Genomic DNA, 56,863 nt, shown 5'->3' on the forward strand with positions numbered 1-56,863 from the left:
TACGGAGCTGACTAATACTAATCGGTCGAGGGCTTATCCAAAAAGGTTAAGGGAAAGTGGTTTGTGGAACAATCGGAATTCAATATGTGGTTTTGAGGGTACGTAAAATGTTATATTTGTGCTTGAAATTTTGACAAAGTTATTGTATAATGATTTGGTCAGCGCAAAGTACAATAAGCGTATCATTATTCCTCGATAGCTCAGTCGGTAGAGCACGCGGCTGTTAACCGCGCTGTCGTAGGTTCAAGTCCTACTCGGGGAGTTTTAGTGGAAGTCCATGGCGACCACTACCTTATTCAGGCCCCATGGTCAAGCGGTTAAGACATCGCCCTTTCACGGCGGTAACACGAGTTCGAATCTCGTTGGGGTCATTTGACCAGTTTAGATACGCCGATGTGGCTCAATTGGCAGAGCAGCTGATTTGTAATCAGCAGGTTATCGGTTCGAGTCCGATCATCGGCTTTTACTGTAAAACAGTAAGCAATGTTAGTGATTATATAGTTCGGACCTTTAGCTCAGTTGGTTAGAGCAACCGGCTCATAACCGGTCGGTCCTGGGTTCGAGTCCCCGAAGGTCCACTCTTCCTAACTAAAGCAGAATGAGAACTATATCATCTAAATAATGGCCCGGTGGCTCAGCTGGTTAGAGCGCCGCCCTGTCACGGCGGAGGTCGACGGTTCGAACCCGTTCCGGGTCGTTTTTCTTTCATATATACGCTGAAAGAGATACCTATTGGGGTCTTAGCTCAGCTGGGAGAGCATCTGCCTTACAAGCAGAGGGTCACAGGTTCGAGCCCTGTAGGCCCCATTTGTTTTATATCTGCATATGGCTTTGTCATATATCAATCTGCGGGTGTGGTGGAATAGGCAGACACAAGGGACTTAAAATCCCTCGGTAGCGATACCGTGCCGGTTCAAGTCCGGCCACCCGCATTTTTTATATTTGCGGCTGTGGTGGAATTGGCAGACACGATGGGTTTAGGTCCCATTGGGAAACCGTGCAGGTTCGAGTCCTGTTAGCCGCATACGTAAGAGTCCTGTGTTTACAGGGCTTTTTTTGTTTCCGGAGGAGCTGCGCGGTTCCAGGGAAACTTATGAGTGCAGCAAACAGACCCGATGGTATCGGGTCCGGCCACTCTTCGCTTTCTGTGATTTTGTAAATTATGTCCTGGCAATAAGCAGACGGACACCCTAAACACATTTTACAAAAATCAGTCGTAGTAGTGTTCCACAACATAGTGAGAGAGCGCATCTATGAAGGCGCCATTTCGCGGCTTCTGTTCCAAATTGAAGCCAAAGACCTGATTTAAGAGGTTCCGGTCTCCATGGGCCCATATGGTGCTGATAATGGTGCGGATATTCCGTTCCACACAGCCAGTGGATGTATGGTATTCCGCAGAAATTTCCACATAAAGTCCTTTGGATATGTAGATTAGCAGTTCCAGATTGGCAATTGCGCGGATGATACCATAAACTGTATAGCGGAACCCCACATAGGAGTTGTTGACGCCGAGGCGCCGGAGCAGGTTACAGGTTTCTCTTTCGTATTTCATGATGATTCCTCCCGATATCAGTTGACTCCTGTAAAGTTAAACCGGGGATGGGGGTTTTATCAAGTAAGACAAGACGACAAAAAACGCTAAATTATGTCGCTAAATGTCGAAGGATTAGCCGGGGAAAATCAGGGGGAAGATAGTAGGGGATAAAGGGAGTAGTGGATATAACTGAGTATAGCAAAAGTAAGGGCTTAAAGCTATCTCTTATGGCAGCAGCGGCCGGCCTTTATATTCTTGTATTTGACCGGAAACAGCAGTATAATATTCTGTAATCGGTAGAAGGAGACCAGGCAAAGGGGGGTAAGCCTATGTTTCTTCTGTTTTTTTCAGTGTGGTTGATTTTAAACGGCAAGGTGACAGCAGAAATCTGCGTATTTGGCGTTGTAATTTCAGCCGCACTTTTTTATTTTATGTGCAGATTCATGGAATACAGCATGAGGAAGGAATTACTGCTCTTCAAACTGATTCCTCTGTTTGTCAGATATTTCTGGGTGCTGGTCAAGGAAATTGTCAGGGCCAATGTGTGTGTACTTAAAATTATCCTTTCGCCGGAGCTGCAGCCGGAGCCTGCCTTTGTATATTTTGAAACAGCTCTCAGAACCGGACTGGCCAAGGTTATGCTGGCTAATTCCATAACCCTGACACCTGGAACCATAACCGTATCAGTGGAGGGAAACCGTTTCTGCGTCCATTGCCTGGACCGGGAACTGGCTGAGGGAATGGAAGAGTCCGTATTTGTGGAACTGCTGGAGGAAATGGAGGCGGAGGAAGAGAGATGGAGGTAATCGAACAGGTGTATGATATTCTTCTGGCCGCGGCCGTCATTGTGCTGGCTCTGTTAATCATTGTCAGTATGGTCCGTTCTGTCCTGGGACCGGGAATTGCGGACCGGATTATTGCTGTTAATATGACAGGGACCATGATTATCATGATTATCGCAATTCTGTCCGTGTATCTGGATGAGAATTATCTGGTGGATGTCTGCCTGATTTATGCCATGCTCAGTTTTCTGGGGGTAGTGGTTCTGTGCAAGGTCTATACAGGCGTTTATCTGCAGCATAAGAAAATGAAAGCAGACTTGGATGCCATTGACGATAATCTGAAACATCAGTCTGAAGGGCAGGAGGACAGGCTGTGTAAAAAGGAGGAGGGAGATATATGACGGTGCAATGGCTAAAATTATCATTATCTGCATCCTTTCTGTTTATCGGTATCCTGTTTATGGTGCTGTCGGTTTTCGGGGTCAACCGCTTTCACAAGGCTCTGAACCGGATGCATGCAGCGGCAATGGGAGATACCCTGGGAATTCTGTTTGTGTTTATCGGTCTGATAGTCATGAGGGGAATTTCCATGGATTCCCTGAAGCTGTTTCTGGTCATCCTGTTTTTCTGGACAGCAGGACCTGTATCGGGCCATATGATTAGCCGGCTGGAGGCAATGACGGACGAGGATTTGGGGGAAATACTTGTAATCGATAAATCCCATCCAAAAGACCCAGATGAAAGCGGGGACAAAGCATGAGAATATTTGAAATTATTTTATTGGTCTGCCTTATTGTGTGTGCGGTATCTGTTGCGTTTGCAAAGGACCTTCTGACCTCCATCATCATTTTTATGTCATACAGCCTGATTATGTGCGTTATCTGGATTCTGCTCCAGTCACCGGATTTAGCCATTACAGAGGCAGCGGTGGGGGCGGGGGTAACGAGTATTCTGTTTTTCATAACCTTGAAGAAAATAAAGGCAATCCGCAGGGAGGAACGGGATGAGCAGGAGAAGGGATGATTATGAAAGAAGCCGGTGGCTGAGGTTCAGAAAATGGGTGGATAAGGGGGCGGACCTCCTTGCAGACGGGATAGAGATTCAGGTTCCGGACCAGGATGCTGTTTTGCCCATGGAGGCTTATACAGAACAGGAGTTCCGGCAGACCAGGGAAAAACAGGAAACGGCAGAGGATAAGGGAAGCCTTTCCCAGGAACGGGGAATCCGCGTCTTCCGCAGGTTTTATCAGGTGATGTCCGTGCTGCTCTGTTTCAGTATTATATTTGTCCTGCTGTGGACCATTGCCTACCTTCCCGTGTTCGGCAATGCGGGCAATCCGGATAATAATGAGGTCTCGTCACGCTATATAACAGAAGGACTCAGAGAGACAGGGGCAGTGAATATGGTGACTGGCATGATTCTGGATTACAGGGCCTTTGATACATTTGGAGAGTCCTGTGTCCTGTTTATAGCTTCCTGCTGTGTGTTTGCTCTTTTGAGGATTGATGCGGCAAACAGGGATAAGGACACAAGAAAGCGCCTGGAGGAGGCCAACGACAGGCTGTTTGAACCAAAAAACGATATCATTCTGCAGAAATGTGCCTGTGTGCTGGTGCCGCTTATCATAATATTCGGCATATATATTGTGCTGAACGGCCATCTGTCGCCGGGAGGAGGGTTCTCCGGAGGAGCGGTCCTGGGGTCCGGACTGATACTTTATCTCAATGCCTTTGGATTTCGGAAAACCGAATGTTTCTTTACGGAAAAGGTGTACCGCAGGACTACCCTTGGAGCGCTCACCTTTTACTGTCTGGCAAAGAGTTATTCGTTTTTCACCGGAGCCAACCATATGGACAGCGGCATTCCTTTGGGCACGCCGGGTACAATACTCAGCAGCGGCCTTATTCTGCCCCTTAACATCTGCGTGGGCCTGGTGGTGGCATGTACCATGTATGCGTTTTATACACTGTTCCGGAAAGGGGGAATGTAGGATGGCAGGTCATTTGCTGCTTAATATAGAGGAAACGGTTTCGGTCATCCTGTTTGGCGTGGGGTTCACCATGCTGCTGCTTCACCGGAACCTGATAAAAAAAATTATGGGAATGAATATCATGGACACGGCAGTCTATTTGTTTCTGGCCGCCAAGGGATACATAAGGGGGCGCATGGTTCCCATTGTGGCGGATGGGATTACCAATACAGAGGCATACATCAATCCGGTTCCCAGCGGACTGGTGCTTACCGGTATCGTTGTTTCTGTCAGCACCACGGCCCTGATGCTGGCCCTGACCATACGGCTGTATGAACGGTATGGGTCCCTGGACCTGGATGAAATCCTGATGCATGCAAAGCAGGAGGAAAAGACATGAGCCTGGTGCAGAATTTCCCGTTCTTTTCCATTATCATAGCCATGTTCTCCGGCATTCTGTCTCTGGCATTGTCAGGAAAACAGGCCAGGAACCTGAGTGTTGCAGCGATTCTTTCGGTAACGGTCATGTCCGGGGCTGTGATGGCATCCTGCATGGGTACGGGAGAGAGCTATACCTATATGATGGGACATTTTCCTGCGCCCTGGGGAAATGAAATCAGGGCAGGGGTGCTGGAGGGGCTTACGGCCATGATGTTCGGCGTAGTGATGCTGCTGTCCGTTATGGGGGGATTGGACCACACTTATGAGGATGTGGAAGGTACAAAGCTGAACCTGTTTTTCATTATGATTGATTTGATGCTCAGTTCCCTGCTGGCTCTTATTTATACGAATGATTTGTTTACAGCGTATGTATTTGTGGAAATTAACACCATTGCCGGGTGCGGACTTATCATGATACGGCAGAAGGGCCGGAGCCTGTCGGCTGCCATCCGCTATATGATTATGAGCCAGCTGGGTTCAGGACTGTTCCTCATAGGTTTAAGCCTGCTCTACGACGTCACGGGCCATCTTCTTATGAGTCCTGCAAAGGCGGCTGTGGCACAGATTGAGGCAGCGGGAGTCTATGGGATTCCCATGCTGGTCATACTGGCTGTTATCAGCGTGGGCCTGGCCATTAAAAGCGGCCTGTATCCGTTTCACTACTGGATTCCGGATACATACGGGTATGCAACGCCTACTGCCAGCGCTGTCCTGTCCGGTCTGGTGTCAAAGGGATATATATTTCTGCTGATTAAGATTTTTTACCGGGTTCTTGGACGGGAAAATGTAATTGCCAGCCAGATTGTGAATGTGCTCTATGTATTCGGTCTGGCGGGGATGATAATGGGGTCTGTCCATGCCATCGCGGAGTCAGATACCAGAAGGATGATAGCCTACTCTTCGGTGGCGCAGATTGGCTATATCTATATGGGAATCGGCCTGGGAACCCAGGCCGGAATGGTGGCGGCCATATTCCATATGTTTACCCACTCAGCCACCAAGGCCCTGCTGTTTATCAGCGCCGTGGGGCTTTATGAGGTGTCAGGCGGCAGGAAGGATTACAGGAGCCTGAGGGGAGCGGGCTACAGGGCGCCTCTGGCGGGCATGGGCTTTGCCGTGGGTTCCCTGTCCATGGTAGGATTTCCCATGCTGGCGGGATTTATTTCCAAGCTGCTGTTTGCCACATCGGCTCTTCAGAGCCCTCATAAGATGATTCCCACATTGATTGCCCTGGCTGTGAGCACTACGCTCAACGCAATATATTTCCTTCGTCTGGTTATCACCTTATATTCCAGAGGAGAGAGAAGCAGCCGGAGGGCGGGAAGCTCATGGAAGCTGCGGGCAGCTGTTTTATGCTTTATACTGCTCAACCTGGCACTGGGGCTCAAGTCCCAGCCAGTGGTCCTGGCCATTGAGAACGGACTTGCCATGTTTGATTAAAAGGAGACGGACTATATGGAAGGAAATGTGATGTTATTGCTGCCAATACTGGTCCCCGTGGTTGTGGGCGCGCTGGTATTGTCCGTGAAAGGACTGAGAAGGGACCGGAGGATTCTCATGGGGATTGTGACCGGTACTTTGGCCGCAGGATGTATCCTTACATTCTGGGCCCTGTATAAGGGAGGACAGCTGGCGGTGTGGCGGCTGTCCCAATCCATTACCATTGGTCTGTCCGTGGATGGGGTTAGCAGGATTTTTGCCGCCCTTACCTGTGTGGTCTGGCTGCTGGCCGGAATATATTCTGTCTCCTATATGGTCCATGAAAAGGACGAGTTCCGTTTTTTCGGATTTTATCTGATTGTGCTGGGAGTTCTCATAGGGCTGGACTTTTCCGCAAACCTGGTGACTCTGTATGTGTTTTTTGAGATGATGACACTGACCTCCCTTCCTCTGGTGCTTCATGAGATGACAAGGGAGGCAGTGATGGCAGGGCTTAAGTATTTGTTTTATTCAGTGGCAGGTGCGTTTCTTGCCCTGTTCGGTATTTTTTTCCTGGCGGGGACAGCCGTTACCCTTACCTTTACCCCGGGAGGCGTGGCATTTAAGGATTCCCTGGCGGGGAATGAGGGGATGCTTCTGGTTTCAGTCTGCTGTGTCCTCATTGGTTTTGGAACAAAGGCCGGCATGTTCCCCATGCACGGCTGGCTTCCAACCGCCCATCCAGTGGCCCCGGCGCCGGCCAGCGCCGTGCTGTCCGGCCTGATAACCAAGGCCGGGGTGCTGGCCATCCTGCGGGTGGTGTATTTTATCGTGGGACCGGACCGGCTTAAGGGAACCTGGGTCCAGGATGTGTGGATGTTCCTTTCCCTGGCAACCGTATTCATGGGGTCCATGCTGGCCTACATGGAACCTGTGCTTAAAAAACGTCTGGCGTATTCAACGGTGAGCCAGGTATCCTATATTCTGTTTGGTCTGGGCCTCATGGTTCCTGCGGGCTTTGTGGGAGCCCTGGCACATGTGGTATTTCATTCCCTTATTAAGAATGCCCTGTTCCTGGCAGCAGGCGCAATCATTGTTCAGACCGGATATACCAGGGTTAAGGATATGGGGGGATTGGGCAGGAGGATGCCTGTCATGATGGGGTGCTACACCGTGGTATCCCTGGCTCTGATAGGCATTCCGCCAGCCAGCGGCTTTGTGAGCAAATGGTATCTGGCCTCCGGCGCATTGTCCTCAGGGCTGGCAGGATGGTCCGTGGCAGGTCCTGCGGTTTTGCTGGTAAGCGCTCTGCTGACAGCGGGATATCTGCTGCCTCTTACCATTAACGGTTTTTTTCCGGCAGTGGAACCAGCGGCGGAAGCAGGGAGGGAATCTGTGGAGGGTGAGCCATATACGGAGACAGCCATGGGCGCAGAGCCTTCCCGGCTCATGCTGGTTCCCATGCTGGCGCTGACAGCAGGAGCCCTTCTTTTCGGATGTTTCCCAGGTCCTCTTCTGTCTGCGCTGGAATCCATAGCGGCAGCGGTTCTTTAAGGGAGGAAAGGATATGAACAGTATGGTATTGGCAGTTCCTGCCCTTCTTCCCATAGGAGGGGGAATACTGCTTCTGATAGTCAGACATTTTCCCATGAAGGCTGAAAGCAGTAAGGATGGCGCCTACCGCAGGCTGGAGTTCCTGACAGGAGGCATTACCCTGGCAAACAGTTTGATGGTAGGGTGGCTTATTGCTGCAAAGTCAGGCACAGGGGAACAGGCAGTGCTGTTCCGTCTTTACGGGGATTTGAAGGTCATGTTCTGCCTGGACGGCCTGGGGAGTGTCTTTGCAGGGCTGATTGCCCTTCTGTGGCCTCTTGCGGTGCTGTATTCTTTTGAGTATATGAGGCATGAGGAGCGCAGGACCTCTTTTTTTGCATACTATCTCATGACATACGGCGTGACCGTGGGAATCGCTTTTTCCGGTAATCTGATGACGCTGTACCTGTTTTATGAGCTGCTGACCCTTGTAACCTTTCCGCTGGTGCTTCATCCCATGACCAGGGAGGCTGCCAGGGCCAGCAGGAAATATCTGTACTATGCCATTGGAGGAGCTGCCTTTGCATTTATTGGAATCATTTTCGTGCTGAGCTATTCTGCATCCGGTAATACGCAGTTCATGCCCGGGGGCGTGCTGGACCTGACAGCGGTCCGGGAGAGAAGAGGTACGCTGCTTTTGGTGTATGTGCTGGCTTTTTTCGGGTTTGGTGTGAAGGCAGCCCTGTTTCCCTGCCATGGATGGCTTCCCGAGGCAACCGTCGCCCCCACGCCGGTGACGGCGCTGCTTCATGCGGTGGCAGTGGTGAAGTCCGGTGCATTTGCTGTTATACGGCTTACTTATTTTAGCTTTGGAACGCAATTTCTAAGGGGTACCTGGGCCCATATGGCGGTCATGGCCGCAGTGATGGTGACCATTGTGTTCGGCTCTACCATGGCTGTAAAGGAAATACACTGGAAGCGGCGGCTGGCCTATTCCACAATCAGCAATCTGTCCTACATCCTTCTGGGAACCGTAATGATGAGCCCGCTGGGACTGGCCGCGGCCCTGAGCCACATGGTGTTCCATGCTTTCATGAAGATATGCTCCTTTTTCTGCGCCGGCTGTGTGATGCATCAGTCCGGCAGGACCTATGTATATGAGCTGGACGGGCTGGGACGGTACATGCCTGTGACATTCGGATGTCTGACTGTGGCCAGCTTTTCACTGGCTGGAATACCTCCGTTTGCGGGATTCGTCAGCAAATGGAACATAGCCCAGGCAGCCTTTGGCTGCGGGGCGGACCTGGCAGCTGCCGGCAGCAGCGGGAAATGGCTTGCTTATGCAGGGGCGGGTGTGCTTCTGTATTCTGCGTTCATGACAGCGGTGTATATGTTTACGGTGTTGGTCAGGGCCTATTTTCCTAAGGCGGACGGGCCGGAACAGACCCCAAAGTTTGAAAGCGCATTACAGGAAATACGGGACCCTGGCTGGATGATGCTGGCGCCTCTGGTCATATTTGCTGCGGCAATCATCGGGCTGGGCCTGTACTCAGGGCCGGTGATGGAGATATTTACAGAGATAGGGAGGATGGCGGGATGATTGAGACAATGGACCTGGTGCTCCCGGGAATCTGCGGCCTGGGAATCCATTTTCGGCTGGATGGGTTCCGTCTGGTCTATGTACTGATTGCGGTTATCATGTGGACCTGCTGCGGGCTGTTTTCTAAGGAGTATATGGAGCATTACAGGAACCGGAGAACGTACTATGCTTTTTTCTGGATTACATTCCTGGCCACGGCGGGCGTGTTTTTGTCTGCGGATTTATACTCTGTCTTTATATTCTTTGAAATCATGTCCTTTACCTCCTATGTGTGGGTGGCGTTTGACGGCAGGAGGGAGAGCCTGAGGGCTGCGAACACGTATCTGGCGGTTGCGGTAATAGGCGGTCTGGTGATGCTGATGGGATTATTCCTGCTCCATGACCTGTTAGGGACACTGGAAATGGATGCTCTGGAACAGGCTGTTAAAATAGCCGGGGACACAGGGAATCAATGGAGGCTGTATGGGGCCGGAGGAATGCTTTTGTTTGGGTTTGGAGCAAAGGCAGGATGTTTCCCGCTTCATATCTGGCTTCCCAAGGCCCATCCGGTGGCCCCTGCTCCGGCCAGTGCCCTGCTCTCCGGTATACTGACAAAGGCAGGGGTATTTGGCGTCATTGCTGTCTCCTGCGGTATCTTTGGTTCGGACGGGGCCTGGGGGCTTCTGGTTACTGCTCTGGGGCTGGCGACCATGTTCCTGGGAGCGTTGCTGGCGCTTTTTTCCGTTAACCTGAAACGGACGCTGGCCTGTTCCTCTGTGTCCCAGATTGGTTTTATCTTTACCGGGATTGGGATGTCCTGCCTGCTGAGGGCAGCTGGGCGGGATGATTTCCTGGCTGTCAGGGGCGCATTCCTGCACATGGTAAACCATTCCCTTTTAAAGCTGGTACTGTTTTTGAGCGCAGGCGCTGTATTCATGAACCTGCATCAGCTGAATCTCAATGATATCAGGGGATTCGGAAGGAAAAAGCCCTGTCTGTGCTTCTGTTTTCTGATGGGAGCCCTGGGAATCAGCGGAATCCCTTTTGGAAATGGATATGTGAGCAAGACCCTGCTGCATGAGGGAATCCTGGAATATATAGAGGCTGTAAGGGAAGGGGCAGCGGTCCCGATGACATCAGCAGGCCCATGGGAATGGCCCGCGGTACGGTATATACTGACTGAACCGGGAATATGGAAGGCAGCTGAGTGGCTGTTCCTTATCACGGGAGGCATGACCCTGGCCTATATGGCCAAGCTGTTTGTGGCGCTGTTCGTGGAGCGGCATCCCACCAGGCAGAAAGAATTTGATGATATGAAGGGAAGCTATATGGGCCGCATAAGCCGGCTGGCGCTGGTGGTTCCGTCTGCTGCCCTGCCGGTCTTGGGGCTGGTCCCCCATATTTTTATGGATTACCTGGCGGACCTGGGACAGGGATTTTTCCATGCAGACATACCGGTGCATCTGGTGTCCTATTTTTCCAGGGGGAATCTGAAGGGAGCAATGATATCCATTGGCATCGGTCTGGCGCTGTACGGTGCGGGGGTCAGGGGATTTCTTATGAAGCGTGAAAATGGAGTGAACGCAACCAGGGATTATGTGGACCGCTGGCCGGCATGGCTGGATTTGGAAGAGCTGGTGTACCGCCCTGTGATTCAGACTTTGCTTCCTGCTGTGTGCGGCGCTGTATGCAGGGCCGCGGACCGATATCTGCTGTCCACAATGGTTGCGGTGCTGCTGGCCGTGTCTGCGGTGGTCTGCCGGGCAATGGACTGTCTGGGGGACAGCCTTATCCGGCTGGCCAGAAAAACCACTCACAGGCAGAGGGATGGAAGCAGGAGAGAGCAGGGCGGGGACAGGATTGCCGTTGTGCTGGGAAGGACCATAGACAGGCTGGGGTCCCTGGAACGGCTGGCTCCCGGAAGGAGCCAGCGGCGCAGGGAATCTGTGATACCAGGGCTGATGAAGGCCGAGGAAGAAGTTAAACGCACCGGACGGCTGGTGGAGGAGAGCTTTTCCTTTGGACTGATGCTTTTCTGTATTGGGCTGTGCCTGACACTGGGGTATTTACTGGTTGTGTTTTTTAGGGGATGAACACCCCAGTATCCGTATGGTCATAACATAACTGCGGCTGTCTCCCGGGCAGAGGTGCTGTATGTGGTGTCTGTGGGAGAGCTGGTCGTCCTCATTCTCATAGATGCCGGAGCCGTTCCAGGGTTCCACGCAGAGATAGGGGGCCGGTTTCGGATACAGGGTCCAGAAGGCAACGGTTTCAAAGCCTGGGAATCCCACCTCCACGCCGCGGCCGGTGGCGGGATTGAGGATGGATACCTTCCGTGAATTTAGTTTGTCAAAGAACAGGGCATCATGTTTAAACATTTCCCGGTTTAAGGGGAGGCTGCTGCCCTTCAGCGGAATGCCTGGTTTGGAAGGCGCAAAGTGCAGCTGCTCCAAATCATAGGGAATACTGACCGTATCTTCTTCTTGTTCAAATTCCAGCCAGTAATCCTCAAATGCAAATCCTTCCTCCATGGGGCAGTTAAATCCCGGATGAGCCCCAATAGCATACCACATGGCGCGCCGGTCTTTATTTTTTACCTGATATTCCATGGAAAGCATGCCGTCCTTCAGTTCATATGTCAGGGAAAGACAGAAGGCGTAGGGGTATACACGGTGTGTGTCAGGAGTGTCCTCCATGGTGAAAACTGCTTTTGCCGGAGAGACTTGTGACACATCAAAGTCATGTTCACGGCAGAAGCCGTGTTTCTCAATGGCGTATATGCGGTCTTCCAGGATAGTCCTGTCGTTCCGGCAGTTGCCTACCACGGGAAACAGGAGGGGGGAGCATTTGCCCCAGTATTCCGGGTGGCGCTGCCAGATATATTCATGGCCGGAAACATCCTTCAGGGAAATGAGCTGGGCTCCTGTGGAGTCTATGACAGCCGCTGTCTTGGAATCCTTGATTGTAATCAGCATGGTGTATTCCTCTTTTCTTTTTGTTATTTATGGCAGAACTGTTTTGCACCGGAGTATGTTTGAAAAACCTAGAGCCCGTGTTCGTGTCAGGCGTCTTCCTGCTTTGGGCTGTAGGGGGCGCAGCTTTCCCTGTTAGCCAGATAGAAGGGAAGGTTCATTTTGATGGGCAGCTTATGGCCTTCCTCAATCCGGTCAATGAGGATTTTTGCTGTCATCTGTCCCATTTCTTCCACCGGTATATGGATGGTGGTAAGCATGGGCGAGAGATACTGGGCCGTGTCTATGTCGTCGATGCTGATGACGGACAGGTCGTCAGGAATCACCAGCCCGGCTTCCTTGATGGCTCTCATGGCTCCGATGGCCGTATTGTCATTGCAGCAGAATACGGCAGTTATATCTGTCCTGCGGGACAGAAGTTCCTTGGCCCCCTTGTATCCTCCCTCGGAGGAAAGGGGAACATTGACGATGTGGGATTTTGCCGGGCGCAGATTGTGGGCGCTCAGGGCCGCGCAGTAGCCGGTGTACCTGTCCTCAAACTGTGTTTCTCCGATAAAGGCAATTCTTGTATGGCCCAGGCCGATGAGGGTATTCATGGCAGCAAGGCTGGCCTGGTATCCGTCGCAGATTATCTGGTCGTATTTGGCCTCCAGCAGATTGAGCCCGGTGTAGGCCACGCAGTTAAAGTATTTCTTTAAAAAGCTCAGGGTCTGTTTGTCGCACCGCCCCAGGACCACCACGCCGTCCACATGATTATCTGTGATGAGCCGGAATGTATTGGGATGGTGTATGTCGATGGCAGTGAAGGAGTATTTTAACACGTAGTTGTGCTTGAACGCTTCCTTCTCAATGCTGCGGGCCAGCGTGGAGAAAAACAGGTCTGAGTTGGAGTCCTCAGCTCTTGCATACAGGCAGGCAATGGACCGGGTGGGAGAGTCGGCCGCTTTTGCAGCCCCTGTTTTCAGACTGCGGGCCGTGGCATTTGGGGTATAGCCGGTGCGCCGGACTATTTCCCAGATGCGGTCCTGGACTTCCTTGCTGGCAACATTGGTGCTGTTTTTGTTTATGACCCGGGAGACGGTGGAGATGGATACCCCTGCTTCCCGGGCGATTTCTTTTAATGTCATGGCAACCCTCCTTTTCTGGGGTTTTTCAAGCAAATTTCTGAATCTGTTTACTTTAAGTATACAAAAAAAGGCCTGGGATTACTATAAAATAATACACAAACGTTTGCGTAAAAAACTGTGGACGAAAGTGGAGGAAAACCGTGGATAAAGGCTGGTATATCAACGGTTTTTTGAGATTCTCCGGTACGCAAACGTTTGGTTTGAATTGCCTTGCCTTGGCATAGTCATATTGCTATAATGACTTTGCAAGTTGGGTGATAAATAGTCAAAAATAGACGTAACACGGTTGCTCCGTATTATTTTAGCGGTATAAATGTTAATCATTTAACAAAAACAAGGAAAAAAATATGCAACTTTCATAAGAGGGTAAAGGCGGCTGTTTATTACGCAAAGCATGTAGCAAAAATAAGAGAACCATTTGGGGACAGGAGGTCAAACGTTATGAGAAAATCATTAGTAAAGACATTGGCAGTGACAATGGCAGCAGTTATGTGTGCCGGGATGGCAGCAGGCTGCGGAGCAGGTTCCGAAACCAAGAAGGCGGATACACAGACACAGGCGTCGGGAGCAGGAGACAGTAAGGCAGCGGACAAGAGCTATGAGCTGACCGTGTCGGGTATAGGAGGCAGCCTTAATTATCTGCCCATCTATATTGCGGAGCAGGAAGGCTGGTTTAAGGAAAAGGGACTGGATATTGAGGAAGTGCTGTTTACCAACGGGCCGGTACAGATGGAATCCCTTTCATCCGACGGCTGGGATATTGGCTGCACCGGAGTGGGCGGCGTGTTTGCAGGTGTTCTGGGATACGATGCGCTGGTTCTTGGCTCCAGCAATACGGACGACGGAACACAGTATGTATTTGCCAGAAATGATTCGGATATTGTAAAGGCGGGCAAGGGACACAGCAGCCTGAGCGATGAGATTTACGGGGATGCGGACAGCTGGAAGGGAAAATCCATCCTGTGCAATACCGGCAGTGTTACACAGTATGTGCTGATTAAGGTACTGGAAGGCTTCGGGCTTACGGTTGACGACGTAAACTTTATCGCCATGGACCCGGCCACAGCTTACAGCGCATTTCTGGCAGGCGAGGGAGACGTGTGTGTGCTGACCGGGTCGGGCGGTACCTTTAAGATGCTGGCTGAGTCTGATAAGTATACGCCTGTCGCCAGCGGCCCCATGGCTGATTCCGGACTGATGTGCAGCTTTGTGGCTAATAAGAACAGTTATGCTGACCCGGATAAGTACGAGGCTATGAAGGTGTTCATGGAAGTATACTTTAATACCCTGGACTGGATGAAGGAAAACAAGGAAAAGGCCATTGACTACTGCGTGGACATGAACGATGAAAACGGAAGCTCCATGGACAGGGAAACCACTGCCAAGTATCTGGAGGCTGATACATATTACACCCTGCAGGAGGCATGCGATATGCTGAATAACAAGGCAGAGGGTTCCGACAATACAGTTATGGACCAGAGACTTCTGGACGTGCTTGATTTCTTTATCAGCGTGGGCAATTACAAGGAAGGCGACCAGGAGAGATTCGTGGGACATACGGATGGAAAGCTGTTAAATGAGGTACTGACTGAAACCGCAAATTAAAAAGGAGCTGAGATACCGATATGGCAACTGGAAATGAGAAATTAGAGGCTGGCCTTTTGGAGTGGAAAAAGCAGAAATCAAAGGAAGGCCTGAATTACGCCCTGTTAAGCGCGGCAGGAATCATCACTCTGCTGGCCGTGTGGCAGCTGGTAGTAAGCGTGGGTCTTGTGAATGAGAGGATGCTTCCGGCACCCACCCAGATTTTTGAGACCCTGATGTATAAGTTTGCGAATAAGGCCCCGGACGGCAACGTCCTGTGGGTGAATATACTGGCCAGCCTCCAGGTTGCCTTATCCGGTTTCCTGGCAGCCATCATAATCGGCGTTCCGCTGGGACTGGTCATGGGCTGGTGGACCTATGCGGACCGTTTTATCCGCCCCATCTTTGAGCTGGTGAGGCCGGTTCCCCCCATTGCCTGGATACCCTTGGTAGTGGTGTGGATGGGAATCGGCCTGAAGGCAAAGGCGCTCATCATCTTTTTTACCGCCTTTGTGCCCTGTGTCATCAATTCCTACACAGGCATAAAGCTGACCAACAAGACTCTGATTAATGTATCCAGGACCTTTGGGGCCTCCAACGCGGAGATATTCTGGAAAGTGGGTGTACCTTCCTCCCTTCCCATGGTATTTGCCGGAATCCGCGTGGCATTGGGAAATTCCTGGTCCACCCTGGTGGCGGCAGAGATGCTGGCAGCCAGCGCCGGACTGGGATACATGATTCAGATTGGCCGTACAGTGGCCCGCCCGGATATTGTAATCGTGGGTATGGTGGTGATTGGCGCCATCGGAGCCATTCTTTCAGGATTTTTGTCCAGGGCAGAAAAATATTTCCTGCGCTGGAAGGTAAACAGGTAGGAGGGAGTAAGGAATATGGATGTAGCAAGCAAACAGCAGAAAACATTGAGAAACGTCCTGTACTACGGCCTGCCTGTATTGGCAATCCTGATGATTGCCGTGGGATGGGTCCTGTTCTCGGACAGCCACCCGGAGCTGATGCCTGCCCCGGCTGATGTGTGGGCGCGTTTTGTGAAGACTTTTACCAAACCCATCGCAAAGACTTCCCTGGCAGGCCATGCATGGGCCAGCTTAAGGCGTGTGCTGATGGCGCTTCTTATTGCATGGGCTTTTGGTATTTCCTTTGGCATTCTCATTGGATGGAACAGGAAATGCAAGGCGTTTTTCGGCAGTATATTTGAGGTTATCCGTCCCATACCGCCCATTGCCTGGATTCCCATTGTAATCATGTGGTTCGGCATCGGTGAATTCCCAAAGGTGCTGCTGGTATTTATCGGAACCTTTGTGCCTCTGGTCATCAACACTTCCACGGGAATTGAGATGGTGGATAAAATCAATTTGGATGTAGGCCATGTATTTGGCGGAAACAACAGGCAGATACTGACGGATATCGTTATCCCCACTGCCCTGCCCTCCATCTTTGCGGGAATCCGCACCTCGGTCAGCTCAGGCTGGACAACGGTACTGGCGGCCGAGATGTTAGGCGCCCAGAAAGGACTGGGAGCACTGGTGACCAGAGGCTGGCAGGGAAGCGATATGGCCCTGGTACTTGTCTCTGTCATAACCATTGCAATCATTGGCGCCCTTTTGTCACTGGGGCTTCAAAAACTTGAGAAGGTGGTGTGCCCGTGGAACAACTAAACAGACGAATGGAGATAAAAGGAATATCCAAGACATTTTTCAGTGAGAAGGGATATTTTACAGCCATAAAAGATGTGAGCTTTGATGTGAATGACGGCGAGTTTCTGGTTATACTGGGACCGGGGCGGTGCGGCAAGACCGTGCTGCTCAATATCATTGCGGGACTGGAGCAGCAGACCGGGGGAAAGATTGTGTACAATGGCAGGGAGTGGAAGGGCGTGAACCCGGAAATCAGCATGGTATTCCAGAAGCTGGCCCTGATGCCCTTTAAGACGGTTATGGAAAATGTGGAGCTGGGCCTTAAATTCCGGGGAATGTCCAGGGGACAACGCAGAGAGATTGCACAGCATTACATAGAGCTGGTGGGCCTTAAGGGATTTGAGAAATCCTATCCCACCCAGCTGTCAGGTGGCATGAAACAGAGGGTGGGGATTGCCAGGGCTTATGCGGCGGACCCCAAGCTGTTAATCATGGACGAACCCTTTGGGCAGCTGGACGCCCAGACACGGTATCAGATGCAGGAGGAAATCCTTAGAATCTGGGAAAAGGAAAAGCGCACCGTCATATTTGTCACCAACAATATAGAGGAAGCCTGCTATCTGGGAGACAGAATCATCCTGCTCAGCGACTGCCCGGCCACTGTGAAGGAAGTATATCCCATCAGCATTCCCAGGCCAAGGGATATGGTAAGCGAGGAGTTCTTAAAACTGCGTACGGTTATTTCCGACAACACTGATTTAGCAATTTAATGGTATAGGAGGACAAAAATGCCTGAAAGAGAGGACACCCGGCCCGTTAAAGTTGAGGTCAGGAATCTTACAAAGCGCTTCGGCGACCTGCTGGTGCTGGACAATATGTCATTTAACATCCGTAAAGGCGAGTTCGTGTGTGTCGTAGGGCCCACAGGCTGCGGAAAGACCACATTTTTAAACTGTCTTACCAGGATTCACATGCCCAGTGAGGGCGACTTGTATATAGACGGGGTCCCTGCGGACCCGCGCAAGCATAACATTTCCTTTGTGTTCCAGGAGCCCAGCGCCCTTCCGTGGCTGACCGTGGAGGAGAACCTGGCCTATGGGCTTAAGATTAAGAGAATCCCCAAGGCTGAAATCGACCGCAGGGTGGACCAGATACTGGACCTGATGGGACTTCAGGAGTTCAGGAAGGCGTATCCGGGGGAGCTGTCCGTGTCAGCGGAGCAGAGAATCATCATCGGACGTTCCTTTGCCATGCAGCCGGACCTGCTGCTGATGGATGAGCCTTACGGACAGATGGATGTTAAGATGCGTTTTTATCTGGAGGATGAGGTCATACGCCTGTGGAAGGAGCTGGGGAGCACGGTGGTGTTCATCACCCACAACATAGAGGAAGCCGTGTATCTGGCGGAGCGTGTGCTGATTCTCAGCAACAAACCGGCCAAAATCAAGGAGGAAGTGAGAATTGACCTGCCAAGGCCCAGAGATATCACATCCTCCAGGTTTATCGAGTACCGCAACTATATAACAGACAAGATTAAATGGTGGTAGAAATATGGAATCAGGACGATTAAATGGAAAGACAGCCATTGTTACAGGCGGGGCCAGAGGCATTGGGTTTGGGATTGCTTCCAGATATGCCCGCGAGGGAGCCAGGGTGGTCATAGCGGATGTGCTGGAGGAAGAGGGTAGGAAGGCTGCCATGGACATAGGCCATATGGCGGAGTTTTATCAGATTAATCTGCGGGACAGAGCGCAGATATTTTCCATGGCGGATTATGTACATGAAAAATACGGACATATTGATGTGCTGGTAAACTGCGCCGGCGTGGCCCGTCCATGTCCCACGCTCAAACTGTCGGAGGAAGTGCTGGATGAGGTAATCGACATCAATATGAAGGCGCCGCTGTTCTGCTGTCAGGCAGTGGGGGCTTATATGAGACGGGACGGGGGAGGAAGCATTGTCAATATCTCCTCCGGCAATACCAGAATGATTAACGTGGGCCGGGTGCCCTATGGCATTACAAAGGGAGCGGTGAATCTGCTGACAGAGCAGCTGGGCGCAGAATGGGCCATGTACAACATTAAGGTGAATGCCATTGCACCGGGCTGGATTCGGACAGAGATGGTTGAAAGACCCCTTAAATCCGGAATATTGGATGAGAAGGCCATATTGTCTGTGTCGCCCATCGGGCGTTTCGGAAAGGCCGAGGAGATTGCCGGCCTGGCCTGTTTTCTGGCCAGTAAAGAATCAGATTACATTGTGGGGCAGGTGATATTTGCTGACGGAGGCTGGTCTCTGGGCATCATGCCCAATGCGCTTGATTATATCAGAGAAAATGAGGAGGATTGAAATCATGAAGGTATTATGTCTGCCGGAGCCAGGAAACCTGGTGTTAAAGGATATGCCCATGCCCGAACTCAGGGAGGGGCAGGCAATCATAAAGATGGAAATGTGCGGAATCTGCGGTTCGGATGTGACTGCTTACAGGGGAGTAAATCCCACCATGCGCTATCCCATTAACGGACTGGGCCATGAGGGAGTGGGCGTTATCCAGGAAATCGGGGAAAATGACAAGGGCTTAAAGCCGGGTGACCGTGTGGCCCTGGAACCCTATGTCCCCTGCAATAAGTGCCACATGTGCGCGGCAGGGCGTTTTAACAACTGCGCGGACCTCCATGTGTGCGGCGTTCATAAGGACGGTATGATGTCCCAGTATTTCCTTCACCCGGTACAGCTTTTATATAAGCTTCCCGATGAACTGACCTTCACCCATGCAGCCCTGGTGGAACCCCTGACCATCGGTCTTCACGGGGCAACCAGGGCCAGGGTGTCAAAGGGAGAGCACTGCGTTGTGTTCGGCGCAGGAATCATCGGCCTTATGGCTGCATTTGCCTGCATCAACTACGGAGCAACCCCTATTCTGGTGGATGTGCTGCAAAAGCGCCTGGATTATGCAAAGGAGCTGGGAGTACCCTGCACCTTCAATTCCACGGACAAACATGTGGAGGAATATCTGCGGGAGGTGACCGGCGGCAAGCTGCCTGAGGCCATGATTGATTGTACGGGTGCTCCTGTGATTCTGGAGAACATGCACAATTACGTGTGCCACGGGGGGAGGATTGCCCTGGTGGGATGGCCTCATGACCCGGTGCGGATTAACACGGTACGCCTGATGCAGAAGGAAATTGATGTGTGCCCGTCCAGAAATTCCAATGCAAAATTCCCGGAGGCCATTGGTCTGGTCAACCAGGGAAAGGTGCCTACGGACGCCATTATCACAAAAATCATTGAGCTGGACCAGGTGGAGGATACCATAAAGGATATGATTCAGTCTCCGTCCGATTATCTGAAAGTTATCGTGAACATCTGAAAAGGAGAATAACATGCTGACAACCACTTATGAAATGCTTCAAAAGGCATATGAAGGCCGCTATGCAGTTCCCGCCATCAATACCCAGGGAGGAACCTATGACATCATACGGGCCGTGTGCATGGCTGCAGAGGAGCTTCGTTCCCCGGTCATACTGGCCCACTATGTGAATACAGGAGCCTATTCAGGCCATGACTGGTTTTACGAGACAGCAAAATGGATGGCCCGGAAGGTTTCAGTGCCGGTTGCAATCCATCTGGACCACGGGGACAGCTTTGAGCGCTGCATGGAGATGCTGAAGCTGGGATTTACCTCCATTATGTTTGACGGTTCCTCCCTGCCTGTGGAGGAAAATGCAGCAGCCACAGAGGAAGTGGCCAGGGTGTGCAGGACCTTCGGGGTACCGCTGGAGGCGGAAATCGGAGAGCTGTGCCGCCTGGATGACAAGGGAAATAAAATGGGCGCATCCAACATTGCGGACCCGGATGTGGTGAAGCAGTATCTCAGGCTGTGCCGCCCGGATTCACTGGCCATCGGCATTGGAAACGCCCACGGGTTTTACAACGGACCTGTGGATATCCGGGTAGAGGTGCTGGAGGAATGCAGGAAGTTTACGGATATTCCCTTTGTTCTTCACGGCTGTACCGGCATGGACGAGGAATTGGTCAAGCGTTCCATTGACAGCGGAGTGGCAAAAATCAATTTCGGCACCCAGGTGCGCTGCCGGTATGTGGAATATCTGAAGGAAGGGCTGGCTGAGGGAAAAGACCAGGGCCATGCATGGAAATTATCGCAGTATGCGGAGCTGCGGCTGCGCGAAGACATAAAAGACATCATCCGGCTGGCAGGCTCCCAGGATAAGGCGTGACACGGTACGGAATGAAACCTTGGAAAAGGAAGGTATGCTATGACATTGATTCCATTAAGACCTCTTATGGAGGCTTCTGTTAAACATGGGTTTGCCCAGGGGGCATTTAATGTGAACGCGGTAGCCCAGGCAAAGGCTGCCATCGAAGTACACAGTATGTTCCGCTCCGCGGCCATCCTGCAGGGAGCGGACCTGGCAAACGGCTTCATGGGGGGAAGATGCGACTTTATGAATGCCACCCTGGAGGATAAGAAAGCCGGCGCCGGGAATATTGCCAGGGCCGTTAAGAAATATGGGGAGGACAGCCCCATCCCCATTGTCCTTCACCTGGACCATGGACGTGATTTTGACTCCTGTGCAGCCGCCATACAGGGGGGATATACTTCGGTGATGATTGACGGGTCGTCCCTGGCCTTTGATGAGAATGTGGAACTGACCCGCGAGGTGGTAAAATACGCACATGCAAGGGGCGTCAGTGTGGAAGGGGAGCTGGGTGTGCTGGCCGGAGTGGAGGACCAGGTGTTTTCACAGGGCTCCACGTATACCAACCCTTTAAAGGCAGTGGAGTTTTTCCGGAAGACCGGCGTGGATGCACTGGCTATATCCTACGGCACTATGCACGGTGCTTCCAAGGGAAAGGATGTAAAGCTGCGCAAGGAGATTGCGGTGGCAATCCGGGAATGCCTGAACCATGAGGGAATCTTTGGGGCCCTGGTGTCCCATGGCTCATCCACGGTTCCCCAGTATATTGTGGATGAAATCAATGAGCTGGGAGGCACATTGACCGGTACCTATGGAATCGCCATAGAGGAACTTAAGGCAGCGGCCAGATGCGGCATCAACAAGATTAATGTGGATACGGATATCCGGCTGGCGGTTACCCGCAATATGAAAGAATTTTTTGCCTGCAACCCGGATAAGAGAAACAGCAGCTCCATCGGAGGCATCTATGAGCTGCTGGAATCCAAGCGGGAGCAGTTCGACCCCAGGGTTTTCCTGACGCCCATCATGGAAACCGTGATGACCGGCGCCATACCGGATGAGGATACGGCGGCCATTACAGACTGCATTGAGCGGGGCGTGAAGGAAGTGGTGGGCACCCTTATCGTACAGTTTGGCTCTTACGGCAAAGCGCCTTTGGTGGAACAGGTTTCCCTGGAGGAAATGGCTGACCGGTATAGGAAAATGCAGGTATTATAAATGGGAAAGGTGGTAGAGGCAATGTCTGCAAATGTTCTGGTGGTCCATGGAGGCGGCCCCACGGCTGTCATCAATGCTTCCCTGTATGGTGTTGTGGAGGAAGCCAGGAATTCCGGCAGCATAGGCAAGGTGTACGGCGCAATCGGCGGAAGTGAGGGGATTCTGAAGGAGCAGTTTCTGGATTTGATGCAGTATCCGGAGGAAAAGCTAAGGCTTCTGCTCCAGACGCCGGCCACGGCAATCGGTTCATCCAGGTATGCCCTGGAACAGAAAGACTATGACGCCATGGCAGGAATCTTCAAAAAGTACGGAATCCGTTATGTGCTTCTGAACGGGGGGAACGGGACCATGGATACCTGCGGCCGCATCTTTGAGGCGTGCAGGGGAGAGGACATCTATGTGGTTGGAATCCCCAAGACCATTGACAACGATATTGCCATAACAGACCATACGCCGGGATATGGAAGCGCGGCCAGGTTCATCGCTGCTTCCGCGGCAGAGGTTGGGGCGGATGTCAGGGCCCTGCCCATCCATGTGTGTGTCATGGAGGCCATGGGGCGCAATGCCGGATGGATTACGGCTGCATCTGCCCTGGCCAGAAAGAAGCCGGGGGATGCGCCCCATCTGATTTATCTGCCGGAGCGCCCCTTCCATGAAGAGGAATTCCTGGAGGATGTAAAACGCCTTTACGAAGAAAAGGGAGGCGTGGTGGTGGTTGCCAGCGAAGGACTGAAGAATGACAGCGGAGAACCTATTGTGCCTCCTATTTTCAAGGTTGGGAGGGCTACCTATTATGGGGATGTCAGCGCTTATCTGGCGAATCTGGTCATACAGAAGCTGGGAATCAAGGCCAGAAGCGAAAAGCCCGGCCTTTGCGGAAGGGCATCCATAGCCTGGCAGTCGCCGGTGGACCGTGACGAAGCAGTCCTGGCCGGAAGGGAGGCGCTGCGGGCGGCCATGGAGGGCATGAGCGGCGTCATGATTGGCCTTATACGGGATGAAAATGAGGATGGAGAGTACGGCGTCCGCACCGCGGCCATTCCCATCAAAGAGGTGATGCTGCATGAACGGGTGCTGCCGGATGATTACATAAATGACAGGGGAAATGATGTGACGGACGCATTCCTGAAATGGTGCAGGCCCCTCATCGGACCTGAATTAAGGGAGTTTGTGGACTTTAAAGAAGAGTATGAAAAGATGGGAGTGGGAGAATGAAACACATATTTCTGAACCTGAAACGGTTCGATATACCCAGGGAATACGGAGGGGTCAACAGTGTTGCGCCCATGGAGGAATGGGGGAGCTACATTGTGCAGAAGACCCAGGAAAAACTAAAGGCGTACAGCCCGGAGGATGTGGAGTTCGTCATGTATTTCCCGGAAGCCCATCTGATACCGGCAGTGAAGGCCCTGTGCGGGGACAGTCCGGTTAAAATCGGCTGCCAGGGGGTGTACAGGGATGATACGGCTGAAAACGGCAATTTCGGCGCATTTACCACCAACCGCACAGCCAATGCGGCAAAGGCAATGGGATGCAGTTCCGTCATCATCGGCCACTGCGAGGAGCGCAGGGATAAGGCCGGAATCCTGGAGGAAGCCGGAATCACGGATGGGGATGCAGTGGGAAGGCTGCTGAACCAGGAAGTCAGGGCGGCAATCCAGGCCGGGCTTACAGTGCTTTACTGTATCGGGGAATCTGCCGGGGAGCAGGAACGCTGGCAGGAGGTGCTTAAGGAGCAGCTGGAGACAGGGCTTAAGGACGTGGACAGGGAAAAGGTGGTCATTGCCTATGAGCCGGTATGGGCCATCGGACCGGGAAGGATACCGCCGGATGAAGCCTATATCACAAAAGTCGGTTCTTACATTAAGGAGATTACCGGCGGCATGGATGTTGTCTACGGAGGCGGACTCAAGGCGGACAACGCCCGTATGCTGGCTTCGGTCCCTGTCATGGACGGCGGACTGATTGCCCTTACCAGGTTCCAGGGTCAGATTGGATTTTATCCGGAGGAATATCTGGAAATCGTGGACGCCTATCTGGCACGCAACTGATTATAACAGGAGGATTATCATATGAAATTATCATTTGAATATGGTGCAGGGCTAATGGCGGCAGAGCTTCCTGACAGCACCGATGTGTTCATACCCGGCGAAACCGTGGCAGACCCGCCCTGCATTCCGGAGGACCGGCTGGTGGAAAAGACCCTGGAATCCATACGCAATCCCATGGGAATGGAACCACTGTCCCGTCTGGCCCGCAAGGGTTCCAAGGTGACCATCATTTTCCCGGACAGGGTAAAAGGCGGGGAACAGCCCACTTCCCACAGGAAAATATCCATCAGACTGATACTTAAGGAGCTGTATGACGCGGGAGTGGAGAAAAAGGACATTCTTTTAATCTGTTCCAACGGGCTTCACCGGAAGAATACAGAAACAGAAATCCACAACATACTTGGGGATGAGCTGTTCCATGAGTTCTGGCACACACACCAAATCATCAACCATGACAGCGAGGATTATGAGCATCTGGTGGATTTGGGCACCACGGACCGGGGCGACCCTGTGCTCATGAATAAATATGTGTATGACAGCGATGTGGCCATCCTTATCGGCCACACCCAGGGAAATCCTTACGGCGGCTATTCCGGGGGCTATAAGCACTGCGCCACGGGAATCACCCATTGGCGCTCCATTGCCTCCCACCATGTGCCTGAGGTGATGCACCGCAAGGATTTTACCCCGGTCAGCGGAACGTCACTGATGAGGACAAAGTTTGATGAGATTGGCCAGCACATGGAGAAATGCATGGGAAAGAAGTTTTTCTGCTGCGACGCCGTGCTGGACACAAAATCCCGCCAGATAGAGATTAACAGCGGCTACGCAAAGGTCATGCAGCCCCATTCCTGGATTATGGCGGATAAGAGGACCTATGTGCCGTGGGCAGAAAAGAAGTATGATGTGATGATATTCGGAATGCCCCAGTTCTTCCACTACGGCGAGGGCATGGGAACCAATCCCATCATGCTGATGCAGGCCATCTCAGCCCAGGTCATCCGTCATAAGCGCATCATGAGCGACAACTGCGTGATTATATGCTCCTCCCTGTGCAACGGCTATTTCCACGATGAGCTGTGGCCTTATACCAGGGAAATGTATGATATGTTCCAGCATGATTACATGAACACCCTGCCGGACATGAACCGGTACGGCGAATACTTTGCCACCAATGAGGAATATATCAGAAAATACCGTTACTGCAACGCATTCCACCCCTTCCACGGCTTTTCCATGATTAGCTGCGGCCATATTGCGGAAATGAACACCTCAGCCATCTATCTGTGCGGCGCCCAGGAACCGGGATTTGCCAGGGGGATGGGCCTTAAGACCAGGGCCACCATTGAGGAAGCCCTGGCTGACGCCAGGAAAAAGTTCGTGGGTCCCAACCCCAATATACTGGCTCTTCCCCAGACCTTTAAGCTGGGTGCCGTCCATCTGATGATGAAGGATGAGGTATATGAAGGAAAGGGGCAGGAGGACTGCGGGTGTGCCTGCCATATGCATGGATAGGTGATGCGGACAGCGCAGGATAACTAAATATAGAGGCATTGCTTTATGAATCCCCTCCTTTTTATGGAGCCGCGTTAATTTTGCGCATTCTTCCATAAAACGGGAGGGGATTTTTGCCTGATTTTAACAGCCGGCAGGAGCTGTTATAGAATTAAGCTATAAACCCGCCCCCCATCCCAGTTATTTTAAATTGTACACTCCGGCCGATTTCGATTAAAATAGAAAAGCAATAAATGTAAAAAATCCACCACATTCAGAGGAGAAGGATTATGTCAACAAACATGGAGGAAAAACCTGTCTCTGAGAGCGGGCAGATTAACCCACTGGGCCAACTGACGAGACAGCAGCTAAAAGAACTGGAGCAAAAGGAAAGAACACGGGGCCAGAAAATCCTGGATTTTATTATCATGGTGCTTCCGGTTATCTGCGGTTTCATTGCGATTATCGAGTACTGGGAGGTTCCCAACGGAAGTCCCAACAGCCATCCGTATACCTATGTATGGGCGGTGTCGGCCTTTATGGCTGCGTATGCTGTCTATGCCGTTACAGCCTGGATTAAGAACCGGAAGGGAGACAAAAGAACCGTGGAGGACCTGCGCTACCGCGCTCCCTTGTTTTCCGCCTTTTTTCTCCTGCTTACCTGTTATGATTATCTGACCTTAAAGACAGGCATCCTGTCCCAGCCCTTTGTCCCGTGCATGAACAGCATATTGAATATTGCCTGGGAGGACAGGGCGTATCTGCTTGAATGTACGCTCCACACGCTGCGCCTGCTGTTTTTGGGATATTTTATCGGGATTGCCCTGGGGCTGGTTACGGGTATTACCTGCGGCTATTCCGAGAGGGCGCGTTACTGGATTAATCCTGTCATTAAATTCCTGGGGCCTATTCCCACCGCAACATGGATTCCCATTATCATGGTTGTGGCCGCCTCCCTGTTCAGGGGAGCTGTGTTTATTATTGCCCTTGGCTCCTGGTTTGCGGTTACCGTGGCCTCCATGTCCGGCATCCAGAATGTGGACAAGGATTTCTTTGAGGCAGCAAGGACCCTGGGGGCAAACGAACGGCAGCTTGTTTTCAGGGTGGCGATTCCCCATGCCATGCCGTCTATTCTGCAGGGCTGCACCCAGGCCATGAGTTCGTCCTGTGTTGCAATCATGATTGCCGAGATGATGGGGGTAAAGGCCGGACTTGGCTGGTACATGAACTGGGCGAAATCCTGGGCAGCCTACGACAAAATGTTTGCAGCGCTGTTTGTCATCTGTTTTATCTTCACCATTGTGACAAAGGTGCTGGATTTGATTAAACGCCGTGTTCTCAGATGGCAGAACGGAGTGGTGAAATAATGGCAGAGAATACAATTATCCTTCGGTTGGACAACATATCAAAGAGTTTTGCAAAGGTGGAGCAGGATGAGGTTACCCATGCGTTAAATGAAGTAAATCTGTCCATGAAAAGCGGCGAGTTTATCAGCCTTGTGGGGCCGTCGGGATGCGGGAAGTCCACCATCCTCCGCCTTGTGGCAGGACTGATTCCGCCCACCACCGGCCATCTGACGGTAAACGGAGCAGAGATTACAGGGCCGTCGCCGGAGCGCGGAATGATGTTTCAAAAGCCCACCCTTTTTCCCTGGCTGACAGTGGAAAAAAATATTTCCTTCAGCTTAAAGCTCCAGGGGAAACTGAAGGGAAATGAGGAGAAGGTGGAGCGGATGCTAAAGGTTATTGGCCTGGAATCCTTCCGGAATGACTATCCTGGCCAGCTTTCCGGGGGGATGGCGCAGCGCGTTTCCCTGGTGCGCTCCCTGATTAATGAGCCGGATATACTGCTGTTAGACGAGCCTCTGGGAGCCCTGGACGCATTTACGCGCATGAATATGCAGGATGAGATTCTGAAGGTGTGGCAGGAGAAAAAACAGCTTGCAATCATGGTAACCCATGATGTGGATGAGGCCATTTACATGGGAACCAGGGTTATTGTCATGGACGCGCACCCGGGCCGGGTTGTCTCTGACATTAAAATAGATGAGCCCTATCCCAGAGAGCGCTCTTCCGGGACCTTTGTGGCCTGCCGGAATGAGATACTCAACCGTCTGCACTTCGGAGGAAGGAGCAGCGGACGTCAGCCGGAGACACAGACCCCTGTACAATAAAAAGCGCAGGCCATAAGCAAGAGGGAAACCTGCTTTTCCCCACGCCTCTGGCTGTGTACATAAAAAATGATTAAAATCAAAAAGGAGAACAGTATGATGAAAAAAACAAATGGGAAACGCGTTCTGGCAGCAGCGCTTGCGGGAATGATGGCTCTGTCACTGGCCGCCTGCGGCGAACAGGGCGGAGGAAACCCAACAGAAAGCGCAGCCACAGCAGCCGCCACGGCAGCGGAGACTGAATCAGCAGCACAAGCCCAGGATTCCGGCAAAGCCGGGGAGGAGGAAGCCGGCGCTGTAAGCCGTCCGGAGGCTGTTTCCGAGGAAGACTGGGCGGCCATGCAGAAGGAACCTGCCTTTGGCACAGCCTTGAATTACCTGTTTAACGGAGGCGCCTGTGTGTCTGCCGTGTACCTTGCCGAGGCATTGGGCTACTACCAGGATTACGGTATTAATGCGGAATATATAGAGGGAGAGTCGGTTGTCATCACGGTTGGTACAGGTAAGTGTATGTGGGGAACCGACCATATTGCCACCATGCTTGTGCCGGTGACAAACGGCGTGGAGATGACCTTTGTGGCCGGAGCGCATATGGGCTGCAAATCCATCTATGTATTCAATGACAGCGATATTAAGACAGCCGAAGATTTAAAGGGAAAGACCATTGCTATCCATGACGGCATCGGAAACTCCGACCAGAATATTATCTACCGTATGCTTGACGGCGAGGGTGTAGACCCCACTGCTGAGGTGGAGTATCTGGATATTGCAGACAGTGCGGCCAGCGTGGCTGCCATGGAGAGCGGTGAGATTGATGCTTCCATTTTCTCAGACTACTTTGTAATCGCCAATTACAGCGACAAGATGCGCAAGGTATGCTCCATTACTCCCAGCGATGAGTTTGAGGGAGAGGTGTGCTGCGTAACCGCCATGAACAATGACTTCCTTGCAAGGAATCCGGTTCACGCAAAATATATTGTTATGGCCATTAAACGTGCCGGACAATATGCACGTCTCCACTCAGAGGACGCGGTACAGTTGATGTTCGACACAAATAAGATGACCGGCGAGTTTGAGAATCAGCTTGAGTTCTGGGATTCCCTGGACTTCGGCCTGTCTGATGCAATCACAGAGGAAGCCCTTAAAAATATCGCAGCTGATTACATCCGCCTTGGGGTCATCCAAAAGAAGGAGCTGACAGCAGACGATGTCATGAAGCTTGCATGGACAAACGCGTGCCCGGATGAGGAGGTAGAGGGCCTGACCGTGGGCGACCCAAAGGATGTGGCAGGGCGTACCGTGGAGGTTCAGCATAAGGGTGAGTAAATAAGGGACCGTATAATTCAGGCTGACCGTTCAATATATGGGCAAACGTTTGGCAAGAAAAGCGTTGACCTTTTGCGGACTTTTGCGTATAATTTTTCTAACGGCTGACAGAAGTCAGCATTCAGGAAGAACCAGACGAATTGGATGAAGTAACATTAATAATCTAAGAAGCAAAAATACCAGGAAGGTAGTATGTATTCTCAAGGAATACGCTTATTCTGGTATTTTTTTATGCGTTTGCGCCTGGATACGGATTGTGTTTAAGGAATCTGTGCTGATAGGATGTAAGCCTATGGAGTGCAGGTTGATGGAAACCAGGTATACGGGCACGGCATAAAAAAGGAAATGGAGAGGGAAATGAGACGAGGAATGAAATATGCTGTGGCGGCCATGCTGGCCGTGTCCATGGCCGTGACGGGCTGCGCCAACAGCGGTGCTAAGGACAGTACAGGCCAAAACGCGGAAAACAGCGGTGGAAATGACGCCCGGGAGACAGGCGATAATGGGACCAGGGAGGACGTAATCGTGGTTATGGGGCCAACCTCAGAGCCAGAGGCCGGATTTGACCCTGCCTATGGCTGGGGGGCGGGCGAACATGTCCATGAGCCGCTGATTCAGAGTACGCTGACCGTGACAACCGCGGACCTGAAAATAGGATATGACCTGGCAACTGATATGGAGGTCAGCCAGGACGGGCTTACCTGGACCGTGAAGATACGGGATGATGCGTATTTTACAGACGGAGAGAAGCTGACTGCCAGGGATGTGGCGTTTACGTACAATACCCTGCGGGACACCAGTTCTGTCAACGACTTTACCATGTTGGAGAGTGCGGAGGCGCCGGATGGCACTACGGCGGTATTTCATATGAACCGCCCTTATTCCATCTGGCCCTATACCATGGCAATTGTGGGAATTGTACCGGAACATGCTTATGGGGCTGATTACGGGTCCCATCCCATTGGTTCCGGAAGATATATTATGAAGCAGTGGGATAAAGGGCAGCAGGTCATATTTGAGGCCAACCCGGATTATTACGGGCCAGCGCCGAATATGAAAAAGGTGACCATACTTTTCATGGAGGAGGACGCAGCTTATGCGGCTGTCATGTCCGGGCAGGCGGACCTGGCCTATACGGCTGCGTCCTATTCAGACCAGACCCTTCCGGGATATGAGCTGCTTTCCTTTGAGACAGTGGATAACCGTGGATTTAACCTGCCGGCTGTGAAGGCCGGGACCATATCTGGCGGCAATACCGGGGTTGGAAATGATTTTACGTCGGACGTACAGGTGAGAAGGGCTGTCAATATTGCCATTAACAGGGATGAGATGATTGAACATGTGCTGAACGGCTATGGAAGTCCGGCCTACAGTGTGTGTGATAAGATGCCATGGTATAATGAATCTGCAAAGACAGAATATAACCCTGAAAAGGCAGCAGAACTTTTGGAGGAAGCCGGATGGAAGGCTGGTTCTGACGGAATCAGGGAAAAGAATGGCGTCAAGGCAGGATTTACGCTGATGTACCCGGCCAGCGATTCCGTACGCCAGGCCCTGGCGGCAGACACGGCCAACCAGCTTAGGAATGTGGGGATAGATGTGAAGATAGAGGGAGTGGGCTGGGATGACGCCTACGACCGCGCCCATACAGAGCCGCTTATGTGGGGCTGGGGCGCCCATACGCCTATGGAGCTGTACAATATTTACCATACCATGAAGGATACAGGGCTGGCGGAGTACTCGCCTTATGCCAATGACAGTGTGGACCGTTATATGGACCAGGCCATGGCCAGCGGGAATCTGGAGGATTCCTACGAGCTGTGGAAGAAGGCCCAGTGGGACGGGACCACGGGCGTGACACAGAACGGGGATATACCGTGGATTTGGCTGGTGAATATAGACCATCTGTACTGGTCCAGAGACGGACTTAAGGTGGCGGAGCAGAAAATCCATCCCCACGGACACGGATGGTCTATTGTGAACAATGTGGACCAGTGGAGCTGGGAATAACAGAGGACAGGCACAGTATGAATGCAGGAAGGATAAAATCATGAGTTGGAAACGGGCGGGAGTTAATTTTATACGGATGGCAATCCTGCTGGTGCTGGTGAGCATGGCTGCTTTTTTCCTGGTGTCTGTCTCTCCTCTGGACCCGCTTGCCACCAATGTGGGGCAGGCGGCTCTTGGCAGTATGAGCAGCGGGCAGATTGCCAGGCTCCAGGAATACTGGGGCGTCAATACACCGCCTGTTACCCGATATCTGGCCTGGGCCGGCGATTTTCTTAAGGGAGACATGGGTATCTCCCTTTTGTACCGCAGGCCGGTAGCCCAGGTAATCGGGGAGAAGCTGGCCAATTCTCTCTGGATTATGGCAGCGGCATGGATTCTGTCCGGATTCATTGGATTCCTTATGGGAATAATAGCCGGGGCCAAAAAGGGAAAGGCTGCTGACCGGATTATCTCTTCTTATGCACTGGTAACTGCCAGTACGCCGGCCTTCTGGCTGGCCCTGGTGCTTTTGGTGGTGTTTGCAGTCTGGCTGAAGCTGCTTCCCATAGGACTTTCCGTGCCCATCGGCGTGGAGGCGTCGGCTGTGACCATGAAGGACCGCCTGGTCCATGGCATACTGCCTGCGGCGGCCTTGTCCATTACAGGTATTTCCAATATCGCCCTTCATACAAGGGAGAAGATGGCAGAGGTCATGGAAAGTGATTATGTATTGTTTGCCAGGGCCAGAGGCGAATCGGAATGGTCCATTATCCGCAGGCATGGAATCCGCAACATTCTCCTTCCTGCCTTGACGCTTCAGTTTGCCTCTGTCAGCGAGATATTCGGCGGCTCCGTGCTGGTGGAGCAGGTATTTTCCTATCCGGGCCTGGGACAGGCGGCTGTGACAGCCGGATTGGGCGGGGATGTGCCGCTGCTCATGGGTATTACAATCATCAGCGCGGCCATTGTATTTTTAGGGAACTTCACTGCCAACCTTTTGTACGGAACAGTGGACCCCAGAATCAGGAGGAGCAAGGGATGAGCGCACAAAGACACAGGTGGAACCGCCGCAAGGCCATGGCGGTGCTGCTGGCGGTATCGGTCATCCTGCTGGCGGCCATTGCCGTTGCAGGCCAGGTGCTGAAGGAACAGGCTCTGGCCACGGATTTTACCAGAAAAAACCTGCCGCCCAGCCTGGCCTGCCCCTTTGGTACGGACTGGATGGGACGCGACATGTTTATACGCAGCCTTACAGGACTTTCCATCAGCATACGCATCGGGCTGCTGACAGCCTGTATCAGCGCGGTGGTGGCATTTATCATGGGTACCATGGCCGCTTGTCTGGGCAGGGTTACGGATGCTGTCATAGGGGGAATCATTGACCTGGTCATGGGAATACCCCATATCCTGCTGCTGATTCTTATTTCCTTTGCCATGGGAAAGGGATTCTGGGGCGTACTGATTGGCATTTCCCTGACTCACTGGACCTCACTGGCCAGGCTCCTGCGGGGGGAGGTCATGCAGCTTCGTGAAAGCCAGTACATACAGATTGCAAAGAAGCTGGGAAAGGGCAGGTTTTACATTGCCTTCAAACATATGACGCCCCATTTGCTGCCCCAGCTCTTTGTGGGCATGGTTCTTTTGTTTCCACATGCAATTCTGCATGAAGCCAGTATTACCTTCCTGGGATTCGGACTGGCGCCGGAACAGCCTGCCGTGGGAGTTATTTTGTCAGAGAGCATGAAATACCTGGTCATGGGAAAATGGTGGCTGGCCCTGTTTCCGGGGCTTTTGCTGGTATTCGTGGTGGTACTGTTCCATTTTATCGGGGATACCCTGAGCCGTCTGCTGGACCCGGCCCAGGCCCATCTGTAGAACCTTGGCAGTCCGTTGCAGGAAACATTCCGGAAACATTTAAGGGCAGAGTTTTGTTTGGCAGGAGGTTGACATGGAGGAAAAACAAGTCATATTATCAGTGGAGCATCTTATGATTTCATTTACCCAGTATGTAGGGGGGTGGCGCCAGAGGGAGCTTCCTGTGATTCGTGACCTGAACATAAAGGTACGGGAGAATGAGGTGGTGGCTGTGGCTGGTTCCAGCGGTTCGGGAAAGAGCCTTCTGGCCCATGCGGTCATGGGGCTTCTCCCGCAGAATGCCGCCTGCCAGGGAACGGTTTCCTTTGAGGGGGAAATTCTGACCCAGAAGCGGAAGGAACAGCTTAGGGGGAGCCGGATGGTGCTGGTGCCCCAGAGTGTGTCGTATCTGGACCCGCTCATGAAGGTGGGTGAACAGGTCCGGAGGGGACGAAAGGATAAGGAGAGCGTGGAGCGCTGCAGCGAAGCCCTTGGGCGCTACGGGCTGGGAGAGGATACAGAGGGACTGTATCCTTTTGAGCTGTCCGGGGGAATGACCAGGCGTGTGCTGATTTCCACGGCAGTGATGGAGCACCCCAGACTGGTCATTGCAGATGAGCCAACGCCCGGACTTCATATCAGTGCTGCCAGGCGCGTGCTGTCCCATTTCCGGGAAATAGCGGATGAGGGCGCAGGCGTTCTGCTCATTACCCATGATTTGGAGCTGGCCCTGGAAGTGGCTGACAGGATTGTGGTATTTTATGCAGGCACCAATGTGGAGGAGGCCCTGGCAGCGGATTTTGGGGATGAGCAGAGACTCAGGCATCCCTACACCAGGGCTTTGTACCGGGCTATGCCCAGCCACGGGTTTAAAGCAGCTTCCGGGACCCAGCCCTATGCGGGGGATATGCCCATGGGATGTCCCTACGGGCCCCGGTGTTCGGATAGGGATGAGGGCTGCCTGCAGGAAATTTCCTATCGCAGTTTTCGTGACGGCATGGTAAAATGCAGGAAGGCGGGAGTATGAAGCTGGAAGCAATCAATATTTCATTCCAATACGACAATGGGAACAGGAGAATCCTGAACAATGTCAGCCTGAGTCTGGAAAGCGGGGAACGTGTGGGGCTGACGGCTCCCAGCGGCTTTGGCAAGACTACTTTTTGCAAAATACTGGCTGGTTATGAAAAACCGGACCATGGGACTGTGACTCTGGACGGAAAACCCCCTGTCTCTTACGGAAGCTACAATCCGGTGCAGATGATATGGCAGCATCCGGAACTGTCGGTAAATCCCCGTCTTAAGATGGGGGAGGTGCTGAGGGAGGGGGACTCGGTGGAGGAGCGGGTGGTCCGCGGACTGGGAATTGAACCGGACTGGCTGAACCGGTATCCGGGAGAATTGTCCGGCGGGGAGTTGCAGCGGTTCTGCATAGCCAGGGCCTTGGGAAAGAGGACCCGGTTCATTCTGGCAGATGAGATAAGCACCATGCTGGACCTGATTACCCAGAGCCAGATTTGGGGTTTTCTTCTGGAGGAAGTGAAGAGGCGGGATTTGGGGCTGCTGATGGTCAGCCATTCGGAGGAACTAACGGAACGGGTCTGCAGCAGGGTGATTGATTTGAGAGAGGAGAACGAAAGATGGACGTAAGGGAATTGCTGGAACAGGTAAAGGCCGGCAGTATTAAGATAGACGATGCAGAGAAGCAGCTTAAGGACCTGCCCTATGAGGATTTGGGGTATGCTAAGCTGGACCACCACAGAAAGCTGCGTTCCGGTTTTGGGGAAACCGTGTTCTGCCAGGGAAAGCCGGATGCATACCTTTTGGAGATTTTCAGGAAATTTTATGAAAGGGACGGAGAGGTCCTGGGAACCAGGGCATCTGCGGAGCAGGCGGAGCTGGTCAGAGCGGCAGTGCCAGAGGCAGTGTATGACCCCATATCCCGGATTCTGAAGGTGGAGAAGCCGGGAAAGGAACGAAGGGGCTATGTGGCGGTGTGTACCGGAGGTACGGCGGACATACCGGTTGCCGAGGAAGCGGCCCAGACCGCCGAATACTTCGGCTGCAGGGTAGAGAGGATATTTGATGTGGGAGTTGCCGGAATCCACAGGCTCCTGGCCCAAAGGGAGCGCTTTGATAAGGCCAACTGTATCGTGGCAGCGGCGGGGATGGAGGGGGCGCTGGGCACGGTGATTGCCGGCCTGGTGGAGTGCCCTGTGGTGGCAGTTCCAACCTCTGTGGGATATGGAGCCAGTTTCCACGGATTATCCGCATTGCTTACAATGCTTAATTCCTGTGCCAACGGGATTTCAGTGGTTAATATTGACAATGGATACGGGGCCGGCTATCTGGCGACCCAAATAAACAGAATGGCGGTGAGATAAGATGGGAAAGATTTTATATTTGGAGTGTAATTCCGGTATCAGCGGGGATATGACAGTGGGGGCCCTGCTTGATTTGGGGGCGGACAGGCAGGTTCTGGAGCATGCGCTGGAAAGCCTGGGCGTGAATGGATATCATCTTCACTTTGGCCGGAAGGTTGTGTGCGGTCTGGATGCCTTTGATTTTGATGTGCATTTGGAGGAGGATGGGCATGAGCATGTTCACGGCGGGGAGCATGAGCACAGCCATGAGCATGTTCACGATGGGGGGCATGAGCACAGCCATGAGCATGTTCACGATGGGGAGCATGAGCACAGCCATCACCATCCGCACATACACCGGAACCTTCACGATATTTACCATATCATAGACCATCTGGATTCCAATGAGAGGGTGAAGGAGATGGCCAGGAATATGTTCCGCATTGTGGCGGAGGCGGAATCCAAGGCTCATGGGCTTCCCATTGAGCAGGTTCATTTCCACGAAGTGGGCGCCATTGATTCCATTGTGGATATCATCAGCGTGGCAGTCTGCATTGACAATCTGGGCGTGGAGGATGTGGTGGTTTCTGCATTGTCGGAAGGTCATGGCCATGTCCATTGCCAGCACGGCGTGCTGCCGGTTCCTGTTCCGGCTACAGCCAATATTGCATCATCCTATGGACTGGAGCTGCATTTTACAGACAATGACGGGGAGATGGTCACCCCTACCGGGGCAGCGGTTGCCGCAGCACTGCGGACAAAGGACCGGCTTCCTGCTTCCTGCCGTCTGCTTAAGATAGGAATGGGCGCCGGGAACAAGGTGTTTAAACAGGCAAATGTACTTCGGGCCATGCTGCTTGAGACTTCACAGGATGAGAACCGTACCATGTGGGTACTGGAGACAAACCTGGATGACTGTACAGGGGAGATACTGGGACTTGCCATGGAGATGCTTCTTGATGCAGGGGCTGCGGATGTGTGGTATACCCCCATCTATATGAAGAAAAACCGTCCTGCCTATATGCTGTCCGTGCTCTGCGGGGAATCGTCCGTAGAGGCCATGGAAGAAATCATTCTGACCCAGACCACTACCATTGGAATACGCCGGTATCAGGTGGAAAGAACCATCCTTGGGCGGAATGAAATCCAGGTGGAAACCGGTTACGGGCCGGCGGATGTGAAGGTGTGTACTTATAAAGGCAGAACATTCTTTTATCCGGAGTATGAAAGCATCCGGCGGATTTGCAGGGAACAGGGCGTGGATTTTCAAACCGCATACCATGAAGTCCGTATGAAGGCAGAGGAAAGCCGGCAGGAAAAATGATAAGGATGATATCAGATTAGGAGATTCGTATGAATATGGAAAACAACACTGACAGCGATGCAGCCTTATTCCCGCACCATTTGAGAAAGCAGCTGGAGGCCAGAATGGAACAGCTGGCCAGGGAGGATATCTGCCTGGCATTTTCCGGCGGCGTGGATTCCAGCCTGCTTTTAAAGGCAGCTGCAGACGCAGCAGCCCATACAGGAAGCAGGGTGTATGCCGTGACCTTTGACAGCCGGCTGCATCCTTCCTGCGACCTGGAGATTGCCAGACGTGTGGCCGGAGAGCTGGGAGGAATCCATGAAGTCATAACCGTGGATGAGCTGGAGCAGGAAGCAATTAAAAATAATCCGGTGAACCGCTGTTACCTGTGCAAGCGCCATCTTTTCCTGAAACTGACAGAGCTGGCAGAGGCAAGGGGTATCCGCCATATCCTGGACGGCACCAATGAGGACGATATGCATGTATACCGTCCCGGAATCCGGGCATTGAAGGAACTGGGGATTTTAAGCCCGCTGGCAGAGCTGCACATAACCAAGGCCCAGGTAAAGGCCATGGCATCGGAGTACGGCATATCGGTGGCGTCCCGGCCGTCCACTCCCTGCATGGCCACCCGCCTGCCCTACGGCGCTTTGCTGGATTATGAGGTGCTGGAACGAATCGGAGAGGGGGAGTCCTATGTCAGGACCATTATTCCCGGCAATGTACGGCTCAGGCTTCACGGAGATATTGTGCGCCTGGAACTGGACACAGAGGCCTTTGGAGTATTCATGGAACGGCGGGAGGAAATCGTCAGCCGTCTGAAGGAGATGGGCTTTGTATATATTACCCTGGATGCAGAAGGGTTCCGCTCCGGGAGCATGGACACGGGGGTGAATGAGGGACGGATGAAGGACTGATGGAGGGCTGTGTGAGGCCGGGAAAAGTGAGGCCGGGAAAAAAACCAGGAAATGTGTGCCTGGGAAGAACCCGCAGGAAATCCGGGCATTTAAAATCCGGCCAGAACTAAAACATTATCAGTAATTGGGATATATTTTGCCTGAAAAACTCCAAAAGGATTATAAACATTTTCATTCTTTCTGTTTCGCCTGTATTATCTATATATAGATAATACAGGCGTTTTCCACTTTATCCCATATTGTTTCTATTATCCAAAAACGAATATTTTCCTCTGTTTCTTAACGAAATTGAACTTTACTACCATAAAAAACCGTGTTAGAATTAAAATCGTGAGTTTGTAAATTTTACGTAAAGATAAAGTAAATAATTAAGAGAGTAGGTAAAAAAGAATTATGGACATGTCGTTTTCCTTTTTCCTGCGGCAGCTGGTGACAAATCCGGCCCTGTTGATCACAGTCCTTCTGACCCTTGGGGTTATCTGTGTCAATGGCATCACGGACGCGCCAAATGCCATTGCCACCTGCGTGTCAACCAGGTCACTGGATGTGAACCTGGCCATTGTCATGGCGGCAGTCTGCAACTGCGCAGGAGTGGTTGTGATGACCATGGTAAATTCCACAGTCGCCATGACCATTACCAATATGGTCAACTTCGGAGATGATACCTCCATTGCACTGGTGGCACTGTGCGCCGCACTGTTTTCCATTGTGGTGTGGTCGTCCTTTGCCGTATCCATTGGCTGTCCTACCAGTGAGAGCCATGCGCTGATAGCAGGACTTACAGGTGCTGCCGTGGCCATCCGGGGCGGATTTTCAGCCATCAATACCGCAGAGTGGATGAAGGTAGTTTACGGCCTGGTTTTTTCTGTTGTACTGGGATTTTTAAGCGGTTACCTTTCCTGTAAGCTGGTGGCCTGGACCTGCCGGGACATGGACCGCAGGAAGACCACCGGATTTTTCCGGTACGCCCAGATTGGCGGGGCCGCTGCCATGGCATTTATGCACGGCGCCCAGGACGGACAGAAATTTATGGGCGTTATGCTGTTAGGCATCTGTATGGTCAACGGGTCCAGCAATACCCAGGGAGTACAGTTCCCGCTGTGGATGCTGCTGCTTGGGTCGGCGGCCATGGCGCTGGGAACATCTATCGGAGGAAAGAAAATCATCAAATCCGTGGGCATGGACATGGTACGCCTGGAAAAATACCAGGGCTTTTCCGCGGATATGGCGGGAGCTGCCTGTCTTCTCGGTTTTTCCATTTTCGGCATTCCTGTCAGTACCACACATACTAAAACCACGGCCATCATGGGCGTGGGAGCTGTGAAACGCCTGTCGGCCATTAACTTCAGTGTGGTCAAGGATATGGTGATGACCTGGGTCATGACCTTTCCCGGCTGCGGTATTATTGGATTTCTGATAGCGAAGCTGTTTATGATGTTGTTCCATGGATAAGTAAAGGAGAAGATAAGATGTCTAAGAAAAGTGATAGTTACTATTTTCAGAATTTCATCGAGTGTGTGGAGTGCGGATGTCAGGCAGCTAAAATGCTGGAGGACAATCTGAACCATTTTGATACAGGACTTTTGCAGGACAAGCTGGACGAGCTGCATCGGATTGAGCATGATGCGGATAAGAAAAAGCATGAGATGATGGCTGTGCTGGTCAAGGCATTCATCACTCCCATTGAGCGGGAGGATATCATCCTTTTGAGCCAGAGTATTGATGAGGTGACGGATAAGATTGAGGATGTGCTGATTCGTATCTACATCAACAATGTCCAGAAAATCCGCCCGGAGGCCCTTGCCTTTATCAAGGTCATCATCCGTTGCTGCCAGGCCCTTAAGGAGGTTATGGAGGAGTTTGCGGACTTCAGAAAATCCAAAACCCTTCACGGCCTGATTATTGAGATTAATGCCCTGGAAGAAGAGGGCGACCGGTTATTCATTGACTCCATGCGCAGGCTTCACGCCGAGGTGACAGACCCTATTGAAATCATTGCCTGGAGGGAGATTTACGCCTACCTGGAGAAATGCTGCGATGCCTGTGAGCATGTGGCCGATGTGGTGGAAAGCGTTATTATGAAGAATACCTGATGTCCGGCAGAGCCTGAACAGCCTGCAGGCGGATATGGAAGAATACATAAAAAAGAGAGAAGGCATCGTTCCCGGGTGATGGGAAACGATGCCTTATTTATTGGACGGTTTTCAGATTAATAGATGCTGCCTCCTATATGTACCAGCTGTTCCAGAAGGGCCTGCATCCTGGGAACCGCCGGATGGTTTTCCAGGCCATATTCCCCAAAGACCGAGTCCAGGCGGGGGAAGGCCAGCCATGTGCTGCCGGCTTCATCCTCCCAAACGGAAATGCGCAGGGGCAGTTCCAGGGATACGCTCTGGTCTGCTGCCATGAGTCCGGTGCCTACCTGGGGAGAACCGAATACAAGTACGGTGGTCGGGCGGAGAGAAAGTCCGGCATCAGCAGCATTCTGTCCATGGTCAAATTTGGCGAATACCGGGATGTTCCGTTCCTTAAGGGCTGTTTCCAGGCGGGATACTGTTTCCGCCGCAGAGAACTGGCCTTCCAGGAGGAAGAGACGGTTGTCGTCGTATCCGGTGGACAGAAGGTCGCCGTAGGCGCCTGCTATCCGGCGGCCCAGATTGGTGAAATCCACACCTTCCTTATTGCACATAAGGGTGACGCAGACCAGCTCGGCGGCATCGGTAAAGCGGCTCAGGAAGGATGAGTAGCCATTGACAGATCCTTTTATATCCATGAGTCCCCGGTGATGGTAAAACTGCCATCCGGCTGCGGCCGGAACTGTTTTTCCATCAGGAAGATTCCATGGTGCGTAGATGAGGGCGCGGTTTTCCGGCTTATGAATCAGGACAGAGCCTGCCAGGCCGATGTCCCAGAAGGAGATATCCTGGGCAGAGGCCCATATGTCGGAAAAGCCCCGCAGCGCCGTGGATTCCGCTGCCGGTATGGGAGAGCCGCTGCTGTCATAGGATACGGCAGGTTCCGTGGGATTGATATAGAGCCTGTCCTTTTTAAATAATTGATGGATGTTGTCTGTCTGGGAAATGTCCTCATAATGGAAACAGCCCAAATCCTCTTTAAAACCCGTGTGTGCAAGGCCCAGGAACTCAATCTGACGGCTGGTCACGAAATCATGGTAGCTCTGACCGCTGACCCGTTCCACGATTTCCGTCAGCAGCAGGAAGTTGGTCGCACTCTGTTCCACATCTGTGCCCGGGATAAAATGCAGGGATTCTCCGGCAGCCAGCCGGGTCAGGGCCTCAAAGGTCCATGGGGTGTCTGGTCTGAACCCTGGAGCGCGGCGGTAGTCCGGCAGTCCCGATGCATGGCGAAGGAGATGAAGAAGGGTGACATTCCTCCAGGTCTCCGGCAGCTCCAGTATGTAGGCAGAAGCTTCACTGTTTACATCCAGTCCGCCGTCCTCATGAAGCTGCATGATTGCCACGGCTGCAAATGCCTGGGATATAGGGCCGGCCGGCCACATGGTGTTGGGGGAAGCCAGACGCCTCCTCCGGCTGTCTGAATAGCCATACCCGGCTACCCTTGGTATGTAGGGGGCCTGTACAATGGCTAAGGTAAGCCCGTCAATTTTTTCCTTCTCCATAAAGCTCCATATCATCTGGTCAACGGTATGACCCAGATAGGAGATATCAGGGTTACCTCTCATTTTCATGGATGTGTGTTCGCGGGTTTTCATAATTTGGCTCCTTTCCTGATTCTGCTGACAATCCGGCGTTAACTGTAATCGCAAAAAATACATTTCATACTGTAACTATAATACTTACAGATTGATTTGTCAAGGTATTATCCGGAAGTATTTAATCTTTACAGTTTAATTACGGTTTGAACACACAGTTGCATAAAAATAGAGAATGAATTATAATGTAACAAGTGCAGGATGAATCATATCTGTCTGTGATAAGGCAGCTAAGGGAGAATGAAAGGAGATTCAGTATGAAGAAACGTTTGGCAGTTACATTAGCGGCATTGGCCCTGAGTGTGGTTATGTCAGTTCCGGCTTATGCAGGTACATGGAAATATGTGAACGACCAGTGGAAATATCAGAGAGGCGCCAATAAGTTTGCCTACAAGGAGTGGATTCAGGATAACGGTAACTGGTACTATATGGACAATAACGGCGTCATGACCACGGGCTGGCAGCAGATTGAGGGACAGTGGTATTACATGGACCAGGCCGGAGTTATGCAGAAGGGATGGTTTAAGGATAATGATAAATGGTATTTCCTCCTTCCCAACGGAGCCATGTCCACGAACACAGTGATTGACGGACGCCAGATTGGCCCGGACGGTGTATGGATTGCAGCGGAGGGAGAGGCGGAACCAGCCAACATAACAGACCTGTCCACGCCATATCTGGTCCAGAACCTGTTGGACGGACTTTCCACCAAGGGATACAATATTATTACCTCGGGCAAGACATCCACAGGGGAGCGCTGGAACAATGCCATCCGTCTGAAGGGAAAAGGAAGTTACGTGAAGTATGCTGCCAATGGACAGTACCGGCTCTTATCCGGTGTCATAGCCCCTTCTTCCCAGTTCAGCAGCGGAATCATGGCTAAGGTGACTGTATATGGTGACAATGATACCGTACTTTATACATCACAGGATATCCATTACAATGAAAAGCTGATGTATTTCGGCGTGGATGTGACCGGACAGAATGAGGTCCGCGTGGAGGTTTCCCTGGTTACGGACAATGAGTGGGATGAACCCATCATACTGATGGATGGACTGTCGCTGTATAAGTAGGCAGGATAAAGATGTCCGGGAAACGGAAAACGGACGAAGCAAATATAAATGAATCATAAGATAACAGGCTGAGGGCCCCGCCTTTTTTTGCGCAGGGTGACTCAGCCTGTTTATTGGTTCAGGGAACATACCGGGATGTTGGCAGGGGGCGGCAGCAAAGGCAGCATTTGCTGATTCCTTCCTGAGATTCTGGTCCGGAAGAAATTTCCGGTTATCATCATTACAATATAGGACAGACTTGCCATCACAGGTAAAAAGCATGCCGATATAGCAGATTGAGCTGCGATTGGACTGATTTTGGTCCCATTATATCTTTAAAAATGAATAAGATTAAGGATAAAAAGGACTGGAACCAGTCCAGATATATGGGGTGGCAGGATGGACGTAATTAAGAATGACGGAACTACCAATATAGGGGCTAATATCCGCAGAATCCGGAAGGAAAAAGGGATTGGGCAGACAGAGCTGATTCAGAAGATTGACCTGGTGGAGTGGGATTTTGATGTGAATCTCACCAGGGAGGCCCTGGTGAAAATAGAGCGGGGCATCCAGCATATCAAGGTGTCGCAGCTAAAGGCCATCAGGGCCATTCTGGAAACAACCTATGAGGAGCTGTTAAAGTAGGAGGTTATATGGAGTTAGGACATACTATTCCGCTGCAGAAATACCTGAGGATGCAGCCGCCTCCGTATGGCGCGGGCTGTCCTCTCTTTTTCTGCTGGGAGCTTCACAGAATCATCCTGCAGTCCGGGGATACGCTGGTGGCTGTCAATGCCGGAAACCGCTTTGCAGTGGTATTGTGGGGGATGGACGCCGGTGCCTGGAACCACTACCAGGAGCATTTCCGGGAAGGGCTGGAAATGGCCATGGAGTCAGAGGGATATACCAGGGAGGAAATCCGTATATATTTGAAGCGGGCAGGGAAGTTCCAGGTCACAAAGACCCATGGAAGGCGTTCTGTGGCCGGGCTTAACCAGATGGACAACTGTCTGTGGAAAATCCCGGCCCTGGTGAAAAAAGGGCAGCTGTTCCAGCCTGTGCACTGCCATGAGGTAAATCGGGAACGCTGCCGGATGGCAGGGTACGAGGGCTGTCAGTATCCTGTGCAGTGCTTTGGCATGGATATGGAACAAATGCTTTCAGAACAGCAGGATGCACAGGAACCATGTCATGATACAATCCTGCAGCAGTCATAGGTCAGAGCCAAAATAGCATCACCGCCGTCCGAATCCATGAATATATGTACGGCCATCATGAACGCCATATACATTCCCTTGCAGTTTTCCGTAATATCCAGGCCGCTGCTGTTGCGAAAGAGGACATCGATGGTCCCGCTGTCCCGTTCAACCTGCAGCAGGGAAGAGGTCATCTGGGCGTATTCCTTGAAGATGGGAAGAAGTGTGTGGTCGAACCATATATTGTGCCGCTCATATTGGGCCAGCAGGGCAGTCTCGCGGATGTTTCTGACTGCCTCCCTGGCCATCTCCAGTTCCTTTTCTGACATGCAATCCAGCAATCCATAGATATCTTTGGCATTGCCGGCGTCTGTGAAGTCGTATTGTTCCATAATCTCACCTCATTGAATTCTTTGAATGCTGGACTGGTTCTGGTCCCATTATATCATAAAACCTGCGCAATATGAAGGAGGAAATGGACTGAATTGGGTTCATATAACGGGGCACAAGAGAAGGGCCGTACACGGTATGCGCAGTGTACGGCCCTTTAAGGGTACATGTATAACGGGATTGTCTATTCAAACACAACGATTGCTTCCGGATTTTTAATCCGCAGCGCAGCTGTCTCCATCAGGCGGAAGACATGATTAAAATCTTTCATTTCCGAGTAACCGATAGAGAAGTCCATGCCCAGGGCCAGGTCCATGTATTCCGGTTCCGCACACACCAGGACCGCCTTGCCTGTGCCAAAATCGCCAAGTGGGAGGATGTGGCCGTCAATCAGCTTTTTGATGCGGTCTGATTCCAGCATTCCGGCAGACTGCTGCAGGCGCTGCAGCGCCAGATATAAATCCGGGCTCACAACCAGGGCCTTGCGTCCCTGGCAGCCGGCTGAGAATAGGTGTGAAATGCCTTCTGCCACATTAATAAATGCATTCTCTCCCTGGTTCCAGTCCTTCATCTTAATATGATAGGAACCGGAGGCATTCATCAGACCCTGTAGGCTGAGGGAATCATTGCCATAGAGAATCAGCTCATCCTCGCGTTTGGCAGCCCGCTTTGCAGCAGCCCGCACAGAGCTTAAATCAAGAGGATAGCCATTCTTTTCAGCTTCCTCAATATCCCTCCATGAGAGAAGGAAATCCTCATAAAACAGGGGAAGCTCCACCTGGCGTCTGCCGGACATACGGCCGATGCCATTGTCTAGTATCTCTTCCTTATCAGGACCGTCCACCGGTACCATGGAAGCGCCGGCGCCCAGGGGCCCGAACAGATTTAAAAAGCGGCGGCACACCAGATGTTTTTTTAGTGCTCCGATTGCTGCGTCATCAATTTGTGCCCAGAATTCTGATGAAAATGGTGCACTCTCTCTTGCTAAATAGTCCATAGGTTCCCTCCTTATTATGATTCGTCCAGCAGACTGCCTACCGACAGCGGCCTGGAGGCAGTCTCCTCACCGGCAGCGTCAGAAGGAGCAGCGGCTGCTATGCCAAGTTCCTCCAGCATTTCCTTTACCTCTGACTCCCCGGAGAGGAAGAAATCCGTCTCCCTGGGGTCCAGGTAGCGCATCAATGTAATTAATTCTCCCATATGTGCCTTCTCTTCGTCACGAATGTCAGCCAGAACAGCCTTGGCTGCCGGGTCGTCCGTGGCCAGGTAGTGGGATTCATAGAGATAGATGGCTTCCAGCTCACCGGCTATATCCAGCCGGATGGCCTGCATCAGCTCTGCATTGCTCAGTTTCCGTTCAACATTTCCCTGAAAGGGGTTTGCAAAATTTGGCATGTGTTTCCTCCTTTGGTCTGCTTTATTGTGTTTGATTATAATAATGATAATAATTACTATTTCTGTTTTTATAATAGCATACGCCAGGATGAATTGCAAGGATTATTTTTCAAAGATTTTGCAGAAATATAAGATTATGGCAGATGAATGGCAAAGGCAGCTGAGATAAAGGGTATAGGAATTATATGATTGAGGCAAAGGGTATGGGGACCAAATGACGTCCACATGACATCAACAGGGAATTAACAGGATATCCACAAAGTTATCCACATTATCCACCGAAAACACTAGATATTTCATGTGAATCGTCTGAAAATACCAGATTTGGTACTGTGTATAACTGAATTGAGGGGATGAAGGATTGTGGATAAGTATTGGAGGGGAACTTTGTTTATGGCGGAGGGATTATGCCGGGGGGATGTAAGAAAAAGAATGGAATAAAATAGAAGAACGTGGTATAATCAATCAGGTGCCTGTTAAAGGCGGATGTGGAAGAACATGATATTTGGTATGTATGAAATGCAAATAAAAAATGCCAGAAGCCTTTAAAAGGATTCTGGCATAAAAAATCGGAGTAACAGGATTTGAACCTGCGACCTCTCGGCCCCCAGCCGAGCGCGCTACCAAGCTACGCCATACTCCGTTCTTGAACCTTGATTATTATATCAGATATTTTCCATTTTGAAAAGACCTAATTTTAATTTATTCGGAGAATTTAAAAATGACACAGATACCAGGTAAGAAAAAGCGGATTGTCAGTTTTGATTTGGATATGACGCTGCTGGACCATAAGACATGGAAGATTCCGGAAAGCGCTATGAAGGCCCTGGAGCTGCTGCGGAAGGATTCAGTCATCGTTATAGGAAGCGGCAGGAACATGGACCATGAGATGAGCGCTGTGTACAGGGATATGGTTATGCCGGATGCAGTGATTCACATGAACGGCACGCGGGTGGTGGCAGAGGGAAATGTCCTGTTTGAGCATCTGATGGACAAGGACAGGCTCAGGGCGCTGCTGGAATACGGCGAGGCCCATGGGATTTCCCTGGGGGTCAGCCAGGAGGGCGATGATTATTATATCCACCCCGAGGGCGTAGTGCGCATGGACCAGCTTCGCTGGGGCGTTTCGGAGCGCAATTTTAAGGATGGCTGGAAGCTGATGGATATGCCGGTCAGGACCCTGGTGTACATAGGCGGTCCGGAGGGAGCCAGGGAGCTGGAAGCCCATTTTCCTGAATTCAAGTTTCCCATGTTCTCGGGGAACATGGGAGCGGATGTGGTGGAACAGGAGGCGTCCAAGGCAGAGGGGCTGAAGCGGCTGTGCCAGTATTATGGCATTGGCCTGGGACAGACCATTGCCTTTGGAGACAGCATGAATGACTATGAGATAGTCCGGGAGGCCGGCATCGGCATAGCCATGGGCAATTCCGTGGAGGAGCTGAAGGCTGTGGCGGATTATGTCACAGATGATATTGACCGTGACGGGGTATGGAAGGCCTGCAGGCAGCTGGGCCTGATTCAGATTTGACAGTTTAAAGAAATTATAAAGAGATAATTTATAAGAACATAAGGGAGAACGGGTATGGCAAGAGAATTTGATGTAGTGATTATAGGAGCCGGGCCAGGGGGCTATACGGCAGCGCTTAAAGCAGCGGAGTTTGGCCTCAAGGTGGTGGTGATAGAGGCAAAAAAGATTGGCGGCACATGTGTGAACAGGGGATGCATTCCCACCAAGGCATTGCTGCATGCATCCGATATGTTTCATATGATGCAGAGCTGTGATGAATTTGGCGTGTCCACGGATTTCATTTCCTTTGATTTTGGAAAAATGCAGAAGTATAAGAAAAAAGCAGTGGTCAAATACCGGGAGGGCATCCAATACGGCTTTGAGAAGCTGGATGTGGAAATTGTATACGGAACAGCGGTCCTTCGCAGGGACAGGACCGTGGAGGTGGAGCTTAAGGAGGGCGGCCGGGAATTCTACCGGGGAAAAGCAGTCATCATAGCCACTGGTGCCGTACCCTACATGAGCCGGATTCCCGGCTCCAACCTTTCCGGCGTGTGGAACAGCGACAGGCTGCTGGCAGCGGAGAGCTGGAACTTTGACAGGCTGACAATCATGGGCGGAGGCGTTATTGCGGTGGAATTTGCCACCATGTTCAATAACCTGTGTTCCCATGTGACCATTGTGGAAAAACAGAAGCATCTGATGGCACCTATGGATGATGTGATGTCCGCTGAGCTGGAAAAGGAGCTGCGCCAAAAAGGAATTGATGTATACTGTGACGCCACAGTCACTGAGATATTGGAGGAAGAGGGCGGACTCAGCTGCGTCATTACTCCCAACGGGGAGGGCGAGCCCGTTAAAATGCGGGCAGGGCAGATACTGATGGCCATTGGACGCCGTCCTAATGTGGAGAAGCTTTTGGGCAAGGATATTTCCCTTGAAATGGAAGGCGGGAAGATAGCTGTAAACAGCGACTTCCAGACCAGCGAGCCGGGAATTTACGCCATTGGGGATGTGTCCGCCAGGACCCAGCTGGCCCATGTGGCAGCGGCACAGGGAACCTATGTAGTGGAGAAGATTGCCGGAAGGCCCCACAGCATCAAGCTGGAGGTAGTGCCGAACGGTATGTATGTGTCCCTTCCAATCGTGCCAAACTGTATCTATACAGACCCTGAGATTGCCACGGTTGGCATTACGGAGGAAATCGCCAGGGAAAAGGGGCTGAAGGTGCGCTGCGGTCATTTTTCCATGAGGGAAAATGGAAAGTCCATCATAACAGGCGGGGAAAATGGATTTATCCGTCTGGTTTTTGAGGCGTACTCCAATACAATCGTGGGAGCCCAGATGATGTGTCCCAGGGCAACTGACATGATTGGGGAAATCGCTACTGCCATTGCCAATGGGCTGAGCGCAGAGGAAATGTCCTTTGCCATGCGGGCCCAGCCTACTTACAATGAGGGAATCGGAGCTGCTATCGAGGATGCCATGAGGAAGAGATAGCGGGAGCAGGAGATGGAAGGATATGCAGACAGCTATGGCTGACAGATAGTAAGAAATGGAAGGATGGATAATAGTATGAATGTAATTCAGGGCAGGTTGGATGCGCTGCGGGAATTGATGAAAGAGCGGGGAATGGATGCGTATATGATACCCACAGCTGATTTCCACGAATCTGAATATGTGGGAGAGCATTTCAAATGCAGGAAATATATGACTGGATTCACCGGCTCGGCCGGTACGGCCCTGGTGACCATGGACGAAGCCTGCCTTTGGGTGGACGGCCGGTACTATGTGCAGGCAGCGGCCCAATTAAAGGATACCACGGTGACCATGATGAGGATGGGACAGGAGGGCGTACCGTCTCTGGGAGAATACCTGGATGAAAAGATGCCTGAGGGAGGCTGTCTGGGATTTGACGGCCGGGTCGTCAATGCGGCCGAAGGACTTGATTTGGAGGAACTGCTGGAGGAACGGGGCGCACACATTTCTTATGGGGAAGACCTGACAGGCATGATATGGAAAGACCGGCCTGAGCTGTCAGCAGAACCTGCATGGGTCCTGGATGAGCGGTATGCAGGAAAGAGCGCATCCGATAAGATAGCGGATGTGAGGGAGGCCATGAAAAAGGCCCATGCATCTGTCCATGTGCTTACCTCTCTGGATGATATTGCATGGCTGTTAAATATCAGAGGCAATGACATCCTGTACAATCCGGTGGTATTATCATATGCCCTGGTGACCATGGACCAGTTGTATCTCTTTGTCAACAGCAGTGTGCTGGAAGGAAAAGCTTATCCGTATCTGGAGGATGCAGAGGACATAAGCGTGAAGGAATACCTGGAACGAGCAGGCGTCACCGTGATGCCTTATGATGGTATATACCGCATGGCGGAGGAACTTAGGGGAGAGAGGGTACTGCTGGAGAAATGCCGTGTCAACTATGCTGTGTACCGCCTGATTGACGGTTCCAATAAAGTGATTGACAGAATGAACCCGACGGCAGCCATGAAAGCGGTTAAGAATAAGGTTGAAATAGAAAATGAAAAGCGGGCCCATATCAAGGACGGCGTGGCCATGACCAAGTTTATCTATTGGCTGAAAACAAATATGGGCCGGATTCCAATGGATGAAATCAGTGTGTCGGACTATCTTGAGAAACTGCGCAAGGACCAGGAGGGATGCATTGGACTGAGCTTTGCAACCATATCCGCATACGGAGCACATGCAGCTATGTGCCACTACTCAGCCACGCCTGAGAGCAATCTGCCTCTGGAGCCCAGGGGACTGTATCTCATTGATTCCGGGGGCCAGTATTACGAGGGAACAACGGACATTACCAGGACCATTGCCCTGGGACCGGTGACAGATGAGGAAAGGGAGCATTTTACCTTGGTGCTTATGAGCATGCTGCGTCTGGGGGATGTAAAGTTTCTTCACGGCTGCCGCGGACTCAGTATTGACTATGCAGCCAGGGAGCCATTGTGGAGGAGAGGGCTTAACTATGAACATGGCACCGGCCATGGAGTCAGCTACTTGTCCAGTGTGCATGAGCGCCCCAACGGCATCCGCTTCAAGATGGTTCCGGAGCGCCAGGACAATGCGGTGATGGAAGCCGGCATGATTACATCGGATGAACCGGGAGTGTATATTGAAGGAAGCCATGGAATCAGGACGGAGAATCTGGTTCTGTGTGTTGAGGATGAGAAGAATGAATACGGACAGTTCCTGCGGTTTGAATATCTGACATATGTTCCCATTGATTTAGAGGTAATTGACCGGGAGATTATGTCTGACCGGGATGTGGAACTGCTGAACCGGTATCATAAGCAGGTGTATGAGAAGATTAGTCCGTATCTGGACGAGGATGAGAGAGCGTGGCTGTCTGAGGCTACGGAGGCGGTTTGAGGCTACGAAGGCGGTTTGAGATATGGGGAAGGGGAATAGGTGTTTTTTGGGGGTGTGCAGGGTGTAGTTATGGTTTGGGCAGGTTTGGGGATGAGGGTGAAGCTGGCAGCAGGGGTGTACGGATTGAGAAATAGTGGAAGGGATGGGGCTGGAGCTGGTTTTCAGTCTTGCCCCGGTGCAGATAGCGGGTGTTGGGGGTTGGGTTAAACGTTGGTGACGCGACGTGGGATTAGCAGGTTAAAGGTGGCTGGGCAGTCCGGCGGCATTGCAGAATGCAGAGCAGTGCTGCAGGAGGTGTCCGGCCTTTTTTGGGGGATGGTGAGATGCGTGCTTTGGTCAATTGATATGGTTATACATCAGGGAAAATATATGGTAGAATGGCCATAGGGATTTTAAGTGAGAGGATGTTTGAGAACATTTGACGGGGAGATTGGGAGCCATAGAAGTGGGATGTTTGGAAACCTGGAGATGTTAAAAGCTGAAAATGGGATTTGACAGGCGGGTAGAGTGGCAGTGGGAAGAAGTCAGGGGAATAGGAAGGAAATTCGGATGGCAGGTGAACTGTGTCTAAACATGAATAGCAATCAGAACGAATTCAAACAGGGAAGTGTCAGATGGAGTTGGACTGGGGATTGTTGCAGGTATAGGAATTTAATGTGAATATTAGGAGACGGAAAAATGGATAGAGCGATGGATGGAAGAGTGAATAAAAAGAAAGATAAAAATGCAGGTACAGGAATCAGGAACGGAGGAAACGGGACTAAAGTTAAAGGAATGGACAGCAGACATAAGGTGAGGACCGGTGAGAGTAAGACTGGTATTGGCAAAAGCGGGAAGATAACAGGTAAAATACAGGATGGGGAGAGGGATAGGAATAGAAACAGAGGAAAAGAGGGGGAGCGGAGTGGAGAACGGTTTGGAGATAATGCTTGGGAACGGAAGAGAGATGGGGGTGGAGTGCGGAAGGATAATGGGGCAGGAGTGCGGAAGGATAATGGAGCAGGGGTACGGAAGGACAATAGGGCTGGAGTGCAGAAGGATAATAGTGTAGGAGTGCGGAAGGATAATGGGGCAGGAGTGCGGAAGGACAATAGCGCAGGAGCATGGAAGGACAATAGCGCAGGAGCGCGGAAGGATAATAGAGCAGGCGTACGGAAGGTGAATAGAACAGGAGCTCAGAAGGACAATAGGGCTGGTGAGCGGATTAAAGGTCAGTTTGTGAAGGATGAGGATGTTTTTGCAAAGCGGAATAGCCGGGAGAAAGGCAAGGAAGGCGGTTTATTAAGTGAACATAAAAGCGGTGATGGCTTGCTGTTACAAATAAAGCGGAACGGCAGGGCATTTGCTGGGGAAGCTGGGAGAGGGGATTATAAAAAGGGCGGCTCATATGCAGGGCGTAGTGCTAAAAAGGGTAAGAGTATCTGCCCTGTGATGAATCAGTGCGGGGGCTGCCAATTGTTGGATATGGAGTATGCAGAACAGCTTAAGTTTAAGCAGAAACAAGTGGAAGAGCTGCTAAAAGGGCTCTGTCCTGTAAAGCCTATCATAGGTATGAAAAATCCTTTCCATTATCGTAATAAAGTGCATGCTGTATTTGACAGGGACAAAAGAGGTAATATCATATCTGGCATATATGAAGAAAATACCCATCATGTAGTTCCCGTGGAAAAATGTCTTTTAGAGGACCAGAAGGCGGACGAGATTATCGGTACCATACGCGGAATGCTTAAATCATTTAAAATTAGGACGTATGATGAAGATACTGGTTTTGGACTTCTGAGGCATGTCCTAATCCGCCGGGGATTTTCCACAGGGGAAATCATGGTGGTTTTGGTCACTGCTTCTCCTGTGTTTCCGTCTAAGAATAACTTCGTTAAAGCTTTGCGGGAGAAACATCCGGAGATTACCACCATTGTCCAGAATATCAATGGAAGAGGGACCAGTATGGTTCTGGGAGATAAGGAGCATGTACTGTATGGAAAGGGTTATATTGTGGATGAGCTGTGCGGATGCAGGTTCCGTATATCGTCAAAGTCGTTCTATCAGGTGAACTCGGTGCAGACTGAGGTTCTCTATGAAAAGGCGCTGTCTCTGGCCGGCCTGACCGGACAGGAACTGGTGGTGGATGCATACTGCGGTATTGGGACCATTGGCATCATTGCAAGCAAGACAGCAGGGAAAGTTATTGGAGTGGAGCTGAATCAGGATGCAGTTAGGGATGCGGTTAGTAATGCAAAGATGAACGGAATCGAAAATATTCGTTTTTATTGCAATGATGCCGGCCGTTTCCTGGTAAATATGGCTGAACAGGGTGAAAAGGCCGATGTAGTTATTATGGACCCTCCCAGAAGCGGAAGTACGGAGGAATTCATGGATGCAGTCGGAAGGCTTGGAGCTGGGAAGGTTGTGTATGTGTCGTGTAATCCGGAAACACTGGCCAGGGATGTGAGGTATATGAAGAAGCTGGGGTATCGGGCGGTGGAGGCTTGGCCGGTGGATATGTTTGGTGGGACGGTGCATGTCGAGACGGTATGTTTATTGTCCAAACTTAATGCAAAGCAACATATCGAGGTAGACATCCACATGGACGAACTTGATCTCACCGATGCAGAGAAGAAAGCCACCTATTCGGAAATCAAGGAATATGTGCTGGAGCATACCGGACTCAAGGTCAGCAGCTTGTATATCGCTCAGGTGAAGCAGAAATGCGGTATCATCGAGCGAGAAAATTACAACAAACCGAAGTCCGATGATGCAAAACAGCCCCAATGCCCGCCCGATAAGGAAAAAGCAATCAAGGAGGCGCTCAAGCACTTCGGCATGATCTAAGGAGGGCAAAATGAAGCGTTTACTTTCTTGTGAGTTCAATATGGATACTGCCTGTGTGGAGCTGAAATTTGCAAATGGCAGCATGATTGCCATTGATACGATTGCGGTAGAGAATGAGGTTGCCGATAATATATATCAGCGGTCAGAGCTGGACTGGCTGATTTACAACGATCCGGCAGCCTATGCAGATTTAGTTCTCAACGGCGACCCGGAAACATACCTGAAAACTGTTACAGAATATAAACCTTTGGACTGATTACCAGAGATAAAGCAAGCCGCCTGTGCGGGCATATCAAATGCTCATACAGGCGGCTTTTCCTTTTTGTACTGTGACTTTATCAGTTCTCCGAAATGGACCGCTTAAACAATATCCATGTACTTATGAAGTAGCATATCAGCAGTAAGAAAAGAATACCAATGATAATCCCTACTTGTACCATCAAGGCTCCGCAGCCAATATAAGCTGAGATTTCAGCAGAAACACTTTGAAGAAAATAGCCAATCACAATAATTGCTACAACGATTGCCGCTGTGATCGGCATCCCAAACCAAACACCAAGCTGTTTTAGAACCAAAGTATGCAGGTCCTTCTCTTCCACTCCCATTTTTCGCAGAACCGAAAATCTGTAGTTGTTTTTTTCTGCATCCAGGAGCTGCTGAAGAGCCAGCACGGTAAGACACATCACCATCAGAACAATTGCACCATAGATCAAGGACGCTTTTAGGATAAAGTTAAGGGCGATTATACGGTTCACTTCCGTAGTATGGACAGTTGTACTGTATCCTGCCAGATTGTCTTTATCAGGATCTTCTGGATAAGAACGCCCAAGAAGCTGTTCCAGCATTTCTGCCGTTTTGAAGGGAAGCGGATATTGGGTCATCACAAATCGGTTGCGCTGTACCGGAAGCAAGACTTGCGCTATTTCGTCAGGTATGATATACACCACATCTGTATAAAGATTATAGATGGATTCCCCCACAGGCTCCTGAAACACGGCGTTCTCACTAAGTTTCAGGGTGCCTGCGTCAGTTTCCAATAAGGTATGCTCAGCAATGTAGTTTTCAATATCCTTGTCCTCTGCTGCACGATGCCAGTGGGTAGCAAATTCATCCGTTTGTAAGATAATAGGTTCATATCCCAACATTTTCCGAACAGCGTTATAATCCTTCAGTGCGATCGCCAAGGGAGGAAAATTGTACTTTACTCGCTGGTGAAAGTCGCTTTGCTTGGGAAGATATTCCGAAAAAGTCAAATCGTCCTTTATCGCTATTTTGTTTTGTTCTATGAACGCAGTAATTTCTCCATAGTCTGTATCCGGAAGATTTTCCACTTCATAAACATCGTTGTAGCGGCTTGAAATTTGAATATCATAGACAGCCCGACTGTCCAAATAGCCCAGACTCCATCCCGTTAAAACCGGCGCAATGACAAACAAGCAGATAGAAAAAGTCAGGGTCACACAAATGATCGTCATCGTTTTCGTATTGGTAGCCAGCTTAGAGGAAAGCTGTCCAAACAGAAATAAACTCGTATTATGATATTTGCGGGACACTTTAGACTCCTTCCAGTATAGGAGCGCCGCATTCGATAAATACATGACTGCGGAAATGATAAACAAAATATCCGCAACCCCAAACAGCAAATATTGATTCAGAGTTGGAGCGTCAAATCCAAGGAAGTAGGCTTTTTCCAGTTCTGCGATGGAAAAAATCGGGATAGCGGTCAATACAGCACCAGCCAGAAGTCCGCAAAGATATCGGGAAAACCCTATTTTTCTGTGTAAAACAGCACCTGCGATTGCCCAAAGCAGCGTCAGTGCAGGGAAAAGGACATTCCCCCAATACATGAGCTTTACAGGAAGCGGATGTCTGGAATCGAAGTAAAAATGATATTTTACAGTACCTACCTCCAGCATCCACAGCAGCAGAATGCCATAGAAAATACAGATCATCGGCATCCATCTGCTTTTATGAAGCGGTTTTTCATTCTGACGGTTTGCCGTCATAAGCTCAATAATCCTGCTTTTGTTGAGAATTCTGACATTCCCGACTCCAACCAGAATCTGGCAAACAACAAAGAAGCCCACGGTCAACAGCACAGTATCCGGGAAAAACGACCAAGAAAAAGCGTAGGGTTCCCCAAAAGAAGCAAGCAGCATAGCCGTAATGACCTGAGAAACGACCATCCCCAGAAGGATTCCCACCGACACAGAGAATATGAGCAGGAAAAAAGTCTCTCCAAAAAAGAGCAGGCCTATGGTTTTTTGCTCCATTCCCAAGGTTGCCTCAACGGCAAACTCCTTTTGCTTTTTTCTCAGCATGAAACGATTGACATAGTGGATCAGAAACAACAAAAGCAAACTAATCCCGCAAATTGCCAGTTTCATACCTCCAGCCAGCAGGGAAATATTATATTCCGCACCAATGGTCGGATGATAATGGGTGCTGCTGATAGACAAAAACGCATAGAACAGGGTGACACAGAGTGTCATGGTCACAATATAAATCAAATAGTCCTTCACAGACCGCTTTGCATTTTTGAAAATAAGTTTAGCGTACATCGCTCGTGCCCCCTCCCATCATGGTAAGGACATCCAGGATTTTTTCAAAGAAAGTCCTGCGGGAATCACCCCCCTTACGGATTTCCGTAAAGATTGCCCCGTCCCTCATAAAGAGAATACGATTGGCATAGCTTGCCGAGAAAGCATCGTGTGTCACCATCAGAATTGTGGCTCCGAGATCTTCATTGATACTCTGGATCGTCGAGAGCAGCATCTGGGACGAGTGACTGTCTAACGCACCGGTGGGTTCATCCGCCAAAATCAGCTTAGGCTGATTGATAATGGCTCTGGCACAGGCGCACCGCTGCTTCTGGCCGCCGGACACCTGATAGGGGTATTTGTCCAGAATATCCGTGATATTCAGCTTTCCGGCCATTTCCCGCACCCGCCCATCAATCTCGCCTGCTGGAACCTTGTTGATGGTCAGCGCCAGGGCTATGTTTTCCGAAATGGTCAGCGTGTCCAGCAGGTTAAAATCCTGAAATACAAATCCAAGATTCTCCCGACGAAACCGGGCAATCTGTTTTTCGTTGATTTCCGTCACATCGGTTCCGTCCAGATAGATATGTCCTGCACTGACGGTATCAATGGTGGAAATACAGTTGAGCAGGGTAGTCTTGCCGGAGCCAGATGCTCCCATGATTCCTACAAATTCTCCCTCTTGAACGGAAAAGCTGATGTCCTGAATTGCTTTTGTAACATTTCCGCCATTTCCGTAATATTTTTGGATATGATCCAGTTTCAAAATTTCTTTCATTGTTATCACCTCTGATCTCTATTGTAAAATAAGAGTGGCTTCGTTTGTATCAAGTTTTCTTACAAAGTTCTAACAAAAATGTAAGAAGTGCAGAACGCTTTTCAGTTCTGCACTTCATGAATCAGACAGTTAATGTGAAAAGAAAGGGAAATGGCTGTGCCATGTTCCGACGACTCCGCCGTAATGCCAATGCCCAGCTTTTCACAGAGCCGTTTGCACAGATACAGACCAATGCCCGTGGACTGCTGAATCAGACGACCATTCTGACCGGTAAATCCCTTTTCAAAGATACGGGGCAGATCGGACGCAGCAATCCCGATTCCATTGTCCTCCACGACAAGGACAACCTGATCCTGCCGTTTATGAGTAGAAATGCGGAGAACCGGCTGCTTCGTACGATACTTGACCGCATTGACAATCAGTTGATTTAGGATAAAACGCACCCACTTTTCATCTGAATAAACCGTATCCTGCATTTCCTCCACTTCCAGGCGCATACCACTTTGGAGCAGCAGATATTTGTTATCTGCAATCGCCT

General features: G+C 51.1%; 54 protein-coding genes and 9 tRNA genes (1 of these 63 cut by a window edge). 52 read left to right on the top strand and 11 right to left on the bottom strand.

Features of this window, described 5'->3' with window-relative positions; translation table 11 throughout:
* The first annotated feature begins 189 nt into the window (after positions 1 to 189).
* From FGS84_RS26730 to FGS84_RS26765, 8 genes are all read left to right on the top strand, one after another.
* Positions 190 to 262, top strand: a tRNA-Asn gene (locus FGS84_RS26730).
* 37 nt (positions 263 to 299) lie between these two features.
* A tRNA-Glu gene (locus tag FGS84_RS26735) sits at positions 300 to 371 on the top strand.
* Between the two features lie 18 nt (positions 372 to 389).
* Positions 390 to 462: transfer RNA gene (locus tag FGS84_RS26740), tRNA-Thr, on the top strand.
* Between the two features lie 42 nt (positions 463 to 504).
* Positions 505 to 578 (top strand) — tRNA-Ile (locus FGS84_RS26745).
* Between the two features lie 45 nt (positions 579 to 623).
* Positions 624 to 697 (top strand) — tRNA-Asp (locus FGS84_RS26750).
* Positions 698 to 734: 37 nt separating this feature from the next.
* Positions 735 to 807, top strand: a tRNA-Val gene (locus tag FGS84_RS26755).
* A gap of 41 nt (positions 808 to 848) precedes the next feature.
* Positions 849 to 932: transfer RNA gene (locus FGS84_RS26760), tRNA-Leu, on the top strand.
* Between the two features lie 12 nt (positions 933 to 944).
* Positions 945 to 1,024, top strand: a tRNA-Leu gene (locus tag FGS84_RS26765).
* A 186-nt stretch (positions 1,025 to 1,210) separates the two neighbouring features.
* Here FGS84_RS26765 and FGS84_RS26770 read toward each other — a convergent pair.
* The gene (locus FGS84_RS26770; protein ID WP_138311267.1) at positions 1,211 to 1,552 is read right to left on the bottom strand and encodes a sporulation initiation factor Spo0A C-terminal domain-containing protein; all 342 of its coding nucleotides are present in this window, start codon (positions 1,550 to 1,552) and stop codon (positions 1,211 to 1,213) included.
* A gap of 311 nt (positions 1,553 to 1,863) precedes the next feature.
* On the opposite strand from FGS84_RS26770, the gene FGS84_RS26775 reads away from it, so the two are divergent.
* The 10 genes from FGS84_RS26775 to FGS84_RS26820 are packed head-to-tail and all read left to right on the top strand — an operon-like array spanning position 1,864 to position 11,350.
* Entirely contained in the window at positions 1,864 to 2,340 is a 477-nt protein-coding gene (locus FGS84_RS26775) for a Na+/H+ antiporter subunit E (protein WP_138311268.1), read from the top strand.
* Entirely contained in the window at positions 2,331 to 2,717 is a 387-nt protein-coding gene (locus FGS84_RS26780; RefSeq protein ID WP_138311269.1) for a monovalent cation/H+ antiporter complex subunit F, read from the top strand. Before FGS84_RS26775 ends, FGS84_RS26780 begins: the two co-directional genes overlap by 10 nt.
* Positions 2,714 to 3,076: a monovalent cation/H(+) antiporter subunit G gene (locus FGS84_RS26785; protein WP_138311270.1), complete on the top strand. Its 363-nt coding sequence runs from the start codon at positions 2,714 to 2,716 to the stop codon at positions 3,074 to 3,076. The genes FGS84_RS26780 and FGS84_RS26785 overlap by 4 nt, the downstream gene beginning before the upstream one ends.
* Complete coding sequence (locus tag FGS84_RS26790) at positions 3,073 to 3,339, top strand: hydrogenase subunit MbhD domain-containing protein (protein WP_138311271.1); 267 nt, start codon at positions 3,073 to 3,075, stop codon at positions 3,337 to 3,339. The genes FGS84_RS26785 and FGS84_RS26790 overlap by 4 nt, the downstream gene beginning before the upstream one ends.
* Positions 3,320 to 4,306 (top strand): hydrogen gas-evolving membrane-bound hydrogenase subunit E, encoded by a 987-nt coding sequence (gene mbhE, locus FGS84_RS26795; protein WP_138311272.1) that lies wholly within the window; start codon positions 3,320 to 3,322, stop codon positions 4,304 to 4,306. The genes FGS84_RS26790 and mbhE overlap by 20 nt, the downstream gene beginning before the upstream one ends.
* Position 4,307: 1 nt before the next feature.
* Entirely contained in the window at positions 4,308 to 4,685 is a 378-nt protein-coding gene (locus FGS84_RS26800) for a cation:proton antiporter subunit C (RefSeq protein WP_138311273.1), read from the top strand.
* On the top strand, positions 4,682 to 6,166 hold the full coding sequence (locus FGS84_RS26805; RefSeq protein WP_138311274.1) for a proton-conducting transporter membrane subunit: 1,485 nt from the start codon (positions 4,682 to 4,684) through the stop codon (positions 6,164 to 6,166). The genes FGS84_RS26800 and FGS84_RS26805 overlap by 4 nt, the downstream gene beginning before the upstream one ends.
* A 15-nt stretch (positions 6,167 to 6,181) precedes the next feature.
* Positions 6,182 to 7,699, top strand: a complete 1,518-nt coding sequence (locus tag FGS84_RS26810) for a proton-conducting transporter membrane subunit (protein ID WP_138311275.1) — start codon at positions 6,182 to 6,184, stop codon at positions 7,697 to 7,699.
* Positions 7,700 to 7,712: 13 nt separating this feature from the next.
* A complete protein-coding gene (locus FGS84_RS26815) occupies positions 7,713 to 9,278 on the top strand; it encodes a proton-conducting transporter membrane subunit (RefSeq protein WP_138311276.1) in 1,566 nt (521 codons plus the stop codon).
* Positions 9,275 to 11,350: a complex I subunit 5 family protein gene (locus FGS84_RS26820; protein ID WP_138311277.1), complete on the top strand. Its 2,076-nt coding sequence runs from the start codon at positions 9,275 to 9,277 to the stop codon at positions 11,348 to 11,350. The genes FGS84_RS26815 and FGS84_RS26820 overlap by 4 nt, the downstream gene beginning before the upstream one ends.
* Here FGS84_RS26820 and FGS84_RS26825 read toward each other — a convergent pair.
* Entirely contained in the window at positions 11,324 to 12,232 is a 909-nt protein-coding gene (locus FGS84_RS26825; protein WP_138311278.1) for an aldose 1-epimerase family protein, read from the bottom strand. The genes FGS84_RS26820 and FGS84_RS26825 overlap by 27 nt on opposite strands.
* Before the next feature lie 86 nt (positions 12,233 to 12,318).
* A complete protein-coding gene (locus FGS84_RS26830; RefSeq protein ID WP_138311279.1) occupies positions 12,319 to 13,356 on the bottom strand; it encodes a LacI family DNA-binding transcriptional regulator in 1,038 nt (345 codons plus the stop codon).
* A gap of 441 nt (positions 13,357 to 13,797) precedes the next feature.
* Here FGS84_RS26830 and FGS84_RS26835 point away from each other — a divergent pair, with 441 nt between their 5' ends.
* From FGS84_RS26835 to FGS84_RS26955, 25 genes are all read left to right on the top strand, one after another.
* Positions 13,798 to 14,961 carry an ABC transporter substrate-binding protein gene (locus FGS84_RS26835; protein ID WP_138311280.1) on the top strand — a complete coding sequence of 388 codons (1,164 nt, stop codon included), beginning with the start codon at positions 13,798 to 13,800 and terminating at the stop codon, positions 14,959 to 14,961.
* Between the two features lie 20 nt (positions 14,962 to 14,981).
* A complete protein-coding gene (locus FGS84_RS26840; protein ID WP_002591232.1) occupies positions 14,982 to 15,815 on the top strand; it encodes an ABC transporter permease in 834 nt (277 codons plus the stop codon).
* 15 nt (positions 15,816 to 15,830) lie between these two features.
* Complete coding sequence (locus FGS84_RS26845; protein ID WP_138311281.1) at positions 15,831 to 16,616, top strand: ABC transporter permease; 786 nt, start codon at positions 15,831 to 15,833, stop codon at positions 16,614 to 16,616.
* Positions 16,617 to 16,624: 8 nt separating this feature from the next.
* Positions 16,625 to 17,365 (top strand): ABC transporter ATP-binding protein, encoded by a 741-nt coding sequence (locus tag FGS84_RS26850; protein ID WP_207740017.1) that lies wholly within the window; start codon positions 16,625 to 16,627, stop codon positions 17,363 to 17,365.
* 18 nt (positions 17,366 to 17,383) lie between these two features.
* Complete coding sequence (locus tag FGS84_RS26855) at positions 17,384 to 18,142, top strand: ABC transporter ATP-binding protein (RefSeq protein ID WP_138311283.1); 759 nt, start codon at positions 17,384 to 17,386, stop codon at positions 18,140 to 18,142.
* Between the two features lie 4 nt (positions 18,143 to 18,146).
* Complete coding sequence (locus FGS84_RS26860) at positions 18,147 to 18,944, top strand: SDR family oxidoreductase (protein WP_138311284.1); 798 nt, start codon at positions 18,147 to 18,149, stop codon at positions 18,942 to 18,944.
* Between the two features lie 4 nt (positions 18,945 to 18,948).
* Positions 18,949 to 19,965 carry an alcohol dehydrogenase catalytic domain-containing protein gene (locus FGS84_RS26865; RefSeq protein WP_138311285.1) on the top strand — a complete coding sequence of 339 codons (1,017 nt, stop codon included), beginning with the start codon at positions 18,949 to 18,951 and terminating at the stop codon, positions 19,963 to 19,965.
* A gap of 13 nt (positions 19,966 to 19,978) precedes the next feature.
* Positions 19,979 to 20,833, top strand: coding sequence for a class II fructose-bisphosphate aldolase (locus tag FGS84_RS26870; RefSeq protein WP_138311286.1), 855 nt, complete (start codon positions 19,979 to 19,981; stop codon positions 20,831 to 20,833).
* A 39-nt stretch (positions 20,834 to 20,872) separates the two neighbouring features.
* Positions 20,873 to 22,033, top strand: a complete 1,161-nt coding sequence (locus FGS84_RS26875; protein WP_138311287.1) for a ketose-bisphosphate aldolase — start codon at positions 20,873 to 20,875, stop codon at positions 22,031 to 22,033.
* Positions 22,034 to 22,054: 21 nt separating this feature from the next.
* Positions 22,055 to 23,248, top strand: a complete 1,194-nt coding sequence (locus FGS84_RS26880; protein WP_138311288.1) for a diphosphate--fructose-6-phosphate 1-phosphotransferase — start codon at positions 22,055 to 22,057, stop codon at positions 23,246 to 23,248.
* The gene (locus FGS84_RS26885) at positions 23,245 to 24,084 is read left to right on the top strand and encodes a triose-phosphate isomerase family protein (protein ID WP_138311289.1); all 840 of its coding nucleotides are present in this window, start codon (positions 23,245 to 23,247) and stop codon (positions 24,082 to 24,084) included. Before FGS84_RS26880 ends, FGS84_RS26885 begins: the two co-directional genes overlap by 4 nt.
* 21 nt (positions 24,085 to 24,105) lie before the next feature.
* Entirely contained in the window at positions 24,106 to 25,599 is a 1,494-nt protein-coding gene (locus FGS84_RS26890) for a lactate racemase domain-containing protein (RefSeq protein ID WP_138311290.1), read from the top strand.
* A gap of 269 nt (positions 25,600 to 25,868) precedes the next feature.
* The gene (locus FGS84_RS26895) at positions 25,869 to 26,945 is read left to right on the top strand and encodes an ABC transporter permease (RefSeq protein ID WP_138311291.1); all 1,077 of its coding nucleotides are present in this window, start codon (positions 25,869 to 25,871) and stop codon (positions 26,943 to 26,945) included.
* Positions 26,945 to 27,751 carry an ABC transporter ATP-binding protein gene (locus tag FGS84_RS26900; RefSeq protein WP_138311292.1) on the top strand — a complete coding sequence of 269 codons (807 nt, stop codon included), beginning with the start codon at positions 26,945 to 26,947 and terminating at the stop codon, positions 27,749 to 27,751. The genes FGS84_RS26895 and FGS84_RS26900 overlap by 1 nt, the downstream gene beginning before the upstream one ends.
* 93 nt (positions 27,752 to 27,844) lie before the next feature.
* Positions 27,845 to 29,074 carry an ABC transporter substrate-binding protein gene (locus FGS84_RS26905; RefSeq protein WP_138311293.1) on the top strand — a complete coding sequence of 410 codons (1,230 nt, stop codon included), beginning with the start codon at positions 27,845 to 27,847 and terminating at the stop codon, positions 29,072 to 29,074.
* Between the two features lie 357 nt (positions 29,075 to 29,431).
* Positions 29,432 to 31,084 (top strand): ABC transporter substrate-binding protein, encoded by a 1,653-nt coding sequence (locus tag FGS84_RS26910; RefSeq protein WP_347563896.1) that lies wholly within the window; start codon positions 29,432 to 29,434, stop codon positions 31,082 to 31,084.
* A 40-nt stretch (positions 31,085 to 31,124) separates the two neighbouring features.
* Positions 31,125 to 32,105, top strand: coding sequence for an ABC transporter permease (locus FGS84_RS26915; protein WP_138311294.1), 981 nt, complete (start codon positions 31,125 to 31,127; stop codon positions 32,103 to 32,105).
* Positions 32,102 to 32,938 carry an ABC transporter permease gene (locus tag FGS84_RS26920; protein WP_138311295.1) on the top strand — a complete coding sequence of 279 codons (837 nt, stop codon included), beginning with the start codon at positions 32,102 to 32,104 and terminating at the stop codon, positions 32,936 to 32,938. Before FGS84_RS26915 ends, FGS84_RS26920 begins: the two co-directional genes overlap by 4 nt.
* Before the next feature lie 73 nt (positions 32,939 to 33,011).
* Positions 33,012 to 33,944, top strand: coding sequence for an ABC transporter ATP-binding protein (locus tag FGS84_RS26925; protein WP_138311296.1), 933 nt, complete (start codon positions 33,012 to 33,014; stop codon positions 33,942 to 33,944).
* Positions 33,941 to 34,564 carry an ATP-binding cassette domain-containing protein gene (locus tag FGS84_RS26930; protein ID WP_138311297.1) on the top strand — a complete coding sequence of 208 codons (624 nt, stop codon included), beginning with the start codon at positions 33,941 to 33,943 and terminating at the stop codon, positions 34,562 to 34,564. Before FGS84_RS26925 ends, FGS84_RS26930 begins: the two co-directional genes overlap by 4 nt.
* Positions 34,555 to 35,298, top strand: coding sequence for a nickel pincer cofactor biosynthesis protein LarB (larB, locus tag FGS84_RS26935; protein ID WP_138311298.1), 744 nt, complete (start codon positions 34,555 to 34,557; stop codon positions 35,296 to 35,298). The genes FGS84_RS26930 and larB overlap by 10 nt, the downstream gene beginning before the upstream one ends.
* A 1-nt stretch (position 35,299) precedes the next feature.
* Positions 35,300 to 36,601: a nickel pincer cofactor biosynthesis protein LarC gene (gene larC, locus FGS84_RS26940; protein ID WP_138311299.1), complete on the top strand. Its 1,302-nt coding sequence runs from the start codon at positions 35,300 to 35,302 to the stop codon at positions 36,599 to 36,601.
* A 29-nt stretch (positions 36,602 to 36,630) separates the two neighbouring features.
* Positions 36,631 to 37,500, top strand: a complete 870-nt coding sequence (gene larE, locus FGS84_RS26945; RefSeq protein ID WP_138311300.1) for an ATP-dependent sacrificial sulfur transferase LarE — start codon at positions 36,631 to 36,633, stop codon at positions 37,498 to 37,500.
* Positions 37,501 to 37,893: 393 nt separating this feature from the next.
* Entirely contained in the window at positions 37,894 to 38,952 is a 1,059-nt protein-coding gene (locus tag FGS84_RS26950; RefSeq protein ID WP_138311301.1) for an inorganic phosphate transporter, read from the top strand.
* Positions 38,953 to 38,969: 17 nt separating this feature from the next.
* Entirely contained in the window at positions 38,970 to 39,593 is a 624-nt protein-coding gene (locus FGS84_RS26955) for a DUF47 family protein (RefSeq protein WP_138311302.1), read from the top strand.
* A gap of 116 nt (positions 39,594 to 39,709) precedes the next feature.
* On the opposite strand, the gene FGS84_RS26960 is transcribed toward FGS84_RS26955, so the two are convergent.
* A complete protein-coding gene (locus FGS84_RS26960; protein ID WP_138311303.1) occupies positions 39,710 to 41,233 on the bottom strand; it encodes a serine hydrolase in 1,524 nt (507 codons plus the stop codon).
* 257 nt (positions 41,234 to 41,490) lie between these two features.
* Here FGS84_RS26960 and FGS84_RS26965 point away from each other — a divergent pair, with 257 nt between their 5' ends.
* The 3 genes from FGS84_RS26965 to FGS84_RS26975 all read left to right on the top strand — a co-directional run bounded on the left by FGS84_RS26965 (position 41,491) and on the right by FGS84_RS26975 (position 43,502).
* Positions 41,491 to 42,306: a glucan-binding protein gene (locus FGS84_RS26965; RefSeq protein WP_138311304.1), complete on the top strand. Its 816-nt coding sequence runs from the start codon at positions 41,491 to 41,493 to the stop codon at positions 42,304 to 42,306.
* Between the two features lie 378 nt (positions 42,307 to 42,684).
* The gene (locus tag FGS84_RS26970) at positions 42,685 to 42,930 is read left to right on the top strand and encodes a helix-turn-helix transcriptional regulator (RefSeq protein WP_138311305.1); all 246 of its coding nucleotides are present in this window, start codon (positions 42,685 to 42,687) and stop codon (positions 42,928 to 42,930) included.
* Positions 42,931 to 42,938: 8 nt separating this feature from the next.
* Positions 42,939 to 43,502, top strand: coding sequence for a hypothetical protein (locus FGS84_RS26975; protein ID WP_227147456.1), 564 nt, complete (start codon positions 42,939 to 42,941; stop codon positions 43,500 to 43,502).
* Here FGS84_RS26975 and FGS84_RS26980 read toward each other — a convergent pair.
* The 4 genes from FGS84_RS26980 to FGS84_RS26995 all read right to left on the bottom strand — a co-directional run bounded on the left by FGS84_RS26980 (position 43,475) and on the right by FGS84_RS26995 (position 45,909).
* Positions 43,475 to 43,873, bottom strand: coding sequence for a hypothetical protein (locus FGS84_RS26980; protein ID WP_138311306.1), 399 nt, complete (start codon positions 43,871 to 43,873; stop codon positions 43,475 to 43,477). The two genes, FGS84_RS26975 and FGS84_RS26980, sit on opposite strands and share 28 nt — an antisense overlap.
* 182 nt (positions 43,874 to 44,055) lie before the next feature.
* Entirely contained in the window at positions 44,056 to 44,868 is an 813-nt protein-coding gene (locus FGS84_RS26985) for a family 1 encapsulin nanocompartment shell protein (RefSeq protein WP_138311307.1), read from the bottom strand.
* A 14-nt stretch (positions 44,869 to 44,882) separates the two neighbouring features.
* Complete coding sequence (locus FGS84_RS26990; RefSeq protein ID WP_138311308.1) at positions 44,883 to 45,266, bottom strand: demethoxyubiquinone hydroxylase family protein; 384 nt, start codon at positions 45,264 to 45,266, stop codon at positions 44,883 to 44,885.
* 569 nt (positions 45,267 to 45,835) lie between these two features.
* A tRNA-Pro gene (locus tag FGS84_RS26995) sits at positions 45,836 to 45,909 on the bottom strand.
* Positions 45,910 to 45,987: 78 nt separating this feature from the next.
* On the opposite strand from FGS84_RS26995, the gene FGS84_RS27000 reads away from it, so the two are divergent.
* The 6 genes from FGS84_RS27000 (at position 45,988) to FGS84_RS27020 (ending at position 53,263) form a co-directional block, all read left to right on the top strand.
* Complete coding sequence (locus FGS84_RS27000; protein ID WP_138311309.1) at positions 45,988 to 46,794, top strand: HAD family hydrolase; 807 nt, start codon at positions 45,988 to 45,990, stop codon at positions 46,792 to 46,794.
* A gap of 54 nt (positions 46,795 to 46,848) precedes the next feature.
* Positions 46,849 to 48,273, top strand: coding sequence for a dihydrolipoyl dehydrogenase (gene lpdA, locus FGS84_RS27005; RefSeq protein WP_138311310.1), 1,425 nt, complete (start codon positions 46,849 to 46,851; stop codon positions 48,271 to 48,273).
* A gap of 75 nt (positions 48,274 to 48,348) precedes the next feature.
* Entirely contained in the window at positions 48,349 to 50,178 is a 1,830-nt protein-coding gene (locus FGS84_RS27010) for an aminopeptidase P family protein (protein WP_138311311.1), read from the top strand.
* Between the two features lie 856 nt (positions 50,179 to 51,034).
* Positions 51,035 to 51,229 (top strand): hypothetical protein, encoded by a 195-nt coding sequence (locus FGS84_RS31075; RefSeq protein ID WP_171042720.1) that lies wholly within the window; start codon positions 51,035 to 51,037, stop codon positions 51,227 to 51,229.
* A gap of 2 nt (positions 51,230 to 51,231) precedes the next feature.
* Entirely contained in the window at positions 51,232 to 53,007 is a 1,776-nt protein-coding gene (gene rlmD / locus FGS84_RS27015) for a 23S rRNA (uracil(1939)-C(5))-methyltransferase RlmD (RefSeq protein ID WP_347563898.1), read from the top strand.
* A 10-nt stretch (positions 53,008 to 53,017) separates the two neighbouring features.
* Positions 53,018 to 53,263 (top strand): DUF6061 family protein, encoded by a 246-nt coding sequence (locus tag FGS84_RS27020; protein WP_015538088.1) that lies wholly within the window; start codon positions 53,018 to 53,020, stop codon positions 53,261 to 53,263.
* An 82-nt stretch (positions 53,264 to 53,345) separates the two neighbouring features.
* On the opposite strand, the gene FGS84_RS27025 is transcribed toward FGS84_RS27020, so the two are convergent.
* The 3 genes from FGS84_RS27025 to FGS84_RS27035 all read right to left on the bottom strand — a co-directional run.
* Positions 53,346 to 55,568: an ABC transporter permease gene (locus FGS84_RS27025; RefSeq protein WP_055149786.1), complete on the bottom strand. Its 2,223-nt coding sequence runs from the start codon at positions 55,566 to 55,568 to the stop codon at positions 53,346 to 53,348.
* Complete coding sequence (locus FGS84_RS27030) at positions 55,558 to 56,325, bottom strand: ABC transporter ATP-binding protein (protein WP_102287017.1); 768 nt, start codon at positions 56,323 to 56,325, stop codon at positions 55,558 to 55,560. Before FGS84_RS27030 ends, FGS84_RS27025 begins: the two co-directional genes overlap by 11 nt.
* Before the next feature lie 101 nt (positions 56,326 to 56,426).
* On the bottom strand, positions 56,427 to 56,863 hold the 3' portion of the coding sequence (locus tag FGS84_RS27035) for a sensor histidine kinase (RefSeq protein ID WP_102287016.1). The gene runs 577 nt beyond the window's last position; 437 of the gene's 1,014 nt are visible here — the last part of the coding sequence; the start codon falls outside the window, past its right edge; it ends in the stop codon at positions 56,427 to 56,429.

Origin of the sequence: Clostridium sp. 1001271st1 H5 (assembly GCF_005845215.1) — a bacterium.
Classification (GTDB): Bacteria; Bacillota; Clostridia; order Lachnospirales; family Lachnospiraceae; genus Enterocloster.

What these genes read in the sequence shown, in the direction of transcription:
- FGS84_RS26860 (WP_138311284.1), top strand. Translation starts at nt 18,147, where the DNA reads ATGGAATCAGGACGATTAAATGGAAAGACAGCCATTGTTACAGGCGGG.
- FGS84_RS26960 (WP_138311303.1), bottom strand. Translation starts at nt 41,233, where the DNA reads ATGAAAACCCGCGAACACACATCCATGAAAATGAGAGGTAACCCTGAT.
- FGS84_RS27000 (WP_138311309.1), top strand. Translation starts at nt 45,988, where the DNA reads ATGACACAGATACCAGGTAAGAAAAAGCGGATTGTCAGTTTTGATTTG.
- FGS84_RS26835 (WP_138311280.1), top strand. Translation starts at nt 13,798, where the DNA reads ATGAGAAAATCATTAGTAAAGACATTGGCAGTGACAATGGCAGCAGTT.
- FGS84_RS26905 (WP_138311293.1), top strand. Translation starts at nt 27,845, where the DNA reads ATGATGAAAAAAACAAATGGGAAACGCGTTCTGGCAGCAGCGCTTGCG.
- FGS84_RS26895 (WP_138311291.1), top strand. Translation starts at nt 25,869, where the DNA reads ATGTCAACAAACATGGAGGAAAAACCTGTCTCTGAGAGCGGGCAGATT.
- FGS84_RS26845 (WP_138311281.1), top strand. Translation starts at nt 15,831, where the DNA reads ATGGATGTAGCAAGCAAACAGCAGAAAACATTGAGAAACGTCCTGTAC.
- FGS84_RS26980 (WP_138311306.1), bottom strand. Translation starts at nt 43,873, where the DNA reads ATGGAACAATACGACTTCACAGACGCCGGCAATGCCAAAGATATCTAT.
- larC (WP_138311299.1), top strand. Translation starts at nt 35,300, where the DNA reads ATGGGAAAGATTTTATATTTGGAGTGTAATTCCGGTATCAGCGGGGAT.
- FGS84_RS26970 (WP_138311305.1), top strand. Translation starts at nt 42,685, where the DNA reads ATGGACGTAATTAAGAATGACGGAACTACCAATATAGGGGCTAATATC.
- mbhE (WP_138311272.1), top strand. Translation starts at nt 3,320, where the DNA reads ATGAGCAGGAGAAGGGATGATTATGAAAGAAGCCGGTGGCTGAGGTTC.
- FGS84_RS26775 (WP_138311268.1), top strand. Translation starts at nt 1,864, where the DNA reads ATGTTTCTTCTGTTTTTTTCAGTGTGGTTGATTTTAAACGGCAAGGTG.
- FGS84_RS26875 (WP_138311287.1), top strand. Translation starts at nt 20,873, where the DNA reads ATGACATTGATTCCATTAAGACCTCTTATGGAGGCTTCTGTTAAACAT.
- FGS84_RS26915 (WP_138311294.1), top strand. Translation starts at nt 31,125, where the DNA reads ATGAGTTGGAAACGGGCGGGAGTTAATTTTATACGGATGGCAATCCTG.
- FGS84_RS26830 (WP_138311279.1), bottom strand. Translation starts at nt 13,356, where the DNA reads ATGACATTAAAAGAAATCGCCCGGGAAGCAGGGGTATCCATCTCCACC.
- FGS84_RS26815 (WP_138311276.1), top strand. Translation starts at nt 7,713, where the DNA reads ATGAACAGTATGGTATTGGCAGTTCCTGCCCTTCTTCCCATAGGAGGG.
- FGS84_RS27030 (WP_102287017.1), bottom strand. Translation starts at nt 56,325, where the DNA reads ATGAAAGAAATTTTGAAACTGGATCATATCCAAAAATATTACGGAAAT.
- FGS84_RS26925 (WP_138311296.1), top strand. Translation starts at nt 33,012, where the DNA reads ATGGAGGAAAAACAAGTCATATTATCAGTGGAGCATCTTATGATTTCA.
- FGS84_RS26770 (WP_138311267.1), bottom strand. Translation starts at nt 1,552, where the DNA reads ATGAAATACGAAAGAGAAACCTGTAACCTGCTCCGGCGCCTCGGCGTC.
- FGS84_RS26910 (WP_347563896.1), top strand. Translation starts at nt 29,432, where the DNA reads ATGAGACGAGGAATGAAATATGCTGTGGCGGCCATGCTGGCCGTGTCC.
- FGS84_RS26890 (WP_138311290.1), top strand. Translation starts at nt 24,106, where the DNA reads ATGAAATTATCATTTGAATATGGTGCAGGGCTAATGGCGGCAGAGCTT.
- larB (WP_138311298.1), top strand. Translation starts at nt 34,555, where the DNA reads ATGGACGTAAGGGAATTGCTGGAACAGGTAAAGGCCGGCAGTATTAAG.
- FGS84_RS26840 (WP_002591232.1), top strand. Translation starts at nt 14,982, where the DNA reads ATGGCAACTGGAAATGAGAAATTAGAGGCTGGCCTTTTGGAGTGGAAA.
- FGS84_RS26880 (WP_138311288.1), top strand. Translation starts at nt 22,055, where the DNA reads ATGTCTGCAAATGTTCTGGTGGTCCATGGAGGCGGCCCCACGGCTGTC.
- FGS84_RS26780 (WP_138311269.1), top strand. Translation starts at nt 2,331, where the DNA reads ATGGAGGTAATCGAACAGGTGTATGATATTCTTCTGGCCGCGGCCGTC.
- FGS84_RS26965 (WP_138311304.1), top strand. Translation starts at nt 41,491, where the DNA reads ATGAAGAAACGTTTGGCAGTTACATTAGCGGCATTGGCCCTGAGTGTG.
- FGS84_RS26810 (WP_138311275.1), top strand. Translation starts at nt 6,182, where the DNA reads ATGGAAGGAAATGTGATGTTATTGCTGCCAATACTGGTCCCCGTGGTT.
- FGS84_RS27020 (WP_015538088.1), top strand. Translation starts at nt 53,018, where the DNA reads ATGAAGCGTTTACTTTCTTGTGAGTTCAATATGGATACTGCCTGTGTG.
- FGS84_RS26985 (WP_138311307.1), bottom strand. Translation starts at nt 44,868, where the DNA reads ATGGACTATTTAGCAAGAGAGAGTGCACCATTTTCATCAGAATTCTGG.
- FGS84_RS27010 (WP_138311311.1), top strand. Translation starts at nt 48,349, where the DNA reads ATGAATGTAATTCAGGGCAGGTTGGATGCGCTGCGGGAATTGATGAAA.
- FGS84_RS26865 (WP_138311285.1), top strand. Translation starts at nt 18,949, where the DNA reads ATGAAGGTATTATGTCTGCCGGAGCCAGGAAACCTGGTGTTAAAGGAT.
- FGS84_RS26870 (WP_138311286.1), top strand. Translation starts at nt 19,979, where the DNA reads ATGCTGACAACCACTTATGAAATGCTTCAAAAGGCATATGAAGGCCGC.
- FGS84_RS26825 (WP_138311278.1), bottom strand. Translation starts at nt 12,232, where the DNA reads ATGCTGATTACAATCAAGGATTCCAAGACAGCGGCTGTCATAGACTCC.
- FGS84_RS26885 (WP_138311289.1), top strand. Translation starts at nt 23,245, where the DNA reads ATGAAACACATATTTCTGAACCTGAAACGGTTCGATATACCCAGGGAA.
- FGS84_RS26820 (WP_138311277.1), top strand. Translation starts at nt 9,275, where the DNA reads ATGATTGAGACAATGGACCTGGTGCTCCCGGGAATCTGCGGCCTGGGA.
- lpdA (WP_138311310.1), top strand. Translation starts at nt 46,849, where the DNA reads ATGGCAAGAGAATTTGATGTAGTGATTATAGGAGCCGGGCCAGGGGGC.
- FGS84_RS26785 (WP_138311270.1), top strand. Translation starts at nt 2,714, where the DNA reads ATGACGGTGCAATGGCTAAAATTATCATTATCTGCATCCTTTCTGTTT.
- FGS84_RS26950 (WP_138311301.1), top strand. Translation starts at nt 37,894, where the DNA reads ATGGACATGTCGTTTTCCTTTTTCCTGCGGCAGCTGGTGACAAATCCG.
- FGS84_RS26930 (WP_138311297.1), top strand. Translation starts at nt 33,941, where the DNA reads ATGAAGCTGGAAGCAATCAATATTTCATTCCAATACGACAATGGGAAC.
- FGS84_RS26790 (WP_138311271.1), top strand. Translation starts at nt 3,073, where the DNA reads ATGAGAATATTTGAAATTATTTTATTGGTCTGCCTTATTGTGTGTGCG.
- FGS84_RS26855 (WP_138311283.1), top strand. Translation starts at nt 17,384, where the DNA reads ATGCCTGAAAGAGAGGACACCCGGCCCGTTAAAGTTGAGGTCAGGAAT.
- FGS84_RS31075 (WP_171042720.1), top strand. Translation starts at nt 51,035, where the DNA reads ATGGGGAGAGGGATAGGAATAGAAACAGAGGAAAAGAGGGGGAGCGGA.
- FGS84_RS26920 (WP_138311295.1), top strand. Translation starts at nt 32,102, where the DNA reads ATGAGCGCACAAAGACACAGGTGGAACCGCCGCAAGGCCATGGCGGTG.
- FGS84_RS26900 (WP_138311292.1), top strand. Translation starts at nt 26,945, where the DNA reads ATGGCAGAGAATACAATTATCCTTCGGTTGGACAACATATCAAAGAGT.
- larE (WP_138311300.1), top strand. Translation starts at nt 36,631, where the DNA reads ATGAATATGGAAAACAACACTGACAGCGATGCAGCCTTATTCCCGCAC.
- FGS84_RS26800 (WP_138311273.1), top strand. Translation starts at nt 4,308, where the DNA reads ATGGCAGGTCATTTGCTGCTTAATATAGAGGAAACGGTTTCGGTCATC.
- FGS84_RS27025 (WP_055149786.1), bottom strand. Translation starts at nt 55,568, where the DNA reads ATGTACGCTAAACTTATTTTCAAAAATGCAAAGCGGTCTGTGAAGGAC.
- FGS84_RS26955 (WP_138311302.1), top strand. Translation starts at nt 38,970, where the DNA reads ATGTCTAAGAAAAGTGATAGTTACTATTTTCAGAATTTCATCGAGTGT.
- FGS84_RS26975 (WP_227147456.1), top strand. Translation starts at nt 42,939, where the DNA reads ATGGAGTTAGGACATACTATTCCGCTGCAGAAATACCTGAGGATGCAG.
- FGS84_RS26850 (WP_207740017.1), top strand. Translation starts at nt 16,625, where the DNA reads ATGGAGATAAAAGGAATATCCAAGACATTTTTCAGTGAGAAGGGATAT.
- FGS84_RS26805 (WP_138311274.1), top strand. Translation starts at nt 4,682, where the DNA reads ATGAGCCTGGTGCAGAATTTCCCGTTCTTTTCCATTATCATAGCCATG.
- FGS84_RS26990 (WP_138311308.1), bottom strand. Translation starts at nt 45,266, where the DNA reads ATGCCAAATTTTGCAAACCCCTTTCAGGGAAATGTTGAACGGAAACTG.